This window comes from Flavobacterium agri (genome assembly GCF_013401995.1).
In the GTDB taxonomy this organism is placed as follows: domain Bacteria; phylum Bacteroidota; class Bacteroidia; order Flavobacteriales; family Flavobacteriaceae; genus Flavobacterium; species Flavobacterium agri.
The window spans coordinates 1-57671 of record NZ_JACBJI010000006.1 but is presented as its reverse complement, the minus strand read 5'-3'; the positions used below and the strand labels follow the sequence as shown (position 1 = coordinate 57671).

Genomic DNA, 57671 nt, shown 5'->3' with positions numbered 1-57671 from the left:
CGCGGATTACCACCATACCGAAAGGTTGTTGCCCGAAAAATCCAGGGGATACAGCGAACGGTTCTGGAAAAAAAAGACGTTTGCGCCAAGCGCGTTGCTTTTCTATGTGGGCTTCGATAAGAAATTGCAAAACGTAGATCACCACACACTGTTTTTTGACACCGATTTCGACGAGCATGCGTTCGAGATCTACGATTCGCCCTCGTGGCCTTCGAACCCATTGTTTTACGCAAGTTTTCCGTCGATTACCGACACCGGATGCGCACCTGACGGTTATGAAGCGGGCATTTTTCTGATCCCGCTCGCACCCGATTTGGAGGATAGCCACGCTATACGCGAGATTTATTTTGAAAAAATCATGCTTCGGCTTGAAAAGCTCACACGTCAATCGATCAAGCCGCACGTGCTGTTCAAGGAAAGTTTCTGCGTGAACGATTTCAGGAACGACTATAACTCCTATAAGGGAAATGCATACGGGCTGGCCAACACGTTGCTCCAGACGGCTGTACTTCGGCCAAAGATAAGGAACCGCAAAGTTCGGAACTTATTTTTTACAGGCCAGCTTACCGTTCCCGGTCCTGGGGTGCCGCCGGCATTGATCTCGGGTAAACTCGCATCAGAACTCATCAAAAAACACTTCCCATGAAACAGTTGTTCGACCAGGTTTCGGACGCTTGCAGCCAGCAGCTGACCAAGACATACAGCACGTCGTTCTCGACCGCGGTACGTATGCTCGCACCTTCGATTCGCCAGGATATCTACAACATCTACGGATATGTGCGTCTCGCAGATGAAATCGTGGACAGCTTTCTGGACTACGACCAATATGAACTGCTGACACGCCTAAAAATAGAGACGACCGAGGCAATCGCCAACAGGATCAGCCTCAATCCGGTGCTCAATGCATTCCAGCACACCGTGAATCGGTACAATATGCCCGTGCAGTTGATCCACGATTTCCTGAAAAGTATGGAAACCGACCTTGAAAAGAAGGTTTACGCCTCTAAGGAAGAATACGACCAATATATCTACGGCTCGGCAGACGTGGTCGGTTTAATGTGCCTGCACGTCTTCGTGAAAGGCGACACCGTGCGGTTCAATGAACTTAAGCATGCGGCCATGCGATTAGGTTCGGCGTTCCAGAAGGTGAACTTCCTGCGCGATTTCAAAGCTGATTTCGAGATTCTCGGCAGGGTTTATTTCCCCGGGACCGATTTCGGGAAGCTCAACGACTGCGATAAGAAGGACATCATTGCCGAAATCAGGAGCGACCTCGAGGAAGGATTCGGCGGGATCAGGAAGCTGCCGCTCGAGGCCAAGCTGGGCGTTTACGTCGCGTATCGGTACTATCGCGCCCTGCTTTCGAAACTCGACCGCGTAGCGAGTGCCGATCTCAAGCGTAGCCGCATCCGCGTTCCGAGCTACCGCAAGCTTACCTTGTTCGCGCGTTGTTATTTCGACCATAAACTGAACCTCATATGAGTATTGTCCTCATACATATCCTCATTTTCTTGGCCACGTTCGTTATCATGGAAGGCGTTGCGTGGTTCAGCCATAAATACATCATGCACGGATTTTTGTGGTCGTGGCACAAAGACCACCACCAGAAAGAAGGCGATTCCTGGTTCGAGCGCAACGACCTGTTTTTCGTTTCGTATGCCGTGATATGCATCGCATTGTGCTTACTGTGGCGGTTTGGCATCGTGCCATACGGTCTTACGGTAGGCGCGGGTATTTTCTGTTATGGCGTGTGTTATTTTATCGTGCACGACATTTTTATCCACCAGCGTTTTAAACTGTTCCGAAATGCGAACGGTCGATATGCCCGTGCCGTGAGGCGCGCCCATAAGGTGCACCACAAGCATCTGGGAAAGGAGCACGGTGAGTGTTTTGGGATGTTGTTCGTGCCGTTTAAGTATTTGAAGGCCTAGGAAGTCGGTAACTAAACTATACACAAATAGCGAATTGCCTTATGCGGGCTGGCCGCATCCGTTTTCCTCTTTTCATGCCTTTTCCCGGCGGGATTATCGGGAGTATGGCAGGCGATGAAGACGACGGATTGTGACGGTAACCGTTAACGTCACCCCCGCAAACCCCTAATCTCCTTCCTCAACTCCTGAAACATACCCCTTACCGTTTCAACGTCAACGTCATCAGGAGCAAAAGCCTCCGTCTCGATGCTGCACACAAATTCCCATACTTCCAAAATTTCCCGGTACTCCACGACATACGGAGCATAAACGATGTTGTCCGAACTGGCGGTAAACGACGAGTTGGCGTTTCGACTCAATCGCTTATAGACGATACCATCGTTTTTCGTGACCAGGATATAGGTTTTTCCGTCGCTCACGTCCCCGAGATTTTCGAGATGCTTGCCGATGATATATGAACTGTCCCTATGCGGAGGCATCGAGTCCCCGCTGGCCGGAAAGGCCCTGAATTTCCCGTTTCGCAAAAAAGGCAGCGAAAGGGTCTGGAGACTCTCGATGAACTCAGGGTCGGCATACCCGCTGGCATAACCCAGCCTAGCCTTGTGCGGGACGACCTCGATGAGGTTTTCCCCATGCTGGTCAACGGCAATCGGCAATACGATGCGGTTATCGGCAAGGCGCAACATATCCTCGATATCATATTTACGTAAGTCTACAGTAAGAAGCAGGTCGATACTGATACCGTAAAAGCGCGAGAGTCTGACCAACATTTCATAAGGAGGTTCCACCTTGCCGCTTTCATACGGTTCATATCGCCCGCGTTTGATATCCAGGGCTTCGGCCGTCTTCTGTTGGCTCTCGTTGCGGCTTTCGCGGAGGTAGCGTAGGTTATCGGAAAAAATAGACATTGTTAATGTTGTAAATTACAACAACAAAACTAAATAATTTTGCGGTATATGACAACAGGAAAATGGAGGCAGAAGTGAAAAGGGAAATGGCGAGGCAGCTCCAGTCGAAGATTGATGCCATGCAAGGTCTCGGAAAAAGAAGCGAAAGACAACAAAGAAACGCCCTGTCACCGTTCGGTTCTGCTTTCCCGGGCGGTGTTTTTCCTATGGCAGCCATCCATGAGTTCATCAGTTACGAACCCTCCGATGCCGCTTCCACAAGTGGCTTTATGACGGCGCTCGTCGGTAAGTTTATGCAGGAGGGCAGCCTTTGCTTGTGGATAGGGAACGGCACGAAAATTTATCCTTCAGGGCTGGGACATTTCGGCCTGAAACCCGACCGCATCGTATTCATCGACGCACCCACCGCGAAACTCGCGCTTTGGATTATAGAGGAAGCCCTCAAATGCGAAGCGCTTTCCGCCGTAGTCGGAGAAATCAAGGAGCTTGGCTTCACCGAATCCCGTCGGCTTCAACTGGCGGTAGAACGAAGCGGCGTCCCGGGATTTATCCACCGCTATCGACCGCAGGCAGAAAACATCGTCGCCTGTACCGCGCGTTGGAAAATAACCGCATTGCCAGGCAACACAGTAGATGGCTTGCCGGGAATGGGACATTCCTGTTGGGATATACAACTGCTTAAAGTAAGGAACGGCAAACCGGATTCGTGGCAGGTAAGTTGGTCGGGCAATAATTTTGCCCCGATTATAGAAAAACACATTGTTCCACAACAGGAAAGGAACGTCGGATAATGCCAAGATATGCTTCGATATGGTTTCCTTACCTGCTTGCGGAATCCGTCACCAGGAAGCGGCCTGAACTTCGTGACGGGCCCGTGGTATTGGCTTCGCGCCAACGCGGTCGTATGGTGATCGACGCGGTCAATGCACCCGCGAAAGCCAAAGGCATCCACGTTGGGATGGTCGTGGCCGACTGTAAAGCGATATTTCCCGACCTGAGAGTGCTCGAATCCGAGTCGGGCAAAGGCGAGAAGATTATACAGGCATTGGCGGAATGGAGCATCCGCTACACACCTTTCTCTTCTGTTGACCTGCCCGACGGGCTCATCCTGGACACTACAGGATGTACACATCTGTGGGGAGGCGAAAAAGAATATTTGGAAAGCATCGAGGCCAAGCTGGGTGGTTACGGATATACCGTACGTTGCGCCATGGCCGATACGATCGGTGCGGCATGGGCGGCGACCCGGTTTGCGAATCCCCGCTGTATCGTAAAACCCGGAAAGCAAAAGGAAATCCTGCTCGATTTGTCACCCGAGGCCTTGCGTTTGGAAGCTTCGGTACTGGAGCGCCTGCGCAAATTGGGGCTCAAGCGGATCGGTGATTTCATCGACATGCCTCCTTCGGTACTGCGAAGGCGTTTCGGTGCGGCATTGCCGTTGCGTATCGGGCAGGCATTGGGGCAAGAAATGGAGTTCGTGATACCTGTAGAGCCAATAGAGCCTTATCGCGAACGGCTTTGCAGCATGGAGCCGATTGCTACTGCAGCAGGCATAACCATCGCCTTGAGAAATTTACTGGAAATCCTTTGCCAACAGTTGGCTACAGACGGCATGGGCTTGCGGCAAGGGATATTCAGAGCCTATCGCATTGATGGCGATGTGCAGCATTTGGAAATCGGGACCAATCTTCCTTCGCGTAACCCAAATCATTTATTTAAGCTTTTCGAACATAAGATTGCGACACTACGCCCCGATCTTGGTTTCGAATTGTTTGTATTGGAAGCAACCGATGTGGAACCGGTTACAGACGAGCAGGCGGCTATCTGGAACGCCGCATCACAGAACGATGCGAAAATAGGTGAACTGCTAGATAAGGTAATGGCAAAGGCAGGGCGAGAATCAGTAAGCCGATACCTGCCGGCCGAACAATATTGGCCCGAGCGGGCCGTTAAGAAGGCAATGCCTCTTTGGGAAAAGCCCGTCACGCCATGGCGCACAGACTGGCCGCGGCCCATCCATTTATTATCCCGTCCCGAAACCATAGAAGTAACGGCCGTGCTTCCCGATTATCCGCCGATGTTGTTCCGCTACAAGGGCAAGACCCATCATGTCGCCAAGTCCGACGGGCCGGAACGAATCGAACAGGAGTGGTGGCTGGCCGACGGTCTCTACCGTGATTACTATTGCGTCGAGGACGAAAGCGGCGCACGCTATTGGCTTTTCCGTTCCGGCCCGTACGATGCCGGCAGGCCAGAATGGTTCATTCACGGATTTTTCGCATGACATACGTAGAATTACAAGTCACGACCAATTTCAGCTTCCTGCGCGGCGGCTCGCATCCCGAAGAATTCGTGGATCAGGCTGTAGCGTTGGGCTATAATGAAATTGCCGTCACCGACCGGAATACGCTTGCGGGCGTCGTCCGGGCACATGTCGCAGCAAAAAAAGCAGGTCTGCGCCTTATCGTCGGATGCCGCCTCGAATTGCTCGACGGTCCGCCTTTGTTGGCATATCCTACTGATAAGGAGTCTTATGCCCGATTATCGGCCTTACTGTCAACAGGTAATCTACGCGCGGAAAAAGGACAATGCCACCTGTATAAATCCGACGTGTACGCCCATGCCGAAGGAATGAAATTCATCGCCATCGCACCGTTTTCGCTCGACGAAGCATTCGATTTCGAGAATAAATTCAAATTCGGATTGCGTGAATACCGCAGGAGATTGGGCAAAAACCTTTATTTGGGAGCAAACCGTTCCTACCAAGCCAATGACAACAAGCGCTTGCACCGCCTCGGCCAGTTGTCCCGATCGTTCGATATCCCGCTCGCGGCCACGAACGATATACATTACCATGTTCCCGAACGCCGGCAACTACAGGACGTACTGACCTGCATACGTGAAAAATGCACCATACAGGCAGCTGGATTTAAGCTGTACCAGAATGCCGAACGCTACCTGAAACCCGCAGGCGAGATGGAGCGTTTGTTTCGCCGATTTCCCGAAGCGTTGCGCACTACCCTCGAAATTGCTGATGCCTGCCGATTTTCGCTCGACAGTCTCGAATATGTTTATCCGAAAGAAATCACTTCAGGCGACCGCACGCCCCAACAGGAATTGGAAATGCTCACCTGGCAGGGTGCCAATGAAAGGTTTGGCGGAAACATCCCCGAAAAAATTGCCGAGACCATCCGTTACGAGCTCGAGTTCATGGCGCGCAAAGACTATGCTGCCTATTTCCTTACCGTGTACGATTTTGTCCGCTTCGCAAGGAGCAGGGATATTTTGTGCCAGGGCAGGGGATCGGCCGCGAATTCCGTGGTTTGCTATTGCTTGGGCATCACCTCGGTAGACCCGTCCAAATTCAAGGTACTGTTCGCGCGCTTCATGTCCGATGCGCGTGACGAGCCGCCCGACATAGATGTCGATTTCGAACACGAAAGACGGGAAGAAGTCATCCAATACATTTACGAAAAGTACGGACGCGATCGTGCCGCGATCGTGGCGACGGTCACGCAGGTACACCAAAAAGGAGCGATACGCGATGTGGCAAAGGCTATGGGCTTATCGGCCGATGCGGTCGACCGTCTTGCCGGGTCGGTTTGGGAATTCACAGACGAATGGATAGACGGTGACCGCGTTTCCTCCGAAGGTTTCGACCCGTCCGACCCGCATCTGATGAAAGTACTCGAGTTAACCCGACAGTATGTTGGTTTCCCACGGCAGTTGGGCCAGCATACCGGAGGATTTATCATCACACAGGACAAGCTTTCCGATTTGTGCCCGATCCTGAACGCCCGCATGGAAGACCGCACCAACATCGAGTGGAACAAGGACGACATCGAGGCGCTCGGTTTTCTCAAAGTGGATGTGCTCGCCCTCGGGATGCTTACCTGTATCCGTAAGGCATTCGACCTGTGCAAAGTGCATTATGGGTTGGACCTGACGCTGGCCAACATTCCGCAGGACGAGCCTGAAGTGTACGAGATGATCAGCCATGCCGATACCTTGGGCGTATTCCAGATCGAAAGCCGCGCCCAGATGTCGATGTTGCCACGGCTCAAACCGAGATGTTTCTACGATTTGGTGATCGAGGTCGCAATAGTACGTCCCGGGCCGATACAAGGAGATATGGTACATCCTTACCTGAGAAGGCGCGACGGCATCGATCCTGTGGAGTTCCCATCCGAAGAACTTCGTGAAATTTTGGGCCGTACGCTCGGTGTACCCTTATTCCAGGAGCAGGCCATGGAAATCGCGATCGTGGCCGCGGGTTTCACGCCGGCCGAAGCCGATGGGTTACGCCGCAGCATGGCCACATTCAAGGCCAAAGGAAAAGTCAGTGATTGGGAAAAGAAACTCGTCGAAGGCATGATGGCCAAAGGCTATCAGGAAGATTTCGCCAAGCGGGTGTTCCGACAGCTCGAAGGTTTCGGGTCTTACGGTTTTCCCGAAAGCCATGCGGCAAGTTTCGCTTTGCTGGTCTACGTGTCATCCTGGATCAAATGCCATTATCCCGACGTGTTTGCCGCCGCGTTGCTGAACAGTATGCCCATGGGATTCTACCAACCGGCACAGGTCGTCATCGACGCGCGTAAGCACGGAGTAGAAGTAACGGCGGTAGATATCAATCATTCGTATTGGGACAACACACTCGAAGAAAAATCAGGTAAATATCACGTGCTTCGTCTCGGATTCAGGCAGGTAAAAGGATTGTCGGCCGAAAGCATGCAATGCTTACTGGAGGCACGCAAAAAACCGTTCCGGCACATCAATTCCTTGCTCGATGCAGGAGTGTCGATAGCTGCTTTGGAGAAACTGGCCGATGCCGACGCGTTCCGTTCCATCGGACTCGACAGGCGTCAGGCCTTGTGGGAAGTATCTGCCTTATCCGACAGCCCGATCGGTTTATTTAAAGGCCAATCCTCCCAAAGCGTCGATGAGCCACAACTCCGATTGCCGCTGATGACCGATGCCGCACACGTGGTCGAAGATTACGCTGCCACAGGCTTATCGATTAAAGCACACCCCGTAAGCTTTGTCCGAAAACAGTTGGATAGCCTGGGCATCACGCCTACGGCAAAACTGGCCCAAATGAAGAATGGCGATACCGTCAAAGTAGCGGGGCTGATTACGGTGCGGCAACGTCCGGGCACCGCTAAAGGTGTTCTTTTTGTCACGATCGAGGACGAAAGCAATTTCGCCAATATCGTCGTTTGGGAAAAAGTATTCGAAAAACACCGCCGCGACATCATCCGGGCACGGCTGTTGATGGTAGAAGGCAGGCTGCAGGTACAAGGCGAAGTCATACACGTGGTTGCCGACGGCTGCTTCAACCTTTCCCATCTTTTAAGGGGCATGGTCGAAAATCAAAAGGCAGAATCGGCCGTATCGACCCTTTCCCGTTCCGATGAAAAGAATACCGAGGAGGTCTTTTACAAAGGAAGGAATTTCAGGTAACGACAATAACATAAGAAAGAACGAAACGATGACGCTTTTTAACGACACCGACCTGTTTGCATCCGGCACCGACCATTATAAAGAATTTGACCTGCCCGATGCCGAGGTCACGCTGCGGGATGCCTTTTTTACCAAAGAGGAGGCCGACTTTTATTACGACATACTGCTCAATCAAACGCCCTGGCGGGAATTCGAGATGGAAATCTACGACAAGACCGTAAAAGTCCCGCGGATGGTCGCCTGGTACGAAGACAAGGAAAACAGCGGTGCGGCTCCCGACGCACTCGAATGGACGCCTGCATTGCTTGAGATACGCAAACGCGTCGAAGAAAATACCGGCGTCAAGTTCAACAGTGTGCTCCTTAACCTATACAGGAACGGTCGGGACGGTGTTTCCTGGCACAGTGACCGCGAATACACCATCGGGAAAGACCCGACAATCGCCTCGGTAACGTTTGGTGAGACGCGCATGTTCCGCTTGCGCCATAAAGTACGAAAAGACATCCCGCAGGTCGAAATTCCGTTACATCATGGTTCATTTCTACTCATGTCCGGTACTACCAATACTTATTGGCAACATGAAGTCCCGAAAACGGCACGAAAGGTATTGCCGAGAATCAATTTGACGTTTAGGATCGCCAAAAGGCTGCCGTAATCAATACAAAAATTATATAACGCATCACCAAGACGTATTTTTTCCGAATTTTGATAATAAGAAGCGTAAGTCATGGAGCCGATACCCGTAAGGCATCTCGATAGTACAAAAGAACCTGCCTTATCCGGAAGTTTCGGCATAAGGAACGTTGCCGAACTTCTCAATGGGCGCAGCATGGTACAAGAGCTCCATCGGCATGACCATTTTTACATATTGGTTTTGGAAACGGGATCGGGCGAACATGAAATCGACTTTGTCTCCTACGAAGTTTGTGACCGATCTGTTTTTTTGATGCGGCCGGGACAGGTACATAAGATACATCTTTACCCGGGAAGCACCGGTTACTTGATTCAGTTTAGTCCTGCCTTGTTTCATGCTCAGGAAAACCTGATTCGAGATTTGCTTCGCCGGGTGAGCCATAAAAAGTTTTGCAAAGTCACGTCAGACAGATTTGGCAAAGTCCAGGAAGTACTTAAGCACATGTACAGCGAATTCAGTCAAAGGCTGCCGGGATTCGACGAGGTCATAAAAGCGAGCCTTAATATTTTTTTCATTGAGTTGCTGCGCCAAAAACAAGGTGAGGACAACACCGCTTGGAAGGCCAATGGGTATCCTCAGGAAAAACTCGAAAAATTCCTTGATCTGCTCAACGACGAAATCTTCACCCGCAAGCAGGCCGGGTATTATGCAAAAAAGCTGAACTTATCCCCATATCGGCTTTCATCTATAACCAAGTCGTTGTTAGGACGCACACCATCAGAAATCATAAACGAGCACATCGTGCTGGAAGCGAAGCGCAACCTGTTGGCAACATCGATGCAGGTAAACCAGATTGCCTACCATCTCGGATATGACGATGTTTCGTATTTCATCCGCTTCTTCAGGAAACATACCGGTACTTCTCCCGAATTTTTCCGGCAGAATTTCAGATAAGTCCTGTTCTACTGCATTTTTGTCCTACACTCAGGTATTCTGCCCATCCTAATTTTGTCCGGACAATTAGTAAAGAGGATTCGCATGAAAACAAAAATGAAAATTATGGCTTCGTTAAAGATTTGGCTGGCCATCTATCCTTCGATCACCCTGTTCCTTTTCTTGTTTGGCCAGGCCCTTTCCAATTTAGATCTCTACCAACGCACATTTGTTTTGACCATCGTGCTTGTGCCATGGGTGGTATTTATCGCAGTGCCGGTAATCGACCTGGTTTTGGTGCGTTTCGGTGTGGCTCAACGTAAACAACAAAGTTAATGGGTTCGAAATGCATGTCCCGGCGCGGTTTCGTTAAAAAAGGCTCGTTAGCGATGCTGATGACGGCCATGCCGTTTCCTTTAAGTCAGATATCAAAAAATAAAAGAATGGAATATACAGAAGAATACGATGCCATCGTCGTCGGTGGCAGCTACTCAGGACTTGCCGCTGCCATGGCACTTGCTAGGGCATTGAAAAAAGTGCTGGTAATAGATTCAGGCAAACCTTGCAACGCGCAGACACCCTTTTCGCACAATTTCCTTACCCAAGACGGCGTCACTCCGGCCGATATTGCATCAAAAGCGAGGAATCAGGTACTGGAATACACCAATGTCGTCTTCTTCCCGGCTCTTGCTACCGATGTCATGAAAACGGATGGCGGTTTTTTGGTGTATGCCGATAAAAAGATCTTCAAAGCCGGGCAATTGATTTTCGCCACAGGAATACGCGACATGTTCCCAGACATAGAGGGCTTTTCGGAATGTTGGGGCATTTCGGTATTGCACTGCCCGTATTGCCATGGGTTCGAGGTTAAGAACCAAAAGACCGCCATATTCGGCGACGGGGATACGGCCTTCGATTTCACCCGCTTGATTTTCAATTGGACGAAAGACATTACCTTGTATACTAACGGTTTCTCGAAATTGACCGCAATCCAACGGCAACAGTTGCTCCAACATGGAATTCCCGTCGTAGAAAAAGAAATTGCAAGGCTTGAACATAATGAAGGCCGTGTGTCTGCAATTCATTTCAAAGACAGTTCCTCTACATCGGTCGAGGTAATCTATTCCCCCCGACCTTTCGAACAACACAGCAAGCTTCCGGAAAAACTGGGATGTGCGCTTACAGACGAAGGCTATCTAAAAGTCGACGCTTTCCAGGAAACCAGTATCCAAGGCATATTCGCTTCAGGCGACAGCACCTCAAGGATGAGGACGGTGGCTAACGCGGTAGCCTCCGGTACCGTCGCTGGCATTTCGGCAAGTAAGAAAATGATCCTCGAAGCTTTCAAGGATAATAACAATTAAACAGTTAAACACATGAAAATCATCATTGTCGGTGCCACGGGTACCATGGGAAAATATTTGTCCGACGTACTGGGTAAAGAGCACGAAATCGTAAGGGTAGCGAGAACAGGAGCGGATATCGATACCGACATTTACTCGACGGAATCCATTGGGAACATGTTTCGCGCAGTCGGACCTTTTGACGCACTTATTTCCACTGCCGGTCCCACCTTTGTCGGGCCTTGGGAAAAATTGAATGACCAAACCTTCCGACAAGGTGTAGAAGGAAAAATGATGGGACAGGTCAACCTCGTACTGATCGGCCAAAAATACATCAATCCGAAAGGTTCCTTTACATTGATAAGCGGTGCCCTTACACATGAACCGCAGGTTAACTTTGCCAATGCTTCGGCAGCAAACGGGGCGATTGATGGTTTCGTCAGGGCAGCCTCTATAGAATTGACGGATGGTGTTCGCATTAATGCGGTAAGCCCTACGGTAATAGAGGACTCTCCCCAATACTTCCCTTTTTTCCCCGGAGAGGTGCCTACCACTATGAAGCAACTCGAATACGGCTTCCGCAAAAGCATTTTCGGCCGGGTTACGGGTCAGGTCATCAAACCCTGATACGTATTCGCAGGGCCGTCAGCTTTCTACGGACAAGATAACAAGATACGTGCGTGCGCAGAATCAATTTGACCTTCGGATAGCTACCCCGCAGTAATATCAAGTCGCATTGTTTAACTAATTATCCGCCTCATCCATCCCGTTTTCCAAACCAAACCCCAGCGTTTTCAAAACCGCGTCCGGTCATTCTTTCTCGCCCGTATCTCAAAGAACACCCGATGATACTGTCCTAATTCAATCTTGAAAGCCGTTTCCATAAATCCCGCTATTTCATGAAGTGTCGCCCTCCCGTTGTTGAACACGCCTTCCGTATGCAAAGCGTAAAGCAATTCCACCAAAGCGACCTTCGGAGCGGTCCACTGCAACAACGGTCGTTCGTTCTGGAAAACCCCGTCTTTCAACGCCGATAAGTCCCGATACAAATAATCCCTCATCTTCTCGCTCGCCATAAGCCTTGCACATTCATTTGTAAGAGGTGACTTGACTAAAAAAAGAAAAAAGCTTTAATGCTGTCCTGTCCGTTTCAAATAAAGTACGATTTCATTTTTATTTTTTCTGTCGTTTGTAAATGTATGTTGTCCCAATTCATCCTGAAAATCTTCAAATTCAAAATCTTCCGTATTCAAAATTTCACTTAAGCTATATTTCTCCCGAGAGGCAAAATCGATTGAACCGGTAATATAAACAACGTCAGGAATCTTTATTTTCTGATCAACGACGAAATAGCGTAAAGCTTCCATGTTCTGTGATGACAGACAAAAATAAAGGACACCTTCGCATAATCCCTTATTTTCTGGTACTGGATTACAGCAGTTGATATCTGCACCATACCGAACTAATAATTTGATTGCATCAAGGCAATTTGAACCTGATTCTGTGATATTGTGACTGCACGCAGTTAGAAGAGGGTAGCCATTAGAGAAATACCCCACACTTTTTGGTGCGATCTTTAAATTCGGATCCGCACCGAAACGCAATAAAGTTTCTATGTAAAATAAGTCGCAGTTGGATTGATGGATAATAGCTTCCGTTAATGGACTCGAGTCCATCGTGCTTCCCAATAAGATATTTGGATTAGCGTCCGCCTTCAATAATTCGACAAATGCTTCTTTCTTTTGGTTGACGATAGCCAAAGCCAGTAATGTTTGGTTATACTTGGGCTCTTTATAATCTATATTGATTTTTTCCTGTTTCGCGAACTTTCTTATAGATTCAACATCGTTTTCCTTGACTGCTTTTGCCAAAGCCCATATTGGAGTGTTCTGAAAATTTTCGAACTCAAAACCTTGTGCATCTCTAGCGCAGGAAGCGGTCATATAGAATACTCCAATTAAAATAACTATATTTTTCATTTTTCTAAGAATGTAATCCGGAATGGGGCAGACCAATAATTTATACTTTGACACAGAAAAGAGAAGATTTGCGTTTTTATATGTAAGCTCTTCCGAGTTCAATTCAAAAAAGTCTTCTCGTTAAAGATAGACTCGACTTCCAATCTATGAAACATTTCATAGGACTCTCAATCCCATCGCGACCATATGGTGTCGATTCTCATCAAACGCAGTTCATTGTTTTTCAGTTGGTAATTGAAAATGGGAGGAGAGCTTTCGGGCTGACTTCCTTTAGTCCAATAGAATTTATCGGTATCCCTGCTCCTTATTTTGTTGAGGATCAAATTATAGCCCAAGTTTTTGTCATCATAAATGACCGTTGGTAAAAGACGTTGGTCACGATAAACGCCATACCCGTCATCGTTTTTTAAAATTCCGCCGGACGACCTGCGCAGGCCAATAATAGTATCGCCATGATCTCTCCAAAAATAAGCTTGATAAATATAAATGCGATTTTTTTGGTTGTCCTTTGGAATTGGGAATTTAGTTTGGTATTCAACCAATTTATCGTAGAGGTTTTGACTTAATAATTGATCATTCGCTTTCGTGCAACCGAAGAGGCATGATATGATGGAAAACAAGAATAAAACCTTATTTCGGCGACAATGCTTCATTCTACTGCTGATAAGCTTTTAGACACTCCAAATGACTTTTGCTCCTTTATCATCTATTTATGTGAATAATCTTTGCTAGCTCTGAAATCAGTGATTTTCTTCGCGTATTAAGGTCCCTATAATTATGAGTTTTGTGTTTTCGCGTAACTCTTTTTCGTTTAAACCTTTGTTGTATTCCCGAAGTAAATACCGCCATTAAATGCTATTAAAGTATTCTGGAAGTTAGAAAAATCATATCCTTCGTGTCACGGCGTCAAAATTAAGATATTGCTTTTAATGTCATCAAATTGTGTAAAGTCATCGCTCTCGAAAACTATACAATCGTTGCTCTTTTTGTCAAGAATGCGCCCCTTGATTATATCTTGTCCGTTGGCACTTTCATAGTCCCAAGGCTCGCTAACCGAAACGAAATATTTTTGCACACACATCGACATATTCCAGAATCTTTTCAATATGGCCGTCCTTATCGCGATACTCTCGAATATCTTATTTTGAATTTTTTTGAAATTCATTTCTGCCCACGCTTTCATTTTTCGTCTGGCACGACAAAGTAAGACAGATGACAAATAAGATTGCAATTTTTTCAAACTCCCGATACACAACTATTAGTCTTTTATTTTAGTAAGCGTAACGATACGTTTAGGATGCTCTTTAAGCTCTTGTGAAAGGACAATCTGCGACCGGGATGTCTTTTCTATTTTATAGGTCATGGAATCCCACTTCAATAAAGTATCGCCTTGAATGTGCCAATTTCGCTCGACGCTTATTACATCCGTATCATTGTTGAATAAAGCAAAGCCGTCCGGATACCTGTTATATTTATCATACGTTCCGTCAGCGTGAAATTGAAAATAGATACCATAAACACCCAGATTATCTTTATAACTCCAGTATTCATTTTTACTGCAAGTCAACGTGCGTTCAATTTCGTTCTGTTGATTGCAGGAAATTAGAATAAAGAAAGAGATGAGAAAAACGTATTTATTCGATAATCTCATAGTAACTGGTGCATCTTTTCTTCGTATTTATTTTTTTTTGGACCAAATGAAGAGGATAGTCCATTTTGTAAAAATCAAAAAAATAAGGCGTGAAGTTTACTATTCCGTTTTGATGTTGCTTGTTCGATGCAAGGTTATAACCGATTCTAATTTGTAAAGTGAATCTCGCGCAACGATACCTCCTTTTTTAATGATGATGTGGCTGTGCTTTAAAATTTTATCTGAAATAGATGGATTTTCAAATCTATCCGATGTCAAACCTAATGGAGATAGATATTTTATGATTATGCTTTTTTTATCTGAAAATTTATCAGCATTATATTCTGGCTTTAGCGCAAAGCTGTCTTTGTCAATTAAAAGCAAAAACTGGTCATAATCACTATGTTTTAAGGAGTTCGTTTTGAACTCGATTGTCGATTCCAAGTTCACTATGAATGCTTTTTGGCGGTGAAGTGAGTCATATATAAGACGTTGGTGTACAACTGTTGGCGTTTTATTTGTATTTGATTCGCAGCCAAGTAATAATATGGAACTGGATAAGGAAAGAATTAGTGTTTTCATTTTGTATCTGTTCAATTCATCCTGAAATTCTGATTTTTTGTCAGAATTTCGGAATGTAGATTCTTATCAGTCTCTTGTGTCGATGCGGAATTTGCTTTTCCACCGCTCCTTATTTTTACAGTCACCGATTCTATTATATTGCTCAATTCCTTTCCCTGATATGGTTGTGTTTTGTAAATGACGGATTTTAAAGGAAAGTGCTAACAATATTTCACTTATCTAAAGTGTAATTTTTCGTTGGTGAATATGTTACTAAAAAATCGCCTGAGTCGGAAAATAAAATATAATATTCTTTACTGAATAGATTTCCAAAACGATTAATTCTTAATTTTTTTTTGATAGTGTTCCCAAAAATGCGATTATCAAAATAAATGTCGATCTTCTTCACAGAAGACAAATCATAAATTGGGAAAATAGTTTCATGATCCTTGTACTTAAGCATAATAGCAACGGAATTCCGAGATATTGTATCTGGGAATGAAACTTGCCCATTTCTAAAATCCAATAGTTTGATGTGTTGATTATTGTCGACTAAATAATACAAAACGTTTGAAACTTGACTGTCCTTGATAAAAAAATTAATTTCAACATCACGTTTTTGTGCATAGATTTCACTCATTGAAAAAAAAGCTCCGATAATGATGACGCTTTTAAAAATTTTATAAATCATTTTACTAATTGTTTTAATTGATATAAAGGTAGCTTAAACACCACATTCCCTCCATTGTAGAAGTTTACAATGTTTCCACCTCTAGTGTCAACTTGTATAGCTGTAGGAGAATATCCTTTATTAATCATATATGTTTGTTCAGTGTAATCTCGAGGAGAAGGGCCTGGCGCAGCACCTCGCAATAATTTTTCGCCAGATAAAAAATCTTCTCCTACATTAAACATACCACTTGTATGAACATGCCAATAATCCAAAAGTTCATTTACTTCTGGGTAACCAACATTATTGAATGGCGGTATCTCCCCACCTTTGTCAGCAGTTTTTTTAGGACCAGGTACCCATGGTGTAACGGTTATGTCACCATTTATAATTCTTGTGTCGCCACCCTCTTCATGCAACCCGCCATCGCCTGCTCCAGGAGACGTTTCCTTAGCCTGTGCGTCAGTGGAGGCTACTATCCCATTTATAGTATGTTTTCCTCCGTTGATAGTGACTTTATCAATTTTTGATAAATCGATAGCTTTGTTACCTCCTTCTGTTTGTTTTTCAATAGTCTTTTGCTGTTCTTTGTTGTAAACAATGTGAATTTTCCCATCATTTTTTCCATCATCCCCTATTAGCTTTAAGGCACCCCAAAAATTTTGGCCATAAATTGGGTCATCAACGCTTCTTCCATCAGGGTCTATAAATCGAATCGGGTTGTTTAAAGTATAATTGTATGGCGACCAACCAACATACTTCTCCGCCAACGGATCCACACTCAACCAAATAGAAAGCTTCGGATCGTAATACCTCGCCCCGTAATAATAATTCCCCGTTTCCCCGTCGAACGCCTTGCCGTTATACTTGAAAGGCGAATTTATGGAATTTAAATGTTCCTCGGCCAGCGTTTCCCCGAACGATAGGTATTCCATATGCTGGGAGACGTTGCCCGCGGCGTTGACGATGTAGCTGCTGCTGCCCAAATGGTCCGAGAAGAAGTAATAAGGTGAATTGCCTTTCGAAAGCAAGCCGTTCGGAAAGATCATGATGTTGGCCGAAGCTTGTCCGACTTCGTTGCCGTTCGACGAGATCCAACCGGTCAAGGTTATAGCGAACCAAACGTTCGTGAGAGGTGTAAAAATAGAAAGACAGTCAGTGTAATTTATCGGATAATTGCAAACAAAGCCTTAAATCTCCTAATGCCATTATTAGTCACATTCCTTTATGTTCACAATCAAAAACTTCTATCGAGCCGATAAAAAGTTCATCTTTCACATTTAAATCCAAATTAAACTTAATGCCTTTATACAAGGAATGAAAAATAGAATCTTCATCATCATTAATGTCATAAACTGATACGGGAAGTCTCATCGCTTCATCAAATGTCATTCCTATATAATAATTTTCAAAAACGATATTCTTATCCTTTATTATAATATGTTTTAAAAGTTTTCGCTGGTTAAATAAAAGAAGGAGACTAGCCCATATTTCAAGTTCATAATATTGAATAGACTGATTGACGTACTCTTTCTCTAAAGATTCAATTTTTTTTTCATTGAGATATCCATAGTACTGAAATATTTCGGAATCTAAGGTGAATTCTGAAATACCATGATTAGGATTAATTGTACTTTTTAAAAATGCTTTGTAGTCGATCATTATTTTATCTATAAAAAACGTAAGATGATTTTTCTCCACGCGGAACATATGAATTCATATGTCTAACATTAATGAATTTAGTGGTCCCCGCACTCCCACTTACTTCAATGTATGGTGCCCTATGTGAGCCTTGTCCGTAATGAACTTTTACAATATTAGCGCCTTTAACTCCATCAAAATTGATTTGATATCCACCTATTCCACTAGTCCTAGTAAGAGGTTTCGAGGTGATATTTCTTCCGCCATTGGTTGCTATCATATCGATAATTTCTTCTTTGCCCATTAAAGCAAGATCGTTAGAAAAAGCTATTGTATTGGCAGTACGAGAAGTAGAAGATGGAAGATTTGCATAAAGACCAAGTAAACCTCCTGCTATTGCAACACCCCAACCTAAAATATCTTTCCGATAGGCAGAGGTGTGTTCGGAAGTTGCGGCACGCCAATAATCAAAATCTCCTGTTTGCCAATAGAGGGCTCCTAATCTTCTAGCTTCTGGAGTACTGAACCAAGAATTGGTGTTTTCCATTCCTTGATTCCAGTTTCCAACCAAATAATTTTTCATTGTAAAATTCCAATATTTGGAATTAAGCGCTTTGGATGTTGAGTTTTCGACACTAAAATTGAAAGTATCTAACTTATCGTCAGGTACAGTTATAACAGCATTACTACCATCCTCCGTATGCAATAACAATTTTCCGTTTTTATCTACGTAATCTGTAGGAGGTTCCACAGACATCCCAGTAGGATCGGTTAGATTAATCGGGTTTTGATAACAATACCCATACGCATCAAACGTCTGTTCAACTAACGGATCCACGCTCAACCAAATCGATAATTTAGGATCGTAATACCTCGCCCCGTAATAATAATTCCCCGTTTCCCCGTCTAACGCCTTGCCATTGTATTTGAACGGTGAATTTATGGAATTTAATGTGGTAATGCCCAAGGTTGGTGTAGGGTGAGTATTTGGAGAGGTTGTTGGGGAAAATTAGTTGCAGCGCTATTGAGTTTGAAATAAGAAAGCCGCATACGCAGCTTTTATTTTGAGAATTGATATTCCTTTTAACTGATGTAAGTTCAATATTTACTAGCAAACTCTTCCCAACTATCTGGATATTTTTTTTTGATTTTTACTAATATATAATCAGGTATAGGCTCCTTATTATAATCTAATCCTTTTCCTTTCAAAAATTTTATGACCTCAAGCTTATTTTTATATTGCTCCGACTGTAAGTCGATTATGCATTTTCTTAAGGCTTTTAAAATGTAAATTTTTTCTCCATTTATTGTTTTATAGAGCATTAAATTAAAGTCGGCATCGTTTTGTAAAAGATATAGGGCTACATCTAACCTATCTAGCATTATGGCTTCCGATAGAGGTAAATTGGTGTGGCCGTAACTGTGATAATTTAAATGGGCACCCGCTCTAATTAGGAGTTTTACTTTTTTAAGACTACCTGTATCTAAAGTACTAATTGCCGCCAACAATGCTGTCTGCCGAATCTTATCGTCTTCTTTATAAGGTATGTTTTCAATGGCATTTGGGTCGCCATGATATTCAAGTACTGACCGAAGGTATTTTGGGTCATCGTTTTCCGCCGCAAAGATAACAGCAGTTCCACCTCTGTAATGATCATGGATATTAGGATCGGCTCCAATTTTTAATAGCGCATCTACACTTCGATAATCGTTATTATTTATCGCTAGCATCAACAAAGTGTTCCCGTATGTTTTTTCCTGATAATTTATGAAGTGTCTGTTTTTTTGAGCTTCTTCAGTTATCTTCAAAATATCTTCGCGCTGAACTGCCAATGCCAGATTCTTAACTGGTGTATTCTCAAATAGTTTGTAATCGTTTCCGAGCAACTTCTCAGGAATGTCATTTTCTTTTTTCTGGCAATTTGCGATAAGCAGCGCTATTCCGAAGATTAAGATAAGTTTTTTCATAAGTCATTAAAATTCAAAGAAATTTTCAATAGTATTTTTCACAAATTGTCCCTTAGATATCGTTTGTAATCCTTCTATAACCGAATCAATACTATGTCCATTCTCGGCACCTTGTACGCTTCCGGGCTGGATGTAGTGTTTTGTGCCTCCTGCTGTCGGTAAACCGGTGGCGCTTTGTCCAGCATTAAGAGGATCAGTCGTAAGGATGTATGCATCGGTTGTTTTTGACGGCTGTAATCCACCCGGCGTGAATACAGAAAGGCCAGCAGCATTAAAGGTTAGCGCGTCATCGCCGGTAGCTATCGCGTTGGCTTCTGCCATCCCTCCTCCCAAAGAATGACCTGTAAAAGTCAGTTCGGCGCCATCCAGACTTTTATTCAGCGTCTTTGCATTATCTACCGACTGCTGGTATTGTTCTGAAAGCCCAAATATCTGCTTGACATCTTGTTTAGTATCTTTCATATCTTCAGTCCCAGCAGTAGCGTAAGTATATTCTGTTTTTCCATTTACCGTCCGTTCATAAACCTGAGATTTGAAACCGGTCCTTTCATTAATTAAAGCTAAGCCTTGGCCGACATTTGATACTTTCCAACCACCGATTAGCTTGACCTTGTCTCCATAAACATGTTTTGACATTATGGCCGCCTCTAATGGCGTTGGTTTTCTCCCGTCTGGATCTACGAACTTAATTGGATTCCCCAAACAATACTCATAACCCGAGCGTCCCGCAAACTTCTCCGCCATCGGATCCACACTCAACCACACGCTCAGCTTCGGGTCATAATACCGCGCCCCGTAATAATAATTCCCCGTTTCCCCGTCTAACGCCTTGCCATTGTATTTGAACGGTGAATTTACGGAATTTAAATGTTCCTCGGCCAGCGTTTCCCCGAATGGAAGGTATTCCATATGCTGGGAGACGTTGCCCGCGGCGTTGACGATGTAGCTGCTGCTGCCCAAATGGTCCGAGAAGAAGTAATAAGGTGAATTGCCTTTCGGGTCTTCCTTGTATTTCAATACCACGCTTTCCACTATAGGTGCAAATGTAGGCTGGGGCAAGTTGAAGGCCGTATAGATCTTGCTTATGGCGCCTTGGGCTTGGTTGACACGGTCGTTGCTCAACGGTCGTATCAACGACGCGGAAAGGGTACCCATACCATTGGCATCCAGGAAGGTCTGCAACGGATAGTGGCCAAGGTTACTGTAGTATCCCGTCTTGGCACTGATCCTTTCGCTTCCGGCATAATAATGTTTGGTATACGTCAGGACACGGTTATCCGGATTGGCATCCTGCTTGGTGACCTTGGCCATAAGCAGGCCGTTCGGGTAGACCATGATGTTGTTGGCCGATGCCTGTCCGATCTCGCTGCCGTTCGACGAGATATCCAATCGGTCAAGGTTATAGCGGACAGAGCGTTCCCCTGTTGCGTCGTAAAAATAGATGGCGATGGGATGCATGGTTTTCTCGTCAGGTTTGAGGTCTACTGCTTTAAGACGGTTTTCCTCATCCCACAAATTGTTGCGGAGCTTAAACGTTTTTTCTCCTACCGTTTCACTGATTTCCTTTTGATTACCGTTGGCATCGTAGGATATCTTTTTATAATGCACGCGAGGATCGTCCGCCGCGGGGCCGGTAACCCAGGAAGGCGATTCTTTGATGGTACGTACGGCATGAGGCTGGACATAGCTATAACCGGAATCTCTAACAAAAGCAGGCATAAGTAAAACTCCCTAAACCGCAACAAATTACTCCCGATTTGCAACCGCCATAAATCCATTACACGTTATTTTGGCTTATTTTGAAGTAAATACCCAATGACTATGGAACTTCAGGTAAACCAGGAAAGGCTCGGGAATTTCCAGCGCATATTGTTGCAGGTAGCGGGCCGCAATTTCGAGACCTGCCTGTCGGGAGAAAAATACCCGGGCGATGCGTTGCCTTTGTTCATGGATCTTCTCGCGAAGGACATCAAAGGAAATCTATTTCGTCCGGGCTACTTGGCCCCGTATCGCGACTATCCGCATTTGTCTCCGTTCACGTTCGTGCTGGACGGCGAAGGGCGGGTCGAAAATTTTTCATCCGAAGCCGGGGCAGCCCTCGGCTATCGGCCGGTCAGCCTGCTCAAAAAGCCATTCGGTTCTTTCCTGGCGGCCGAATCAAAGCCGTTATGGAACGAAATCGAACGCCACAGTTCCGCCACAGTTGATTTCGGCGGCATGTTCCAGATTACGTTTTGCTCCGGGATCCGATCGCTGTTGCAGGCATTCTGTACCGTCCGGCGCATGGGCAACAGCCGCGTCACGGTCGTCAACGCCTTGTTGCCCGTGGCGGCCATGCCGATTCCTGTTTTCGATGAGCCGGTCGATATCCGCCGCGAGAACGAAGCCAAACGTCTGGAACAGCTCTACCACTATATCCTCGGGAATCTCGAGGCCCCGTTGCCCAGTGCTTACGATTTGGCCAAAATGTTGGGTACGAACGACCATGCATTGAAAGAAGGGTTCAGGCGGGTCTTCGGCACCAGTATCTACCAATTCTACATCACCGAAAAGCTCAAGCGGGCCCACCTGTTGATCGAGCAGAGCGTCATACCGCTGCACAAGATCGCGGCCGATTTGGGTTTCGGCACCTACAGCAACTTCTCCAGGGCGTTCCGTCAGAAATACGGGTATGCGCCGTCTCAGGTCAAGCGATGGGACGAGTGGGAGGTGACAGCGAAATAGTCCGCATTTGCCAAATACATAGTCCGGAATTGCGAAAAGAAAGTCAAACGGCGTGTTGAATTTTACTTGAAAATCAACAGCCATGCAAAACAAGGCATTCTTCAAAAAGGTGTTTGTCGACATCGTCCGCTTCCTGTACATCCTCCTGTTCGTGTACGCTTCGGTGAGCAAGCTGCTCGAGTTCGACCATTTCAGGATCCAGCTCGGGAAATCGCCGTTACTAAGCGTCTTCGCCGAAGTTTTGGTGTGGGCGGTGCCCGTCGGCGAACTGCTCATCGTTGCCTTGCTCTGCCTCCCGAAACTGCGCGTCGCAGGCCTGTGGGCATCCTTTTTCGTGATGCTGCTCTTCACCGCCTATATCGCCATTATGCTGAATTTCAGTTCCTACGTTCCCTGTTCCTGCGGCGGGATACTCGAAGATTTGGATTGGACCGAACATCTGGTCTTCAACATAGCGGTCTCCGTATTGGGGCTGTCCGCCCTGGTCATGCTGAGGCAAGATGCGACTTCGTCCAAACTCTTTTGGGCACAGGCAGTAAGTTGCCTGTTGGTGAGTTTCGCCACAGTCGCTGCGCTATACGGCATTTCAGAGCACGAAATCCACCGGAACAACGCGTTTATCCGGCGTTACCCGCAACATCCTGTGGAGCAGCTTAACGGATATGACCTTGAGTTCGATTCCTTTTACATCGCAGGTTTCGACGAAGGCAACGTATACTTGGGCAACGTCACCGCTCCGCGCAACCTCAAACGTCTGGACACCGCATTGGCAAAAGCCGTCGATTTCAGGATTAAGCTCGAAGGGCCGTCCGACTATGCTTTTTCTTCGGTGCAGGTAAAGCTCCTTCCTCCGTTTTTCTTCTTGGGCGACGGGACGGTTCCGATCATCTATAAAGGCTCGATCGCCGATTGGCGTGCCAAAACGTTCCTGCAACCGTCCGTCTTTTTCTCGCAATGGCAGCCGATAGACGGCAACACCTTTTTGGTCAGGACGCTCGACAGGACGCACGCCAATGTCCTGGGTTCCTTATCGCGTCAGGATGGCTTTGGCGAAGCAAAAGGATTGATACAAAAACAATCCGACGGCGCGTTCGACACCGACGGACTGTTGGGCTACAACCGTGAATTGAGGAAGCTCGCTTACGTGTATTACTACCGCAATCGCTTCGTTACCGCAAGCCCGGATTTTAATGGGAAGTACGAGGGTAAGACCGTCGATACGGTATCCAAAGCGCAATTGAAATTCGCCTACGAGCAGCAAGACAAGGTAAGAACGCTGGCCCGACCGCCGTTGCAGGTCAACAAGCACAGCTGCACTTCGGGCCGTTACCTGTTCGTCATGAGCGACAGGTTAGGCAGGTACGAACCCGGAGAAATGCTCAAGGACGCAAGGATCGTCGACGTGTACGACCTTGTAAAACGCACCTACGAGTTCAGCTTCTACCTCTATGACTACAAAAAAGAAAAGGTGACCGGCTTTGAAGTAAACGGCCATTTACTCTACGGCCTTACCGAACATTACCTGGTGCGCTACAGGCTCAAGGCCGCGAACTTCGATTTCACCGTTGCGGACAAAACCACACCATAAATACGCCATACCCGGCCGGTATCAGGGGTAAGGTCGAAAACCTGGAACAGAGTAGACCGCCATTAAATTTATACATTATGAAACGCAAATTTTTAAACAGTGTGCTTCCTGCATTCGCCATCACGTTGGCCATTGCGGGGGCTTTCGCCGCCCAGTCGGCACAGAACAAGAAGTTGGTCGGCCAGACAGGATGGATCAACTTTCCTTCCAATTGTGCCCAATCGAGACAGTGCGACACCGATGGATCGGTACTTTGCACCATCAAGATCGGTACCACGAACCATCAGGCCTACGGCAAACTTTCGGCAACCGACTGTTCGCAGACGTTGTACATGCCGCCGGTAAACCCTTAAAAAGAAAGTGTCCGGTTTATGCCGGACACTTTTGGTTTTCTTTCAGTTTGCCCAATCTTCGGGTGTAGCATCTTTTAGGTGCACGGCGAACCAGTGCATCATGCGTTTATACAGATCCTCTCGGCTTTCCTTTTTCAGCAAGACATGGTCCTCGCCTTTATAGACCAGGAAGACGTGCTTCTTTTTCAATCGCCACAACGCATTGTTGAGCTTCATGCTTTCCCACCACGGGATATTGCCGTCCTTGTCCCCGACCCAGATAAGCAATGGCGTATTGATCTTGTCGGCGTTCATCACGGGAGAGTTTTCACGAAATTCAGGACCGTAATACGGCGCACGGATCCGCATCTGGTATTCCTCGAACCGCCACATATTTGAATTTCCCCACCCGTCCAGCGTCAGATAGTACCCCACCGGATCTGTTACCATTGCCCCGGCGACGGCCGCCTTGAACATATCGGTTTGCGTGATGGTTAACGCGGTCTCATAGCCGCCGAAAGAGTGGCCGACAAGCCCGAGGGCGTCTTTGTCGACGACGCCTTTTTCAAGAACAGCATTTACCGCTGCCGTTATGCAGTTCAGCGCACTCTTGCCCGGTTCGTTCGGCGTGAACACGATATCGGGCAGTAGCACGAAATAGCCCTCGAGCGAAAAATCGGTAGCGTTGAATCCGTCGCTCAGTGCGGTACTCGGATTGGTGTATTCGTGCAGCAGGTGCGATTTCTTTTCGTATATGTTCACGATCATCGGGTACTTTTTCCCTGCGACATAACCAGCCGGCCAGATCAGGACGCCTTTAAGTTTCGTATTTCCGACCGAGTAACGGATCAGCTCCGATTTTCCCCAATCGAACTTGGCCTGCTGCCCGTTCGCTTGCGCAAGGAGTTTGACATCCCCGTTGTTTTCGAGCACTTGGAGCGAAGGGGACGAATCGAACCTGCTTTCGGCAAAAACGAGTGTTTTGGCGTCGTCAGATTGATAGATATCCGATATCGTCGCACTGCGGCGCGCAAGGTGTCGCAGGTGGCCTTTTGAATAGTAAGCAAGGCCCTCGTCGTGGTTTTCATGGTCACGAAACTTCAAACAGAATCCTTCGGATAGTGAAAAATCATTGACGACAAGGCCCGAATAGCTTTCCCGTACGAGTTTTCCGGTTCCCGTTTTCGCCATACGCCAGATCAGGTTGTTTTCACGTCCGGTGGTCAGCCGTTTCCTGGTCTGTCCGTCAGGCGAAACCAGCCACACGTCGAATTTGTCGTACAACAGCACATACTCGCCTCCGTTCATCCATCCGCCGCAGCCGTACGGCCCTTTCTCACGCGAGCGGTCGAACTCCTCGTTCTCGAACGCAATGTCCAGGCGGCCGGTCAGCGAAACGGTTTTTGCGGTAAGCACATCATACGACCACCATTGCTTTTCCTTGAAGTAAAGGATATGGTTCCCGCCTTTCGAAACAATGATGCGGGCATATTCATCATGGATTTTCTTCGCTACGAGCCTGAGTTCACCGGTACTGAGGTTCATCAGGTACGCATCGGTGTAATCGCCGTGATAGAGGTAGTGTGGTCGGTAGTTTCCCGTGCGGTAAAGCAAGGCAAATTTTTCTTTGTTGACCAGGACTGCGTTTTCGTAATCTTGTGTCTCCAGTACCCTTACGCTTTTTGCCTTAGGGAGCCAGGCCGTCCATTTAGGGCGGTTGGCGAACCAATCGGCATCTTTTTCAGAAGGTGGCAACTGCGACTCGTTGTTGTGCCAGATTTGCACGATGCTGTTCTTTTCAGAATTCGGCCGGTTGTCAGGTATCCGCGACGTCTCGAAGAATACGGCAGTGCCGTTGCTGCTTACATGAAGTGGTGACAACGGCAAGTAATCGCCTTCGGGAAACGCGCTGTCCTCTTTCTTAAGTACCGCGGGAGCCTCCTTTTTTGCGACGTCGTCGTAAAGCCAAAGTTCATACTCGGGGACGCCTTCGGATAGGTCCCCCGTCTTGCGCAAAAGCGCCAAAGCGCGGCCGGTCTCGTTCCAGCTAAGCGACTCGAACTGGCCGTCTTTCGCCAATGGCAGCCATTCCGATTTGTGGCCTTTTGCCAGATCGATATACCGCACTGCTTGCAAAGGCTTCTCGCCCTCGACAAAAGCTATCTTTGTGCCCGATTTGTCAAAGACCACATTTGAAACGCCCGATAAGGCGGTTTCTTTCCAATCGGATAGGTTAACGAGCTTCAGTTTGCCGCTTTCTTCGTTCTGGAGACAGAGCACCGAAGAGCCTCTTAGGAAACGGTAGCCTGTAAATCCGCCAAACGCCTTTCGCAAACCGTCGTGTAAGTCCAGTAGTTTCACGGTATCGCTCTCGACGTGTGCAAACCATCTGTCGTTGGGCGAGAAAGATTCACCTCGCCCTGAAGGGAAACTTCGCGTGATCCCCACCACGGTGTTCTTCAGGAACAACGTGTCGCGACCGTCCGTGTGCTGCATGCTGTAGGTCATCCACTTTCCGTTGTGCGAGAGCGTGCCCGCGGCCATCTGGTACCACTGCCCGTACTCCTCGGGCCTAAGGTGCTTCTTTTGCTGTGCGTAGGTGCAGAAAGCGGCGAGGAACGGCAGGAATGCAAAAATCGTTTTATGATTGAGTTTCATTATTTGTCATTTTTTAAGCATTGCCGGGGCGAGCAAACTAACTAACTACTTGCTGCCCCGGCTCTGCATGGTTTTTAGTAGCCCGGGTTCTGCGGCAACAGGTTCGGGTTGAGCTGCAGTTCGGTTTCAGGCAAAGGCAGCAGCACGTCGGTGGCGTCCCATCCCGGTTTCTGCGGGCCGAGCACCGCGTCCGAAAGCCCGAGGCGTTTCAGGTCGAACCAGCGCTGTCCGTGTTCGCAGAACAACTCGATGCGGCGCTCCTGCACGATGGCCGTAAGCATTTCCTGTTGGTCGGCGGGAAACACCTCGGCCAGCCCCGCGCGCACCCGTATCTTGTTCACATCCTGCGCGGCAGCGGCAAGGTTGCCCTGCATCGCGAACGCTTCGGCCCGTATCAGGTAAAGTTCCTCCAGTCGTGTCACGATGGAGTATTCCTGCGAACTGTCGGTAAAGTCCTGCGCTTTGTATTTGTAAGGGTAGTACCAGGTGTCGGTGCCGTCGGTCACCGAGCCCACCCACTGTGCGAAACGCAGGTCGCCCGCTTCGAAGGCATTGGCCAGCGAACCGCTCATTGCCCGGTTCGGCGGCGGGCCGCTAAAGAAGATGTACGAGACCGCTTCCAGCGTGTTCTCCCCGGCATAGTTCGGCTGCAACTGCCAGATCGTAGAAGGGCTGTCCTTGAGGAACACCGTCGCAAGGTCGTCGTTCCATGGGTAGGCCGGGTTCTCGATGACGAGCGTGGCCTGTGTCTGTGCCTGTTCGTAGAGTCCCATGTACAGGTACATCTTGGCAAGCAGCGCGATGGCGGTGCTTTTGTTGGCACGTGTGCGGCTTTCGCTCGGGTAGTCGTCGGGTAAAAGACCGATCGCCGTCTGCAGGTCCGCGACCAGGATCGGGTAGAGCATCTCGGGTGTCATTTTCCCGATGGCGGCGTTCTGTCGGTAATCGGTGGTGGGCACATACGGCACGTCCCCGTACAGGTTAAGCAGGTAAAAGTGCACCAGCGTGCGCAGGAAAAGCGCCTCCCCGTACAGGCGGTCTTTCGTATCGGCGGCGATGCCGTCCGATTCCTCGAGCCCTTCCATGACCGAGTTGGCCGAATAGATCACGTTGTAGCTGTTGTTCCACCAGGTCGTGACCTGTGGGTTGGCCGGCAGTACGCCGTTCTCGAAAAAGTATTCCTCGGGCGAGTTCGTATTGCCGTAACAGGTAAGCTCGTCCGCGGCATTGCCCAGCATCAGACCGATACCGCCCGTATCGCCGGGCAACAGCGAAGTGTTGCGAAGCTTCGCGTATACGTCGAGCAGTGCGGCCTGGGCCGTCCCGGCGTCGGCGAATACGTTCCCGCTCGAGAGTTGCGAGTCGGGCACGCCCACTTCAAGATAGTCCTCGCACGAATAAAAAGGGGCGGCGGCGACGATCGCCGCGAGCCAAAATATAAATGATTTCGTTTTCATGATATGCGGTTTTAGGTTAAAGGCTCAGGTCGATGCCGAAGGTGATCACGCGCAGCGGCGGCAGCGCGTAGATCGACTGGTTCTCGGGGTCCCGGCCTTTGTATTGGGTTATCGTAAGCAGGTTCTGGCCCTGCGCGTAGATGCGGCACCCGACAGACTTGGTCAGCAGTTCGGGCAACGTGTACGACAGCGACAGGTTCTTGAGGCGGATGTAGGAGGCGTCCGTATAGGCCGCGTCGCTCACCCCGTAACGCGCATAGGCCAGGGCCGAGACGTCGTCATAACCCGCCGAGTACGCCTGCACGCCCGAGGTGTCCCCGGGCTGCTGCCAGTGGTGCAGCACGTCGGTGGGCTGGTTGCCGTAATTGCCGGGCTGGTAGGCGCCCACGAGGTAGTTTTGCCCGATTTGCTTGACGAACTGGAACAGGAAGTCCAGCCGCAGCTTTTTATACGACAGGCTGTTCTGCACGCCTCCGAAATATTTGGCTCCCGTCTGCACGATCTTCTTGCGGTCGCCGGCCGAGCTGGTCGCCCCGTCCCCGTTGTAGTCTCTGAAGGTGTACAGCCCCGTCTCGGGGTCAAGCCCCACGTAGTCGTACACCTTTACGATGTTGACGGGCTGCCCCACCACATAGCGGTTGGCGTACGTCGAGCTTTCCAGTTCGGGAAAGCGCACGAGTTCGTTCTTCGGAAGCGACAGGTTCCACGAGGTCTCCCAGGCGAAGTCCTTGCCCTTGAGGTTCACCGTGCGCAACTCGAATTCCCAGCCGCGGTTCTCCACGGTCGCGCCCAGGTTGGCCTGCACCGAGGTAAAGCCGGTCGTGCCGGGCAGCGGAAGGCCCACAAGCTGGCTCGAGGAGCGATTCTTGTACCAGGCCGCCGAAGCGAAAATGCGGTCGTCCAAAAAGCCGATGTCCGCCGCTACTTCAAGCTTCTTGTTGGTCTCCCAACTGAAGTTCGGGTTGTAGAGGCGCACGGGCGCGAGGCCTACGGTGTTGTTGTACGAGAACGGGCTCGTGCCGTAAGTGTCGAGGAACTGGTAGTCGCCTATCTGGTCGCTGCCCGTGCTGCCGTAACTGGCGCGCAGCTTCCCGAAACTCAGCGCGGGGATAAGCGTGCCCACCGCGGCTTCCTTGCCCCACAGCCATGCGGCCCCGACGGCCCCGAAATTGGCGTACTGCCTGCCGGGCCCGAAGCGGCTCGAACCGTCGCGGCGTCCGGTGAGGTTCAGGAAGTATCGGTCCTGCAGCGCGTAGTTGACGCGGCCGAAGACGGCATTGTAGCGGTATTCGCTGTCGGTGTCGTAGAGCACCGTCACGCGCGTGGCCGCGGCCAGGTTAGACATCAGGGCGTTGTTGGCGAAACCGCGCCCGTATACGCCCAGTTGCGAGGCGGTGTTTTCCTGGAAGGTCGCTCCTGCGAGCACGCTTACCTTGCCGAAACCGCCTTCTTTTTTCCATTCCAGTTGGGGTTCTATGTTGAACGAGTATTGTCTGGAATCACTGCGCAGGCTCGTCGAGGCCGCGCTGGTCAGCCCGAACGCGGGGTCGTAGATGGTGTGGGGCGTGAGGCGGGTTTCTTCCCCTTGCGTGGTGGCATAGCCGGTTGATACCCGCGCTTCGAGTAACGGCAACAGCTTGTACCCGAGCACCGTGTTGGCAGTAAGCGTCCGGGTTTTGTTGGCGTAGGTCTGCTCGAGCAGGCGCAACGGGTTTTCCCACGTCGAATTCTCCCAGTTGAGCGTGCCGTCGGGGTTGTAGAGCTCAGGGGCGTTAGGGGCGAGTTGCAGGGCTTGGGCCGAAAGGTCGGTGGCCAGCAGGTCGTTCTTGTCGGCCACGTAGTTGGAGGCGAACGACAGGGTGAAACGCTCGTCCAATGATCGGTGGCCGATGGCGGCATGCACGGCCGATTTGCGGTACGACCAGTCGCCGGGGAATACCGTGCCTTCGTTATAGGTCGTGCCGCGCAAGACGAACTGGGTCTGGGCGTTCCCGCCCGAAAAGGCCGCGTCGATGTTGCGTCGCATGGCCGTGCCGCCTATGAGCTTCTTTTGCCAGTCGGTATAGCGGGTCAGGCTCCAGGTGCCGTTCACGTCGTAGTCGTATTCGGGTATTTCGGTGATGCCGTCGTTGGCGTAGCCTTCCAGGCGCATGGCGATGTACTGCTCGGTGTTGAGCAGGTCGAGCCGGTTGTTCACCACGCCCGCCCCGGTCCACGAATTGAGCGAGAATTTGGTCTTGCCGGCTTTTCCTTTCTTGGTCGTGATCAGCACCACGCCGTTCGCCCCGCGCGAGCCGTAGATGGCCGTGGCGTCGGCGTCCTTGAGGATCTCGATGCTTTCGATGTCCGAGGGGTTGATGCCGTTCAGGGCGCTGGATCCTCCCGTGGTCAGGATGCCCGCGTACAGCGTGGGGTTGCCTTGGTTGCTGGCCAGGTAGGGCATGCCGTCCACGATGTAGAGCGGGGCGTTGCCGTCGTTGCGCAGACTGTTCGTGCCCCTAATCTTTATATCGAACCCGCCTCCGGGCACGCCGGTGGTCTGGGTGACGTTTACGCCGGCCATGCGGCCTTGCAGGGCGGCTAACGGGTTGGCGATAGGTTGCTTGCCGATGTCGGAGGCGGTGACACGCACGATGCTGCCGGTGCGTTCTTTTTCTTTTACGGTGTAGTAGCCGGCGTTGACCACGACGTTTTGTAAGGCCGTGGCGTCTTCTTCAAGGGTGACGGTGAGCTGCGTGTGGGCGGCTAACGTTATTTCCTGCGTCTTGTAGCCGACGAACGAGAAGACTAACGTGTAGCCCGTGGTGGCATCGATCGAGAAGCGGCCGGAGGCGTCGGTGACGGTGGCGGTGTTTCGGCTTTTTACGGCTACGGTTACGCCGGGTAACGGGCCGCGCGTGTCGTGTACCGTGCCGGTAAGGGTCTGTTGGGCGGGTTGTTGCGGGCTGTTTGGCGTGTAGGGTATGCGCAATTCGGTGGCGGTGGCGCTCACATGCCCCGCTGCGTGCAGCGACAGCAATAGGAGCGTCGCCTTACGCAATGAAAAGTTTTTCATACTTTGGTAAGGTTAAATGAAACAATGTTTTGTTTGATCCTGGCTCTTCACCGATAGTTTGCCGACCGAGGTGAAGGGCTTTTTTTGTGTTTAATTTCTTGTCATAGGCATACCGATTTAGTTAGACTGTATGCGAGACTTACCGAAAGTTGAAGTGCTTTGAATGCAGAATTTGCGAAAAAAAAGGCGCGGAACTCAGCTTATCGTTATCGGGGTACTGGCGGTACCTTTACCACAAATAAGTGAGCCCACGCCAATATTGACGTGAGCATCAAACTTATCATCTCGTGGTTATTTTAAACGCCAGTTTTCGATAACGAGATTCAAAGCGAATGCTTCAAGTTTTTTATGAAGAATCGCAAATATACTTTAATCCAATGGATTGAGACAAATATAATAAATGGTGATATATCACCACGAATAATTTTTATAAAATTCGAAAATTGCCACTAATACTCTGATTAGTGACTGATAAAAAACTCATAGAAGAATATAAGAAAGCGTTCGGCGAAAATCTGAAAAGGATTCGTAAAGAACGCTCTGAAACTGTGAGGACTGTAGACACAAATACGAAATATGATTCTAGTAATTATAATAAGTATGAACTTGGAAAAGGAAACCCAACTCTTACAACTTTGGCTCAGTTAGCCAGTGGTTTGGGCGTGAGTACGAAAGACTTGTTGGATTTCGATTTTGATTTATCTCGCTTCAAGAACAAGTGAGATTTTACTTGAAGATTTACAGACACCTCTTGGTATTGTTTACCTGAGAAATAATCGATCCAAGTCACTTCATAATTCGCATTCTCCAGTAGTCTTATTTCTTTTTCAAAGTCATGTTCAGGTGTAATGCCTCTTTCATTGAAAAACTTAAGCGAGACTTTTAGTACATGAAGGTTGCCTTTGCGTTCGTTTTCGAGCCTGCGCTTTCTATCGAGTTGGCAATCGCGAATGAAAAGCCAGACGAATAAAATTAATAGGACGATTATGTAAATCAAGTTTGACATGTGCCGAAGGTAGGGAGCATGGTTGGTTTTGGATTACAGAAAAAATGTATGAAATGTTAAAAGTTGTTTTTGGAGTAAGCGTATTGACTTGGAGCTAAAAGTTTCCTTTTAATTACATTAGTGTTTCGAAAAAGTGAGAAGCTTTTAGAAAAAGAGCTTGATAAACCCAACTTCAAAAATGAAAAAGGCTAATCTGATTTCTATTGTAAATTCCTATACTTCACTGAGTACGGAATTAATGGAATTTTACTTAAAATACTATTCCATAAGTATTAAAGATGATGAACTTAAGGACTTATGCATACTGGTGGAGGAACTAAAATCTTATGACATCCGAACGAAACAAAACTTTTATGACGGTTTTTTTTTAGGTTATACTATTCCGCAGATTGGAAAAGAATTTGATCTTTTGAGAATTGGTGAGGACCACATCATTAATATAGAAATAAAACGCACTGCTTCAGAAGGTAAAATTTATAGACAACTCTCCAGAAACAAATACTATTTAAGTTTTTTGAAGAAAAAAGTACACAGTTACACATTTATTACCGATCAGAAAAAGCTGTATCGGCTAGATGATTTCGATAGCCTCGCGGAGGTTAATCTAAAGGAACTCTATGGAATCTTAAAAAATCAGAAAGAGGCCGAAGTAGGAAGTCTGAATAATTTATTTAATCCATCTGACTATTTAGTTTCTCCATTTAATTCCACCAACCAATTCATTTTAGGGAAGTATTTTTTAACGACCCATCAAGAAGCTATCAAGGAAGAACTAATCCGCTTGTCATCACAAAAGGCTTTCTCCTTATTTTCGATAAAAGGTAAAGCAGGAACAGGAAAGACTCTGTTGACCTATGATATAGTTAAACATTTTAATACAGAACAGATTTCAACTCTTATCGTGCACTGTGGAATTCTAAATGATGGCCATTGGGAATTGAAAAATGAGCATAAGTGGAATATAATTGCGGCAAAACAAATTCCAAATTTTGACTTTAGCTCATATCGAGTAATTGTTATCGACGAATGTCAGCGTATTTATCCAGATCAACTTCACTCAATAATTAACGCAGTGCGGAAGAACAATGGAACAATTATATTTTCTTACGATGCTCAGCAATATCTAAGAAACTGGGAATCGACTAATAATATCTCTAAATTATTAGAGGAAGATTTGACTGTTAAAACCTATGAATTGACGACAAAAATACGAACCAATAAAGAAATTGCTTCTTTTATTAAGTGCCTTTTCGACAAGTCTGAGCTACATGAAAGGCAGGATTTCAGTAATGTTTATATCAACTACTTTAAAAATTTTGAAGATTCGAAGGCTTACGTCAATTCGCAATTGGAGAACGGATGGAAAGCTATAAATTATACGCCTTCGACTAGAGCGATATTACCGTACGAAGATCACAAAATAGCTTCTGAGTTGGATAATTCGCACACGGTCATAGGTCAAGAGTTTGATAACGTAATTGCGGTGATTGATCAACATTTCTTTTATCAGGATGATAGACTTTATTACCGCGTCAATTCATATTATAATCCTCGGCAAATGCTTTTTCAGATAGTAACAAGAACCAGAAAAAAACTGAAGCTTGTAATAGTAAATAACCCTGAAATACTAGAGCACTGCTTATCTATTGTAAAAAACTAGCAGTCATAAATAGGTAACACTATGTATGAAATAATATGAGAGCACTTTTCAAAGCTGACCATGATTATTATGAAGTCTTTCAGATTGATTTTCGAAAGGGATTCACAGCGAAATTACCATTAGAATTAAAATAAATTTCTTTCGGATATTTTCGTTTTAAGTTTTATAAGTTCACTATTCTGATAATTAAAAGTGTCTAAATCAAATTTACCCTGTGAAAGTTTGCCGATTTTAGGAATCAGAGATTGAAGTTCTTTCAACTTATCGAGGCTTAGGTATGCTTGTGCGAGTGATTGAAATATCCAAAGTTGATCTCCTCTTTCCTTGAAAGCACTATGATTTATTAACTCCTTACAGATTAAGATTACATCTTGACATATTTGTTGCCCTTGCTTAAAATAAGATATACAGTCCAAATCATCTTTTTGAATTGTGGACTTTAATGTAAGTAGAAATGCAAAATTAATTCCATTGTAATAGTCACGAGCAATATAAAATCCCTTTGAATAAAATTGAATTGCCTTATTAAGGTATTTAATATCGTCAGTTTCTTCAAACAGCCGTTTATTGATTGCACCTGATAGACCGAGAGTTTCGATGTCAGTGGTTTCCTCTGGATTTAGGGGTTCAAGGATTTTTTCAGCCTTTAAAAGGGCTTTTGTTTTAGAAGGCTTTTCTCCCTTGTATGTAACTAAAGCAAGTCTTTGGCGAAGAAAGATATTCTGGGGTTCAAATCTTAAGCAAACCTCATATAACTGAGCTGCAACCTTGAAGTCGTTATTGTTTTTACATTTTTCGGCATCATTTATCAAATCGGAGAATGTAGGCTGATTTTGGCTATTGGAAGCCGGTATCTCAAGATCGTCCAAAATTTTTGGAGGCGTTAATTTCGGGAGGTAAGTATATACCGGACTATCTTGTTTTCTTTCGGTTAATACTGCTTTTACCACTTCTTTGAGTTCCTTTTTAAAACGAGTAGCCTCACTTACACCAATATCTTTGCCCAAATGTTCGTACTTAGAAATCAAAGTGTGATTCAAATCAAAAGGATATTTGGTTTGATCCTCGGAAATTACTATGGTTGTATTAGGCCTTAAGGCATGCCTGACTCCAAGTTCATATAGAGCATTCGCATTTAGGGTAGAGATATCGGCAACTACTATATCTGCTTTGTATATCCATTCGTACATAGGAACATCAATATTACCTGTATGACGTATTTCTTTTGCTCGAAAGCAATTTATGCGTAACTCGTCAAAAACGGGCTTTATTAGATTCTCAAATGTTTTGTCAAGATCTATAATTCTTCCCGTGTCAGGATCAGGTTTAGGACCAAATCCAATTATTACAAAGCAAGTGGTTGGCTTATCCATAAAATTCGATTATGCATTGTCAATCGCCGATCTTATCGCATTGTAAGTAAACGACATAGCCCAGCTAGCACCAATGCCAAATAATGCAGGAGGCGAGATATTTTCCCGGTCTGTTTTTACTGCAATAATCCTTCTGCCTTGTTCAGCCGCTTTTTGTATTTCCCAACTAACCCATGCGCTACTGTGGGTATATCTTCCGACTATTACTAAAAAATAGGGAGCATCGACAATAGCCCTGGTGATGACTGTTTTAATATAATTGGCATTCGTGCTGTTTACTGAAACATCTACAGAATGATCATATAGAGAAAAGTCAAATAAAGTATGCGCGTCCCAAGCTAATAACAAATTTTTGTAATGTCGATCATTATCATAGTCGTAACTAATAAAAACTTTTTTCTTGTATGCCATCTTTTTAATTTTTTAAAAACCACTCTTTTAATTTAATCTTTGATCCATCAGGATATATTACATACCAATCATCCGGACCATTACTGACGTAAGAATTTGAGCCTTCAACACGACCATAAATCTTACCATACTCTTGGTCATTCCACGTAACCGCGCTATTTGTGAGTGGAAGGATCGCTACATTTTTATAGTTTATTATTCTATCCCCTAAACCAAGTTCCCATGGCATCCATTTTGAATTTCCGCTATCTGGTGTTGCAACGGAAATGAACTTGTTGCACGACTTGATTCGATCCCTTAGAATCGCCGCTACATTTTCGTTGGTTTTGTCTTCAAGGGTTTCATCGAGGTAGTCAACATATAGATTGATTCCTATCCCTTTTAAAAATTTCACTATAGCTTCAACATATTGACGGTCTTTTCTTCTGTATGAGAGAAATACGTTCGTTTCCGTATAGGTACGGGCTCGAAGACTTTCATTAAGTGTCGAAGATTTTCTTAAAGTTGTCGTCGTGGAGAGCTGATTAAAAGTTAGATATGCCATTTACTATTTTTTTAAGTTCTACGTTGTGCGCGCCAAAGTGTATGTTCTCGAGATATAGCGTTTTCCGAATCCAAAACAAAAACAGCTAGATCATCATCATTGTTGACTCTTCCTGCTGAGGCTAGAATAAAAGTTAATTCGTGCGCCGCGGTTGTATACGCTTGTTTTAATTCTTGATGCTGTTTTAATTGCAACCAACTAATCGCGGATGCTGCAATTGTGGTAAAAAATCCAACAAAGTTCCAATCACTAGCAGGGAATTTAATTAAGTAAGCAACACTAATTAGTGAGATTGCTTGACAGATTATTATAAGTAAGAACCATCTTTGATATCTTGTTTTATTGAATTCTGCTTTGTCAGCATACCATTTTTGCTGATCGCCAATTCTATTCTCAATGTAAAATTGTTTTCTTTCCAGAAAGTTTAGCCTTCGAATTTTATTCATTTGTGAAGTTATTATGTCCTGAGATAACAGTCGGGCATCTAGTGTTTCAGCCAATTCTTTAAATTCTGTATTTAGTTCTTTGAGTCTTTCAATGAAGATTTTTGAAGCAGTTTCCTCTGGAATATTGGCCTCAAAATTTTCTGAACATGTGATATATCTCCAGGTTAGCGTTTTCGCCGACTCAGCCAGAGCTCTGCCTTGGTACCATATGTCTTCATATTTTTTGGTGCGAATAAGAATTGTTAAAATCAGCCCCGTTAACAAAAAGAGGCCAGAGATAATATAGATGATTAATTTTGGGTTGGTGTCTTGGAAATTGTATATGGATAGACCTGCAGCAACCACCATCGTTGTTAAATCATAACCAATTATTTTCTTATATGCTGATTGGGACTCAAGAGAGGATTTGTCCGCCGCTTGATAAAGCCCGGGAAAGTCGGTTAGTTTCATAGTCATGGGCGAACTTTTGTTTTGTTAGCGATGTCTTGCGACCTTTTTTTGAATGCTTCTTCAATATAATTTTCTGGGGTACGAATAAAATCATCCCACCTCACTAGTACGCAAAATCGATCTTCTTCTGGCCAAGAGCATTTGCCATTGGGAATGTAGTAATTGTATGAAAACTCTTTAATTACCGTACTGTCGTTAAGATTCACATACGTGTGTGTTTTTCCACAAGACCAACATGTACCTGAACCGGAGTATATTGAATCATACATTTCAGGGAGAACCACTCCGAGAATTCCATTTTGGGTATTCCCATTACCATGATATAATGAAGCTTGTAGTTCTCTCTTCAAGAAGCGTTGTTCATAAGCTCCGAGATTTTCGTTACTGTATGGGCCTATAAGAAATATGGTCACTGTTGAATCTGAAAGATAATCTTCACGGATTTTTCTCATGATATAATCCTCGTTGTCGGAATTTATTGGGTCATCCAGGGACTTGTCGATCATATCAACATCCAAATCGTTTTGAATAAATTCCTTGTATCCGATATCTTCAGTTTTAAACGAGATAAAACATTTACGTCCCATAATTTAATGTAGATTATTATTTAGTCTGAGTTTGCAATGATTTGACAATCAAAGTTTTGAAATAAATAAATGTTTGTAGGCTAAAAAGAATAGGCAATACCAACCGAGCCCCACGGGAACCGGACGTTAAAATCAAAAAGGTGGTATTTGTTTGTTTTGGAACTACAATTATAAAAAATATTTCTAAACTGAAAACGTTTTCGTTACAATTGTAAATTTATGGTAGGGAAATTTTTGAATTTTACGGAAAGCCGTAAAGAAGCACTTTCGTTATGTCAGCAGATAGCGACTTGGATTGGAAAAAATACGAAGCCATTACCAAATACATCTACGAGGCCTTAGGTAAGAACTCGGGAGTAACCGTCGAAGGGTGGGGCAGTAAATGTAAAGTCAGAGGTAAATCGAACACGACCTATCAAATCGATGTATTGACCAGCCATTTGCAGCAGGAGCATGCCTATCAAACAGCTATAGAATGCAAGTTCTGGAACAAGAAGGTTACCAGGGAGGTAGTGATGAAATTGTCGGCGACATTGGAAGATACCGGAATTGAAAAGGGAATCATCGTTTCCAGAATAGGATTCACCAAAGATGGATACGAGTATGCCAAAGCAAAGAACATCGGACTGGTTGTGCTTCGCGAAGCGGGGGAAGCCGATTTCATCGATAAGGAAAGAACGATGCCTATAGCGGAACTTGGAATCAAACAGTTCGTCCAAATTTCTGGGCCGGAAATACTAACGTTTCTTATTGACGGGGTAGAGCAAAAGAACTGGGACAACTCCATTTTTTTCCGACTGGTCGTGAAGCTGCCGGATGGTTCGCAAGTTCCTTTGTTGCGTTATGCCGATAGCTTTCGAAAGGAAATATTGGGTATAAAGGCAGATGTTCCGATAACAAAAGACTTTGAGTTTCCCGGAGCCCAATTGACAGATACTTGGGGTAAAGCCTCGATAGCGATAAACCGGATTACCTTCTCCGGGATGTATACCGAGAGGAAAACCACCAAGCATATGACGTTTTCCATTGTGGATAAGGTGTGGCTGGTGATGAAGGATTTGTTTGAAGGACGGGTTTTTAGATTCTCCGAAAATGGAGGAATGATAGAGGACGAATAGTTATTTTATCTTTTTGACCTTTTCCGCGATCTCTTCAATTGCGTCATCCATCGTCATCGTATCTATCTGGTGCTCCAAATAAAACTTTCGCATTTCTCGCAAAATATATAAGTCGCCTTCTAAATCTTTTCTGTACATCGCATGCTTGTCGACTTCGTCTTGCCTGAAAAACAGGTAGACAAAACCGATCAATAATGCCAAAACACAAATAGGGTTAAACATTTCCATCAAACAAAAATAGGCCAAGTCAGTAAATTAAAAAGAAAAGATTGGTGCAATTCTTGGAATTGCAGGTTATTTTATAAGTGATGTCTTTGAGCAGAACTCTTTGTTTTTTAGCATTATAATAGTAAAATTGTGCAGATATAAAATAGTTATATGAAAGCTATAAAAACCAATCGTCAAAATGAGTAGAATTTTTTTAAGTCACACGAGTACTGACAAACCTTTTGTTCGAAAGTTAGCCGCTGATTTACGCTTAAATGGGCACACTGTTTGGATTGACGAAGCGGAAATAAATATCGGTGACTCGCTAATTGCAAAAATAAGAGAAGGACTGGATTCAGTTGACTTTGTTGCTGCAGTACTATCGAAAGCCTCAATTGAAAGTGAATGGGTAACTAAGGAATTAGACATCGCCTCAAATAGAGAAATAAAAGAAAAAAGAGTATTCGTTTTACCTTTGATAATAGAACATGTAAAATTGCCAGGTTTTTTGGAAGGCAAACTTTACGGCGACTTTTCGGAAGAATCGAAGTACAAAGAGTCATTAGATTTACTTTTAAGAACTTTAGGAGATAGCAAACCAATTAAAACCGAAAGTGAAGACGAATTAAAGATGATGCGTGCAGAATTGGAAAGGGCGAGAGCAAAAATAAAGCAGCACGAAGATCAATTAAATAAAGTTGTTACGCATTCATTGCTTTCTAAAAGCGAAGAGTTACGGTCAAGAATCGAACAAGAAAATCAAGTAAATCCAAATTACGCACCGATTAATAATGTCTACGCGTTTGAGGTTGATGGAATGCCCATAACAATTGGATACTTACTACACGTTTTACGTAAATCAACAATGAAAGGCGGGCATCAATTTGAATGGATTCTTACCTTACACAACCAATGGGATGACGCAAACAGAATGCTAGAAGCATATGCTGACATGATTAAATCAAAAGAAGAAAGCAAATAGCCTTCATATAACCGCCGCTAACCGCCATGGCAGCGGGCTGAGCAGCTACAAGCATACATTTTTGAAGCCGTAAAAGCAAGATTTTTTCAGCAAAAAAAAGCTAGAAAAAATCGTTGCTTTTACTACCTTTCGTCGTGGCGGAGAGATCCGTCTCCGGAAGGCTGCCACGATCGGTTAGCGGCCTCACGTTAGCTGCTAGCTTTCCAAAAATCGTAACAACATGACAACAATTGCTTCTTTTATGTCCGTAAGTGAAAATGGAGTAAGAACTCTTTCTATGGTTAGCGATAGTCGAGTTAGTTGGGACCTTAAAAACAACACTCGAATTGAATATAACTTTTCACAAAAACTATTTCATCTACACGAATCTAATGATGTGTTTGGCTACTGTGGCGACAGTGGTTTTTGTTTATCGAACCTACTTCAAATAGTATTTTATCTAAATAACTCCATCCAATTTTCCGCTAGTCAAGATTTTGACACAAAACGAAACATTCTTTATGATCTTATCGATAAAAATCTCAAACATTACCCAGCAATAGCAATTACAGAGAGTTTTACCATTTATTGGAATAGCTTCTTGGATAAAGCTTTCTACTCTCACAAGTTTGTTTATAATAAGATAACTGAAGAATTATCAGACCATTCTATAAAGCTCCCAATAAAGATGAGTTATGTATTTTATGACGGAAGTGGAGGGAAATACTATTATAAGGCACTTGAAAATTTAGACTACAAAAACAACAATTATTCACGAGTTTATTTTAAAGCATTAAATGATATAATAGAGAGTCAAATTGATCAAAAAACTGGCGGGCCGCCGCAAATGATTTCTGTATCCTCAAATAAAGGGCTATTATCAACGTCATTTCTTTTTGAAAAGGTTTATTATCTTTTCGGCATTGAAGATATGTACATTTCCAATACTGAAAAAGTCGAATACCGAGACACCGACTTTAACTACAGGACATCTGATGGAAAAATAAGAAATAACTACTCTAAATCTTATATTCGTAAACTTGACATTCAAAGCTGGAAAACGAGTACACTTAAAAATAAGCCAGCAGCTAACCGCCATTAAAAAAATCAATGGTTTTTAGTGATTTGAACGTCCAATTTTTTAACTTCATGCCGTTCCGCTGAGGCTATTCGCTCCTATTTTCACCACCTCTTTTGGCTTTCATTAGCAGTAGATTATTCAACATTATCCCTAAAGACATGAACAGAGAAATCAGAACAAAACTAATCGAGTTAGCCAGGCTCAAAACACCATGGACCTATTCTCAACTTAATCAGCAACTCTTACTGAACTTGAATTTCGATAATGGATATGACAGAGAATTGATTGGAGATTGGCTCGGCGAAATTTCGATGCATGAATATAAGAGAGGAAGACCTTTATTAAGCGCATTGATTATTCATAAATCTACCGACAGAGAGCAAGGGAATGGTTTCTATAAATTATGTAGTGATATTTATGGCGATGATTGGGAGAATCTGAAAGCTGACAAAGAGTTTGAAATTGAGCGAATGAAAGAGTGCTATGCTTTTTGGAAAGATAATGACAACTACAAGAAATTTAAAAATGATGTGTAACCAGCTACGCTATGGCCCGGATAGAGCGCAAAGTTGACGATAACGCTAAACAAACACTCCATGATAAAAAAGTGGTTCCAAAACATACTCGACAAAAAAGAGCTAATCGAGGTTAAAGAATGGAGAACAGACAACTCCATTTTCCAATTTTTATCCTCCAGCTTAGACGGGAAGGGCAGTTTGGATGAAAAGGCACATGACTTGCCCGACGAGAAAAAAGACGACGGCCAGTTGAAGTTCGCGTCGGGGCTTATGGACGCCATGTTCGGGGTGTCCGATTCGGACGATTCGAAAAAGCGGATCGCGGCGCTTTTGAAGCATATCAAAAGGGTCGCAAGGGCAGGCGACAAGATAAGCGAACAGGAATTTTACCACGAGGTTGCCGAAAACGAAGGGGTGATTGGGATCATCGACGAGTTTCTGCGTAAGGTTGTCGAAGAGGCGTTGCCTATAGAGCCTTACCTGTTCCGGTACGCGAAAGATTTGGCGACGAAAACGGATAAACGGAATGCCGTGAAGTTCGGCATCGCGATTTTGGGCTTGTGCCAGGATAAATCGGTGCTGGGCGACATAAAAATTCTGGGGCTGCACGACGAATTCACGGTGTATGCCACCATCGCGATCATGAACGTGTCCGACAACGCGGTGAACGACCTTTGGGAACTGGCGCAAAAAGTCGACGGTTGGGGAAAAATACAGTCGGTCGACAGGCTGGCAGGTCTTGAATTGGGAAATCCGGTCAAGGATTGGCTGTTGCTTGAGGGGTACAAAAACAACATCATGCACGAATACCTGGCGTACACCTGTGCGATGAACGGGGAATTGCATACGAAATTGGAAAGTGCGCAGATCGAGTACGGACTGTTCAGGGCGGCCTCAGACATCCTTGAAGCGCTTATCGTAGAGCACAGCCCTGCCGAAGACATCACGGCCTATGCATTTGCGTCACAAGTGATCGAGGACTTCATAAGGCACGCCAAAAACCATGCAGCTAGCGTTTCCGACTTCAACGCGCTGCACAAGATCAAAGATTTTCTCACGGAGCTGCAAGATGATATTGGGGAACAAAAAGGAAACGGCTGGACGCAGGACGGGATCTCAAATTGTTTAATTGACCTCGTCGAAATCCTGAATGCCAAAGACTGGAAAGCGGTGGCGCGCGAAGCCCTGAAAAGCAACGACAACCTCGTCTATTGGAACGCCAAACAGGCCGCGGATAAATTAGGAATTGATCTATGGGACACGGTATGGGCAAGATTGCAGGAAAACCCGCTCGACAGTTCTTCGTGGTTCGACGTGACCCATCACGGCAAACCCGAACATGCCGAAGAAATCATAGGCTTTGCACTCACGCATCTGCCGTTCGAAGAATTGGGAACGGGAGCAAAAGACTCGCATGGGTTTGGCGACGATTACAACAAACACACGAGCCTTGAATGTGCCACCACGTTTTTGGGGGATTATCCCGGAATGGGCGAAAAAATTATACTCACCGCCCTCAAAAGCCCCGTGACAAGAAACCGGAACATGGCCATCGGAACTTTGAGCAAGTGGAAGAAAGACAATTGGTCGCCTGAAATCGAAAAGGAGGTGGACCGTCTTAGCCAAACGGAACCCAACACCAACACGAAAGAAAACCTCCAAAAGCTATTGAAAGGACAGGAACTCGAATAACAGGATAGCGATTTCAGGTACTTGGGCGGTGGCTAACCTGTATAAATCGCTCCATGCCGTAACGGGCTGGAAAGTACGATAATAAAAAGCGGAATGATACCCATCCGCTTTTTTCATTTACAGAATATCCCCTCGTTGTTGCTGCAACGTTTTGATATATAACGTGCCGACTTTTATTTAGTTATATTCTTTGTTTTTGGAGTATAATTGTAAAATTGTGCGGATATAAATTAGTTAGCGGCAAGCGCGTCGAGCCCGGTTTCCAATTCAAATCTAAATTGCCAATAGGATCACAATCATTGCGCAAAAGCAAACTCATAATATGAAAAAGCGCTTTCCTTTCAAATTTTCGAGCTACAGTCGATGAATCTTGCCTTTGGCTCAAAAATTAGAAGGAAAGCGTCTTTTGTGGTTCTTGCGCCAGACCGCTAACCGCCGTTAATTTTGATTGCGGCTTCTAGGTGAATTGAACGTCTAATTCTTTAACTTCGTTTCCGTTCGGCAGACAGTACTCTCTCCGAAATTAGCCGCGACCAAAATTAGCGGCCTAACGTTAGCAGACATTTCAGAAAAATCGTATTCGCTAGAACCATGAAAAATAAAATCTTAGTATTTCTACTTTCTATAATTTCTATTTGCTGTGACAAACCTGCAACAAAACAAGCGAATGAAAAATATGACGAAATAAATCAAATCGTTTTGGCGATTATTTCTCAAGACAGCTTAAATGTTTACCGTAATTCCAAAAGTTCAGATCAAATTTGTAATGAGTTGAAGAGAGTTTTAATCGAAATCCCAGTAAAACAGAGAAACGGAAGCATTTATCCAGCTGCGTGGGGAAATATTTACATTACAGATTTGCTTACCCAAAAAATAGGAAATGAGACTTTCTTCAAAAAAGAAGATTCGTTGACGCTTATTAAACAAAACTCTAGTCCAAAAAAAATAAATATACATCACAAAATATTAGATAGGTTGGCTTCTACTACCCGCGAGAAAGAGAAAGAGAAATCTAAAATCGGAGCAAAATATGGTTATTACGAAATGTCAATTCCACTTTTCTCTAAAGACGGAAAAAAAGCATATGTTGAATTAGGTTACTACTGTGGTGGTCTTTGCGGAAATGGAAAATCATTTCAACTGGAAAAAGTTTCCGGAAATTGGAAAATAATTAACGAATGGGAAACCTGGATGAGTTAGAAACATCTGCTAACCGCCTCTTTATCGTACTGCAAACTTACGAAAGGGAAATCTTAGTGAACAATGCATCCCCCTCGGTGTCCCGTTACCTCACGATCATATCCAAATAAAACTCCTTCAACCGCCAATATCCCGGGCAATTCTCGATGTTGCCCTTGAAGTTTGAAATCTCTTTATAACAGCTGTTGAGGAATTTTTGCGTATCGCCGATCCGCGCCCACGGTTTCCAGTCCAGAGAAGGCGGCGGCGGGTTCTTTTCGAAGTATAGTTTTATTTCTTCCGGGTCCATGTCGCAAAATTAGGAAATAGTCCATTGTATGGTATGGAGTGTTTCCAATCGTTTCGTATAGATACGGACCGGCAGGTCACACCGATGCCTCACCCTCGTCAGTCGGATGTTCCAACTGCTCGATATAAAACGGCGTCGAAAACCCGTAACGTTTCGTGAATACCCTGCGTAAATTCTGGGCGGTACCGAAGCCTACGGTCTCCGCAAGCGACTGCTGGTCGAAGTGCCGGTATTTGGGGTGGTCGGTGAGCAGGCGGTACACGTGCTCGCACTTGAGGTCGTTGATGTAGCTTACGAAGTTCTTGTTGCGGTGTTTCTTGATGATGTACAGCAGGTATTTGGTGTTCGTCTTGAGGAGTTTCGCCACGACGGTTTGGGTAAGGTTTTCCTTAAGGTAGAGCTCACGTTTTTCGAACTCCAGCAGGGCTTGGCAGAGTTCGGCTTCTTTTTCCGGGGTCATTTCCACCTCGTTGTATTTCACGCGCTTCGTCGTCTTTTCGACGGGCTTTTGGCCGTTTTGCAGGAATTCGGCATACCGTTTCCTGAATTGTTTCTTGAGTTCGCGGTTGCGGTGGTAGAGAAGGCCGCCAAAAGCCAGTCCGGTACAGGCCACGATGCCGACCGACCAGAACAGCAGATGCTTGTCCTGCACTTTTTCTTTTTCCAGCCGACGGATGCGCGAGTCGTTCGCGGCATCGGTATGGGCATGTACCTTGTTCGAGAGGATCTCGAAGTCGGTGCTGAGGATGCTGTCGGCCTTCCTGAGGTGGTAGGAGTACCGTAGCTCCAGTTCCTTGTTTCCGATAGAAGCGTAATGGTCGATAAGCATGCCGATCCCGTCGCGCAGGTCGTGTCGGATATAGTGGTGTTGGGTGAGCGCGTCGTCGATCTTGAGCAAGAAAGGCAGCGCCTTGTCGAAATGCCCCGAGTCCGAGAACGATTTGGCGATATAGAAATAGGCCACGATCTCGTTGTGCATATCCTGCATCCTGACAAGGCTCGGTATAGACTGCTTCAATTTCACGAGGGCGAGCTCGTAATTCTTCCGGTAATATTGGTTGATGCCTTCCGAATGGTTGAAGTACACCACCATGTCGTCCTGTCCCCACTTGATCGATTCGCGCAGGCCGAGTTCGTTGATGGCCGTGCAGAGGTCGTATTTATCCAGCCTTGTGTAACAGAGCCCGAGGTGGTGGAGCGAGCTGAGCCAAGGTTTGCCGCCCGTCTTTTCGTAATACGACACGCATATCTTGAACAGACGTACGGCGTCCTCGTAATGCCGCAGGTAGTAATGGGTTTCGGCAAGGCTGAACTTCAGTTTGTGGATGAGGTATTGGTCGTCCGTGCGCGATATGTAGGAATCCGCGATGATGTAGTTGTCGAGCGCGGCCTTATGTTTCTTGAGTTTATAGAAGGTGATCCCCTTGGTCAGGTAGGCCGATCCGATCAGGTCGTTCCTTTTGGTCTTCCTCGCCGCGTAGACCATGCTGTCGGCGTAGACTGGCCGTTGCTTATCCTCCGAAACGTAAAGCAGGCTTTTGTAGGCTTCCATCGTCTCGACCCAGTCTTTTCGGGATTTGGCCAGGGCAAGATAGGCGTTGGCGTAGAGCCGTTGTCCCGATTTGTCGAGGTTTTCCGCATCGAGCTTTTCACGGAAATACAGGTAGGGCTTGTCCGAAAGACTGTCCGGTACGGCCGGTTTTTGCGAATGTGCCGCAGCGGAGAGTGCTGTAAAACAGTAAAGCAATACCGGTTTTACAAGCATAAGGAGCGGTGGGGCCACAGGGGTGCGGCGATTAGGGATCACAGGAAAAATAGTTGGTTGGTCTGGGAGTCGAAATTAATAAAAACCCGCGAAAACACTAAGGGTTTGGCCGCTTAAGGTTGGTGCAATTCTCGGAATTGCACGCGTGCGATTCCCGTAAACACAGCAAATCAAGCTTGTAGGGCAGCAAGGGCGGGGATAGTTTTGCCCCGAATTCAAACACAAGCGGTCGGCATAAGTCGGCCATGGTTCAGATCTCCCGGGCGAAATGAACTGATCGGAAAGAGTCAGCAACATTTCAAAAACCAAACATGAAACATTTTCACCTATGGATCATTTTTCCATTGTTGTTTTCCTGCACTGCCGAGGAAAACGAAACCATCGGACCACGACCGGCCGATATGCACCTGAGGATTATGGACGGCTATCCTGAGAACAAGTCCAATGCTTTCGATATAGCGGGCAAGCTCCACAACAGCCTGTGCCTGGCCTTCGAGGCGGCTCCCGCGCCGATCGCATCGGTCTCGGATGCGGTAGGAGTGACCGACGTCCTGTGCGCCTCAGATTCGGATTTTCTGCAGCTGACCTCGGGCGGGTACACCCCGCCATCCGCGGCACGGCTCGAATTCATACTCGGGGCCTCCCAAAATGCCCAACAGGTGATCGACCAGTCGTCCCTGTCGCTGAAGGCCAAGATCAGCCTCACCAATTTCCTCTCGACGCTCGATTTCTACAAAAGTCAGGGAAAGGAATACGACACCGTCTATCAGTTCATTATCGAATATGAAGATTCGGTGCTCCACGACCCTGTGTTTTCAAGTACCGACAGGCAGATCCTTTTCACGACGAGCTCCATAGCGCGCTATGCCCATCATTTTGCGAGCCTGCGCAAAAAGAAGCCGCCGCGCGATAAGGATTGGGATGCCAGTATCGGCAACATCGCCGCCGGGACCGACGGCAGCCAGGAGAGCACTGCCAAGGCCGTGGCCATGTCCGTGGCCGCCAGCCTTTACACGAACCGATAAGACAGGTCGTAAGACCTTTCGCTTTCGCCGCATCTTGCAAAAGGTGCGGCTATTTTTGCCCTAACCTACAACATTTAGCTTATGGATGCCTTTTCCGATTCGCTTTATGCCGAAATGGAAGGGCGGTTGACCGTTATCCGCACCGCGTATACCGAACCCCTTCCGTTTGCCGAACAAGCCATCAAGGCCATCATTCCCTTTATTGAACGGCTCAAGGTTTTTTTCATCAACCACGCTTTTCGCGACGAATACGAGGAAATCCGTTTTTTTAAAGTCACCAAACCCAGATTCCTGAGTGTTCTGATCTATTACAACGAAGTCTATACCATCGAAAGCAACAAGCCCGTTGGAGGCGACCGTGCAATGAGGAAATTCCTGATGCGCGAGCTCGCCAAGCTCAGGCGTTTCTGTCGCGAAAATCGCGAGTTCTGCAAGTATTACCGCACCGGTAACGACTGCTTCGATTCGATCTACTTCCTGAGGCGCGCGCCGGATGTGCGGTTGTCCCTTGACAGCGCGTATTTCTTGTTCGACCCCGCGTTCTCCACGATGCAAGACCATAAGGTGGCCCGGCTGCTGGCCAACGACGCCCTGGAGGTATACCTGAAGGAGTCAATGGAAAAATTAGGGCAAAAGCAGCGCTCCGAAAGCCTGAAGCCAGACCGCGTGTTGAAATGGACAGCCTCCAAGGCGGCACTCGTGGAGCTTATCTATGCGCTGCATACCGAAGGCGCGTTCAACAACGGCGCGTCCGACCTGAAAGACGTGGCCAGCTTCCTCGAAGCGGTATTCGGCACGGAACTGGGCCAGTACCACCGGGTCTTCCTCGAAATCAGGAACAGGAAGAACGAAAGGACGAAGTTCCTCGATGCCTTGCGCGACAAGTTGGTCAGGAGGATGGAGCAGGCCGATGAAAGGTGACGTGGGCTCGATACTTTTAGGATTGTCGGCCGGTTGCCATGCACTTCCTTGGAAAAATCCGTCACAACTTCGGTTTCCCTTCTGAAAAACATTCCGTCCGACGTGCAAACTTTGGCTCAGGATCCATGGGCACGCCCGGTCGGACAAGCCGAAACAGCGACCTGAAACCATCTGGAAGTAGGCGTATATCTAAAACTTTTGGACATGAAAAAAGTGATTATTGCAACAGTAGCCCTCGCAGGTCTTTTCGGGAATTGTCCCGAAGCCTGCAGCCAGCAGGCCGGACTCCCGAAAAATATCGATAAGGATTGCGGTGATACCGGCGGCACGCTTCCCGTTTCGGGTGGCAAAAAGGTCGACTATGCCCCATGCGGCGACCTTTGGTACCTCGATAACGACGGATCGATGCATTGATTCTTTTCCAGCCCGGCCAGTGCCGGGTTTTTTGTTCACTAAAACTTTGCGTTATGGCCAAACAAATCTGCAAGATCTGCATCTACCCGAAAGACGTCCAGCGCATCATGGGCAAATCATATCGCCAGGCCCGCCTGTACCTGTCGAAAATCCGTAAGGACCTGGGTAAACAGCCCAAACAGCTCATCTCCATCCGCGAATTCAGCCAATACACCGGCCTCCCTCTCGAAGACATCATCGCCACACTCCTCTGAACCTGGGGCATCCCTCTTTCCGTAAACTTTCCGTGAACGACTATTTTCCAAAGCGCAGCGGCGGAAAATAACAATAAACCCTTCCGCTATCCTGCGCCATGATCGCACAGGCGGGCACCAGACTTTCTGAAAATCCGAAGAAATGAAATACTGTCTGAGCGCAGCGAGTTTATTTCATTTCCGGATTGAGGAAATGTCAGGTCGCCTGTGCGGTCGCGCTAACGCATTTTTGCTTCTTTTGCTGCGAGGCAAAAGAAGGCCCCGCCAGCAGGCGACACAAAAAAAGCCCGGCGCAAGCCGGGCCCTCATCACTCCCTCTTCTTCAAAAACCATTTCAAAGCCAGAGTCAATAAAAAACTGACCGTCGTCCCCACGACCGCCAACACCACCGTCCGTACCAAATCCTCACAAAGAACATTCGGCACAAGACTAAGCAAGGAACCGCTAACGGTTCCCAGCCTCAACGTGAATACCGGTTGCATAAAAAAGCAGCATTACGGCATTCCGCTGACGGCGACAAGCGCCAAAGGGTTGAACGCTCCGTTCTTGAGCGGGTACATCTGACCGTTCACCTGCTGGAAGAACTCCATGCCCACGGCCAGGAAAAGCGGCTTCGTGCTCGCGGCCGTGACCGCGTTGCTCTGGCTTATCGCTACGGTAAGCGTCGCGTCCCAAGGCAGTATCGCCGTTTCCGATGTGGTCACGACAAAGGTCTCCGCCTCGAAATCGACCTCGGCACCTGCCGAAGTGATTTTATAATGCGTCGCACCTGCAGGCGCCGCGACCATGTTGAGCGGCACGAAAGGAGGGATGTCGAGCGTTATCACGCCCGTCACACGGTTTATCGCACCCGTAAAAGGAGCGTAAAGACACGTGCCCAACTTACCTTTGATGTTGAACTCGAAACCCGCCAAAAGCTCGGCTTCCCCGTCGATTACGTTGCGTAGCCCCCTTTCGTTGGTCGCATCCGCCTGGATCACCCTCATGAAGCTTTGGGTGAGCCGCGATACCATCCGGCTGTCGGCCGCATTGATCAGCATTGCCTGCAGCGAGGTGCGCAGCAGCTTGCCGGCCTTTCCGGCACGTCCGAATTCAGACATGTTTTCCCTCGTCCTCTGGAACGCGGGGTCGTTCTTGATACGGTCGCCGTCAAGGCTCCCTTTCTCGCGGGCGATATAGCCGTCCTGCGATTTGTAGAAGGTCACGTCACTGAGCGTGCCTTTCAGTTTGATCAGGCCTTTCTGTTTTGCCATGATTGAAAAATTTAAAAATGAAACAAAAAATGAAACCCGTCCGTTGCAACGTTCCCCCGGGTAGGGAAGGCAAGTTTCGAAAGCTCTTGCCGGAAAGTCAAACAGCCGTGTCGCAAATGGCCCATAATGTCCCAAAACATCCCATTTTTGCAAAAGTGTTTGTAAGTAAAAACTTTCGCTTTTCCAAAAGCGCGGCGTAGATTTCAGGTTCACGACGACAAGCGTGGCCAGAGTGTAGTCAAAGCGTAGTCAAAGGGTAGTCAAAGGGTAGTCAAAGGGTAGTGGGACACGGGTCCGAAAAATCGACGTTTTTATTTGTAGATCAACTCTGCAAAGTCTGCATCTACCCGAAAGATGTCCAGCGCATATTAGGCAAATCCTACCGCCAGGCGCGTCTCTACCTCGCAAAAATCAAAACCGACCTCGGCAAACAACCCCATCACTTCATCTCCATCCGCGAATTCAGCCAATACACCGGCCTCCCCCTCGAAGACATCATAGCCACCCTCCACTAAGTCTCAAAACAAGACTTACAAAAACACAAAACGCCCACTCTCTCCGCAAACTTCCCGCAAACACACATTTTGCGCAGCGCGCAAGCAAAATGTCAATAAACTCTTCCACTTCCCAGCGCCATGAGCGCGAAGGCGGGCACCTGACGCCATGAAGATTCGGAAAAAAACGAAAAGCTGTTTGAGCCGCAGGCGAGTTCTTTTCGTTTCCGAATCAAATGGCAGTCAGGTCGCCTTCGCGGTCGCGCTTCGGCATTTTTGCTTCTTTTGTTGCCAGACAAAAGAAGGCCCGCTGCAGGCGACGTTAATGCTCTTTGCGCAAGCAAAGAGCCTATTTTTTATTTTCTAGTACCGCATGAATAATCGCATTTTGAACCAATTTTATCAAATTTTTGAAACATTATAATTCTCGATTCGAGATATTTTCAACAAAAATATCTTTTCACTTAAAAATTATCAACACAAGCTTATTGTGACTGAAAAATCAATAATTTGGCTCTACCAAAACAAACACCCGGACTAATCACCCGAACCCTAGGAATTTGATTATTGTCGGCAGGCCAACCCGTCGGCGTTGTTTCGCATCCAAACGAATACGATAAATAAACAAATTTCCGAACCATGACCTCATTCCGAACCCTACGGAACTGGTTGCCCGTTTGCGGGCTGCTGCTTCCGTTGTCCATGCAGTCCCAGGACATCCAATGGGAAAAATCCTATGGCGGCAGGCATGCCGACTACCTTTTCGACGCCGTGCCCACGGCCGACTACGGCTTTATCCTGGCCGGAAGCTCCCTTTCGGGCAAGACGGGCAATAAGGCTTCGTCCAACAAAGGCAACCTCGACTATTGGGTCTGGAAGATGGACGAGCATGGAGAGCTGGTCTGGCAGAAAAGCTTCGGCGGTTCGGGTATAGACATGCTGCATGCCGTGAGGCTCACCAACGACGGCGGCTTCTTTCTCGCCGGCACTTCCGATTCCCCAAAAAGCGACGACAAAAAAGAAGATACCCACGGCGGACGCGATTTCTGGGTCATCAAGCTCGACGCCGGAGGAGGCGAACGCTGGCAAAAAACGCTCGGAGGTTTGGCGGACGAAGAACTGGTCGGTGTGGCCGTTTCCAAAGACGGAGGCTGCCTGCTCGCGGGATCGACATATTCCGACGCTTCTGGCGACGTCACCCAAAAAAGCAAAGGCGGCCTCGATTTCTGGCTCGTCAAACTCGACTACGAAGGCACTATCAAATGGCAGAAAACCGTGGGCGGCGCGCTGTCGGACGAACTGCGTTCGGTCATCGCCACGGCCGACGGCGGCTACCTCGTAGGCGGCACATCCAATTCGCCCGAAGGTTACGATAAAACATCAAAATGCAACGGCGCCAACGACTTTTGGGTACTCAAGCTCGACAAAGACGGCAACATCGAATGGCAACGTACCATGGGTGCCGAAAAAGACGACCAACTCCAGTCTTTGATCCAAACCAACGACGGCGGCTACGTCGCCTCGGGCAATTCCAATTCCGGGGCAGGCTTCAACAAGACATCGGCCTCTCGCGGAGGCAGCGATTTTTGGGTAGTGCGCCTCGACCAATCGGGTAATCCGCTATGGCAGGAAACCTACAACTTCGGCAAATACGACGTGCTCACCTCGTTGGTCGAAAACACAGACGGCACTTTGCTGATTGCCGGTACGGCCAAATCCGAATCCGTCGTAAACAAAGACAAAGAAGGTACGAACGACTACATCGCGCTTAAAACCGATGCCGAGGGTAAAGAACTTTGGAGCCGCACCATCGGCAGCGAAGGAGAAGACGTGTTGCGCAAGCTCATCGAAACCCGCGACGGAGGTTACCTGCTGGCGGGAACCTCGAATCCCGAAGCCGTCAAACCCGGCAAGCGCAAGAAAAACAAAAACGGCCTCAACGGGATAAGTAGCGGTGGCCGCCTGGCCGCTGCCGAAAACGCCCAGCGCGAAATGGACAAAACGGTTGCACAGGGACGCGATACCGCCAACGACTTCTACAAAGAACAAACCGCCTCCGCATCCAAAGCCGTGAACGACGCACTCGGACAAAAGGAGGGAAGCCCGCTCAAAATGGGAGTAGGCGAGCCCGGCAACCTGCTGCAATCGGGCAACGGCTCGGGCGGCAAAAAAGGAAGCCACCGAGATACGAATCCGACCAACGCCAAAAAACTTCCCGCATCACGCCAAAAATCGAACAACCCCGGCCGCAGCGATTTCTGGGTGGTGAAGCTCAAAGACAAGGACAAAAAGGAAAAAGCCAAACAAAACGTCGAGGCCTTCCCGAATCCGGCACACGGCTACACCAACGTAGTGGTCGGCTACGAATACGAAAAGGGCACGGCCACCGTATTCGACATCAACGGCAGGCAACTGCAGAGCTTCGCGATAACCGAACGCACCATTCCCGTAAGCCTCGAAGGCCTGCCCGAAGGGATTTACATCATCAACATCAAAACCGATAAATCCAACGATTCGGTAAAAGTTATGAAAGCTTCAAGAACCAACTGATAACCAGACAAACAAACGATATGAAATTGCGATTTTTATTTATACTGTTGGCGACGTACTTGTCTGTTTCGGCACAAGACGAAGTCGGCAAATTGCCCGATTATACACCGCCTTCTCCCGAAGCTTCGGCCATGACCAAATATGCCGACCTCCAGGCGGATGAATTTAATGGAAGAGTAAGCTATTCTTTACCGCTTTACACCTATAAAGCCGGAAAGCTGGAACTGCCCATTTCGGTTTCATATAACGGAGCAGGAGTAAAGGTAGATGACATCCCGACCTGGGTGGGAATCAACTGGACTTTAAGTGCCGGAGGCGTCATTACGCGTTCCGTTCGCGACAAGACCGATGAAAAAGCGACTATTCGTTCCATTTGGGCACACGATTCCATTCCGTCATATTACGACCACGCCGCCGACGGCACCGTCAAAGCCGATCAGCTTCAAGACATAGTATACGGCTCACAATACGACTCAGAAGTAGACTTGTTCCAATTTTCATTTGCAGGATACTCTGGCAGTTTTTTCTTCGACCAGAACTGGAACGCACAACAATTGAAAAAAGAAAACGAGCTTAAAATCGAGGTAGATGGAGATTTTGCCTCCAACCATAAAATCACGATTACCACTCCCGATGGGATTACCTATTTTTTCGGCGGGTCAAATGCTATAGAATCCACACGCAGGCTTTACGATTCCGGGCCAAGTTTGTCGGTCGGGCCGAATGAAGGCGTGACGGCCTTCTATCTTACGGAAATCATGCATCCGGTCTACGGTAGGATTTTCTTCGAATACGAGACCATTCCCGGCGAAATCAATATAGATACCCAACGTCTGAAAAAAATGCGGCAATTGTATTACACGGATGGTATGGGCGAAAATGTACTTTGCGCGGGTGCGGACGGCCCTTCTCCTGCCTGTACCAATCTGCCCGATGTATCCACTCGTTTTTTTACCACAAGCGTCGTCACCAAGATCAATGGGGCGAAATTCCTGAAACGCATATACAACTCCTCAACCCCCGAGGTTATACATTTTGACTCAGAAAGTGTATCCAGCCCGAATTTCAAGCGCAGGCTCAACTCGATTTCCGTCGAAAAAGATTCTCTTTCGACGGATCTCTATAAGACGGTCCATTTCGATTATTCCGGCCAATCGGATGCTAGGTTTTTCCTTGCTAAAGTTACATTCGACAAGGATGCCGCAGATGCTCCCAACACCTCCGATGGAAGGCGGAATCAAGTATTCAAATTCGATTATGCAGGTAGCCTTCCGGTACGCTTTTCGTTCTCACAGGACTATCTTGGGTATTACAACGGGAAGAATAATGCTACGTCGATTCCTAAAAGTAATTTTTTCGACCCTACGGACTCCTATAACCTGGCCGATCGCAAACCCGATTTTTCTTATGCGCAAAGCGGGTCACTGACCGATATTTATTATCCCACAGGCGGTAGGACTCATTTCGATTATTGTGCTAAAAAGGGTAAGGACAAGATTTATACCTCGCAACATCTGCATGCCTATAGGAATATTGCAATCTATACGAATCCCGACCAATTGACCGATGCTGTTCCGCCGATTCCCGAAATCGGGCAAACCCCCGAAATCATTTCCGTAAACGAGGAACAGGATGTGGAAATACACGTACAAATGACGATAAATGGTTTTATGCCCATTTTCCAGCGGGATTTCGCGACCCTTAGGGTAATAACCCAAAGCGGAACGACCACCACATCTGTCGACATTCCGATTGAATTTTACGCATACGAGAATTCCAATCAAGTCACCACAGCATATTCTACGACGGTTAACCGTATTTTCATACGTCAATTATCACCGGGCAAAACGTATCGATTCGAGTTGATTGTCCATGACGATACTTTGACCAATAATCCGCATCCGTTAGAAGCGAAGGCCTCGTTCAAATATTGGTCAGATTTCGAAATTGTCGACGATTGTGGCGTTTACCTTATGAGGCAGACCGATTACGCAGCAGACGGGCAACCTGAGAACATCAAACGCTATTACTATGCACCGATCGACAATTTGACACCTTCCGTAGAAAGTCTGCCATGGGTTGGGGAAGGGTTGTATGTGAAGACCGATCTCGAACTCTATAATTACATCTGTGCGCCGACAGAATGTTATTCCGCCACACCGTTAATGGAGTATTTTGGAGTCTACCGCTACCTGAATTCAGATGTGGTCAATACTGCGACAACTCCAAACATAGCTACCTTTCCCGTAGTCAGCATCAGTTACGGAGGCGATGATTTCGAAAACGGAGGAATCGAAAGGACGTTCGGTTATACGCCCGATTACGGCGAGGTACTTATAGACGTTACCGCCGCCAATAATGTCTATACGTATTATCGCCTCATCATGGAATCGAGTATGCCGATCAACATAAGTAACCCGAATCCGACCAATGGTAGGTTGCTAAAGGAAAAAACTTACCGTAAAATGCCTGCAGGGCTTCAAAAGGTTGCCGAAACGACCAACACCTACACCAATTCTACGAATGCACGTGTATTGAACGTCGTTTCCAAAAAAATGTTTGAAGTCATCACCATAGCGCCCAATACGACGATAGGCAATACCATTTCCAATTATTCGGTAGGCTATTACCTCCAGGAAGCACTGACTTCCCAAATGACATCGAGGCAAAACAGCACCTACATCGATCCCGTCCCGCTCACCGCTACCGATGAATCCTCTTACCGTAAAATTACCGTGACAGAAGATTACGAATACGCAAGCTTTACGGGCCAACCTACCAAAATCACGAAAAATACCAGCGATAACGGCGTGACCGTCGAAACCCGTAATTATTACGTAGATACCGGCTTGGATTCAGTATTGATTAACCCTGTGATACCAAATGACGCATACTACGGTCAGATGAAGGAAAAGAACATCGTGTCCGCACCCATCGAAACACGCGTTTACAAAAATTCAAACCTTCTTTCGCGACAGCGCACACTCTATGACCAGATTATAACCAATCAAGGACAGGCTTATGTACCGAAACTCATCCAAACGGCCAAAGCCGGTGAAGCCCTTGAGGACCGTGTCGAGATTACGGTATATGACACCAAGGGAAATCCGCTGCAGGTACAGCAGCCGAGCGGAGCGATCGTACGATACCAGTACAATGCCCGCAATCAAGTCACGCTCAAGATCGAGAATTTCCCGATCGGGGGATGGGCACCGTCAAACAGTTATGCCGCCGATACCCAAGGTACTGAAACCACAGGATGCGAGGCCCAGCAAGCCTATCCGAACGCCATGGTAACGCGTTACTATTACAAAAGCAACGGGGAGCTTTGGCGCATTACCGATCCCAAGTGCCAAAACACCACGTTCAAGTACAATTCCCTGCACCAGCTGATCGAAGTCCGCGACCACAAGGAAAAAATCACCAAAACCTTCGACCAAAACTTCGACCGATACTAAGCAAGCGCCATGAAAAGACTCCTCCCATTACTTTTTGTACTGCCGTTTGCCCTGACGGCCCAGACCAAGACCGAGAACTACACGGTGGTGCGCCAATACAAGGACGCCACCACCACGGCACTGCCCGACACCTCGCCCGACCTGATCACCGACGTCACCTACTACGACGGGTTGGGCAGGCCCAAACAGCAACTGGCCAACAAACAGTCGGCCCAGGGCGAGAATATCGTCACCCATATCGAATACGACGCCTTCGGCAGGCAGAAGAAGGAATACCTGCCGTACCCGAACGCGGTACAGGACCTCGAAGTCGACCCATCGGCACTTTCGGGCACACAAGGCTTCTACACGACCTACAACGGCGGGACGGCCTACCCGTACAGCGAGAAATTCTTCGAGGCCTCGCCTTTGAACCGCGTGCTCAAGCAAAGCGCCCCGGGCGATGCGTGGGCGGGCGACCCGAACTCGGACGACGACCATACCATCCGTTTCGAGTACGAGGCCAACAAGGAAGAGGACTAC

The 57671-nt window shown here is 46.9% G+C and carries 52 protein-coding genes and 1 pseudogene (1 of these 53 running past the window's edge); 29 read left to right on the top strand and 24 right to left on the bottom strand.

Annotated elements, in window-relative coordinates; genetic code table 11:
- The 3 genes in view from crtID to HZF10_RS13570 are tightly spaced (each overlapping or abutting the next) and all read left to right on the top strand, a layout consistent with a single transcriptional unit that may run on beyond the window.
- Positions 1 to 646 carry the 3' end of a bifunctional phytoene desaturase/3,4-desaturase gene (gene crtID, locus HZF10_RS13580; protein WP_176006766.1) on the top strand. The gene continues 818 nt to the left of window position 1, outside the view, so only the last 646 of its 1464 coding nucleotides appear in the window; its start codon lies beyond the left edge, outside the window; its stop codon occupies positions 644 to 646.
- Entirely contained in the window at positions 643 to 1482 is an 840-nt protein-coding gene (locus HZF10_RS13575; protein WP_176006765.1) for a phytoene/squalene synthase family protein, read from the top strand. Before crtID ends, HZF10_RS13575 begins: the two co-directional genes overlap by 4 nt.
- Entirely contained in the window at positions 1479 to 1931 is a 453-nt protein-coding gene (locus tag HZF10_RS13570; RefSeq protein WP_176006764.1) for a sterol desaturase family protein, read from the top strand. The genes HZF10_RS13575 and HZF10_RS13570 overlap by 4 nt, the downstream gene beginning before the upstream one ends.
- 149 nt (positions 1932 to 2080) lie before the next feature.
- Here the strand turns inward: HZF10_RS13570 and HZF10_RS13565 are convergent, their stop codons facing one another.
- Entirely contained in the window at positions 2081 to 2839 is a 759-nt protein-coding gene (locus tag HZF10_RS13565; protein ID WP_176006763.1) for an XRE family transcriptional regulator, read from the bottom strand.
- A 62-nt stretch (positions 2840 to 2901) separates the two neighbouring features.
- On the opposite strand from HZF10_RS13565, the gene HZF10_RS13560 reads away from it, so the two are divergent.
- The 8 genes from HZF10_RS13560 to HZF10_RS13525 all read left to right on the top strand — a co-directional run bounded on the left by HZF10_RS13560 (position 2902) and on the right by HZF10_RS13525 (position 11836).
- Positions 2902 to 3630 (top strand): ImuA family protein, encoded by a 729-nt coding sequence (locus HZF10_RS13560; protein ID WP_176006762.1) that lies wholly within the window; start codon positions 2902 to 2904, stop codon positions 3628 to 3630.
- The gene (locus HZF10_RS13555; protein ID WP_176006761.1) at positions 3630 to 5123 is read left to right on the top strand and encodes a Y-family DNA polymerase; all 1494 of its coding nucleotides are present in this window, start codon (positions 3630 to 3632) and stop codon (positions 5121 to 5123) included. The genes HZF10_RS13560 and HZF10_RS13555 overlap by 1 nt, the downstream gene beginning before the upstream one ends.
- Complete coding sequence (locus HZF10_RS13550) at positions 5120 to 8299, top strand: error-prone DNA polymerase (protein ID WP_176006760.1); 3180 nt, start codon at positions 5120 to 5122, stop codon at positions 8297 to 8299. Before HZF10_RS13555 ends, HZF10_RS13550 begins: the two co-directional genes overlap by 4 nt.
- A 28-nt stretch (positions 8300 to 8327) precedes the next feature.
- Positions 8328 to 8954 (top strand): alpha-ketoglutarate-dependent dioxygenase AlkB family protein, encoded by a 627-nt coding sequence (locus HZF10_RS13545; protein ID WP_176006759.1) that lies wholly within the window; start codon positions 8328 to 8330, stop codon positions 8952 to 8954.
- Positions 8955 to 9026: 72 nt separating this feature from the next.
- Positions 9027 to 9887: an AraC family transcriptional regulator gene (locus tag HZF10_RS13540; protein WP_176006758.1), complete on the top strand. Its 861-nt coding sequence runs from the start codon at positions 9027 to 9029 to the stop codon at positions 9885 to 9887.
- Between the two features lie 84 nt (positions 9888 to 9971).
- A complete protein-coding gene (locus tag HZF10_RS13535) occupies positions 9972 to 10202 on the top strand; it encodes a putative antibiotic biosynthesis monooxygenase (protein ID WP_176006757.1) in 231 nt (76 codons plus the stop codon).
- Between the two features lie 107 nt (positions 10203 to 10309).
- A complete protein-coding gene (locus HZF10_RS13530) occupies positions 10310 to 11230 on the top strand; it encodes an NAD(P)/FAD-dependent oxidoreductase (RefSeq protein WP_176006756.1) in 921 nt (306 codons plus the stop codon).
- 12 nt (positions 11231 to 11242) lie between these two features.
- Positions 11243 to 11836, top strand: coding sequence for a short chain dehydrogenase (locus HZF10_RS13525; RefSeq protein ID WP_176006755.1), 594 nt, complete (start codon positions 11243 to 11245; stop codon positions 11834 to 11836).
- Positions 11837 to 12003: 167 nt separating this feature from the next.
- Here the strand turns inward: HZF10_RS13525 and HZF10_RS13520 are convergent.
- The 11 genes and pseudogenes from HZF10_RS13520 to HZF10_RS13470 form a co-directional block, all read right to left on the bottom strand.
- Positions 12004 to 12291: pseudogene (locus HZF10_RS13520) on the bottom strand (RteC domain-containing protein); the annotation flags it as partial.
- A gap of 48 nt (positions 12292 to 12339) precedes the next feature.
- Positions 12340 to 13188 (bottom strand): ankyrin repeat domain-containing protein, encoded by an 849-nt coding sequence (locus HZF10_RS13515; RefSeq protein ID WP_176006753.1) that lies wholly within the window; start codon positions 13186 to 13188, stop codon positions 12340 to 12342.
- 167 nt (positions 13189 to 13355) lie between these two features.
- Positions 13356 to 13841: a hypothetical protein gene (locus HZF10_RS13510; protein WP_176006752.1), complete on the bottom strand. Its 486-nt coding sequence runs from the start codon at positions 13839 to 13841 to the stop codon at positions 13356 to 13358.
- Positions 13842 to 14086: 245 nt separating this feature from the next.
- Positions 14087 to 14371, bottom strand: a complete 285-nt coding sequence (locus HZF10_RS13505) for a hypothetical protein (protein WP_176006751.1) — start codon at positions 14369 to 14371, stop codon at positions 14087 to 14089.
- 567 nt (positions 14372 to 14938) lie between these two features.
- Complete coding sequence (locus HZF10_RS13500) at positions 14939 to 15400, bottom strand: hypothetical protein (RefSeq protein WP_176006750.1); 462 nt, start codon at positions 15398 to 15400, stop codon at positions 14939 to 14941.
- A 211-nt stretch (positions 15401 to 15611) separates the two neighbouring features.
- Positions 15612 to 16070: a hypothetical protein gene (locus HZF10_RS13495; RefSeq protein WP_176006749.1), complete on the bottom strand. Its 459-nt coding sequence runs from the start codon at positions 16068 to 16070 to the stop codon at positions 15612 to 15614.
- The gene (locus tag HZF10_RS13490; protein WP_246282597.1) at positions 16067 to 17155 is read right to left on the bottom strand and encodes an RHS repeat domain-containing protein; all 1089 of its coding nucleotides are present in this window, start codon (positions 17153 to 17155) and stop codon (positions 16067 to 16069) included. The genes HZF10_RS13495 and HZF10_RS13490 overlap by 4 nt, the downstream gene beginning before the upstream one ends.
- A gap of 109 nt (positions 17156 to 17264) precedes the next feature.
- Positions 17265 to 17711, bottom strand: coding sequence for a hypothetical protein (locus HZF10_RS13485; RefSeq protein ID WP_176006748.1), 447 nt, complete (start codon positions 17709 to 17711; stop codon positions 17265 to 17267).
- 4 nt (positions 17712 to 17715) lie between these two features.
- Positions 17716 to 18657: an RHS repeat-associated core domain-containing protein gene (locus HZF10_RS13480; protein WP_176006747.1), complete on the bottom strand. Its 942-nt coding sequence runs from the start codon at positions 18655 to 18657 to the stop codon at positions 17716 to 17718.
- 131 nt (positions 18658 to 18788) lie between these two features.
- Entirely contained in the window at positions 18789 to 19658 is an 870-nt protein-coding gene (locus HZF10_RS13475; protein ID WP_176006746.1) for an ankyrin repeat domain-containing protein, read from the bottom strand.
- 6 nt (positions 19659 to 19664) lie between these two features.
- Positions 19665 to 21377: an RHS repeat domain-containing protein gene (locus tag HZF10_RS13470; protein ID WP_176006745.1), complete on the bottom strand. Its 1713-nt coding sequence runs from the start codon at positions 21375 to 21377 to the stop codon at positions 19665 to 19667.
- A gap of 102 nt (positions 21378 to 21479) precedes the next feature.
- Here HZF10_RS13470 and HZF10_RS13465 point away from each other — a divergent pair, with 102 nt between their 5' ends.
- The 3 genes from HZF10_RS13465 to HZF10_RS13455 all read left to right on the top strand — a co-directional run bounded on the left by HZF10_RS13465 (position 21480) and on the right by HZF10_RS13455 (position 24323).
- Complete coding sequence (locus tag HZF10_RS13465; RefSeq protein ID WP_176006744.1) at positions 21480 to 22382, top strand: helix-turn-helix transcriptional regulator; 903 nt, start codon at positions 21480 to 21482, stop codon at positions 22380 to 22382.
- Positions 22383 to 22464: 82 nt separating this feature from the next.
- The gene (locus HZF10_RS13460; protein WP_176006743.1) at positions 22465 to 23970 is read left to right on the top strand and encodes a MauE/DoxX family redox-associated membrane protein; all 1506 of its coding nucleotides are present in this window, start codon (positions 22465 to 22467) and stop codon (positions 23968 to 23970) included.
- Between the two features lie 77 nt (positions 23971 to 24047).
- Positions 24048 to 24323 carry a DUF6520 family protein gene (locus tag HZF10_RS13455; RefSeq protein ID WP_176006742.1) on the top strand — a complete coding sequence of 92 codons (276 nt, stop codon included), beginning with the start codon at positions 24048 to 24050 and terminating at the stop codon, positions 24321 to 24323.
- 42 nt (positions 24324 to 24365) lie between these two features.
- Here HZF10_RS13455 and HZF10_RS13450 read toward each other — a convergent pair whose 3' ends face one another.
- The 3 genes from HZF10_RS13450 to HZF10_RS13440 all read right to left on the bottom strand — a co-directional run bounded on the left by HZF10_RS13450 (position 24366) and on the right by HZF10_RS13440 (position 31472).
- Positions 24366 to 26960 carry an alpha/beta hydrolase family protein gene (locus HZF10_RS13450; RefSeq protein ID WP_176006741.1) on the bottom strand — a complete coding sequence of 865 codons (2595 nt, stop codon included), beginning with the start codon at positions 26958 to 26960 and terminating at the stop codon, positions 24366 to 24368.
- 74 nt (positions 26961 to 27034) lie between these two features.
- Positions 27035 to 28417, bottom strand: a complete 1383-nt coding sequence (locus HZF10_RS13445) for a RagB/SusD family nutrient uptake outer membrane protein (protein ID WP_176006740.1) — start codon at positions 28415 to 28417, stop codon at positions 27035 to 27037.
- 16 nt (positions 28418 to 28433) lie between these two features.
- Positions 28434 to 31472 (bottom strand): SusC/RagA family TonB-linked outer membrane protein, encoded by a 3039-nt coding sequence (locus HZF10_RS13440; RefSeq protein ID WP_176006739.1) that lies wholly within the window; start codon positions 31470 to 31472, stop codon positions 28434 to 28436.
- Between the two features lie 464 nt (positions 31473 to 31936).
- Between HZF10_RS13440 and HZF10_RS18190 the strand changes: the two genes are divergently transcribed.
- Positions 31937 to 32194: a helix-turn-helix domain-containing protein gene (locus tag HZF10_RS18190; RefSeq protein ID WP_176006738.1), complete on the top strand. Its 258-nt coding sequence runs from the start codon at positions 31937 to 31939 to the stop codon at positions 32192 to 32194.
- Between the two features lie 462 nt (positions 32195 to 32656).
- Positions 32657 to 34138, top strand: a complete 1482-nt coding sequence (locus tag HZF10_RS13430) for a DNA/RNA helicase domain-containing protein (RefSeq protein ID WP_176006737.1) — start codon at positions 32657 to 32659, stop codon at positions 34136 to 34138.
- Between the two features lie 125 nt (positions 34139 to 34263).
- On the opposite strand, the gene HZF10_RS13425 is transcribed toward HZF10_RS13430, so the two are convergent.
- Genes HZF10_RS13425 through HZF10_RS13405 form a run of 5 tightly spaced genes read right to left on the bottom strand, consistent with a single transcriptional unit; the run spans position 34264 to position 37949 of the window.
- A complete protein-coding gene (locus HZF10_RS13425; RefSeq protein ID WP_176006736.1) occupies positions 34264 to 35511 on the bottom strand; it encodes a TRAFs-binding domain-containing protein in 1248 nt (415 codons plus the stop codon).
- Positions 35512 to 35520: 9 nt separating this feature from the next.
- Positions 35521 to 35922 (bottom strand): TIR domain-containing protein, encoded by a 402-nt coding sequence (locus HZF10_RS13420; protein ID WP_176006735.1) that lies wholly within the window; start codon positions 35920 to 35922, stop codon positions 35521 to 35523.
- A gap of 4 nt (positions 35923 to 35926) precedes the next feature.
- Positions 35927 to 36466, bottom strand: a complete 540-nt coding sequence (locus tag HZF10_RS13415; protein WP_176006734.1) for a toll/interleukin-1 receptor domain-containing protein — start codon at positions 36464 to 36466, stop codon at positions 35927 to 35929.
- Between the two features lie 11 nt (positions 36467 to 36477).
- The gene (locus HZF10_RS13410; protein ID WP_176006733.1) at positions 36478 to 37362 is read right to left on the bottom strand and encodes a DUF4231 domain-containing protein; all 885 of its coding nucleotides are present in this window, start codon (positions 37360 to 37362) and stop codon (positions 36478 to 36480) included.
- Between the two features lie 2 nt (positions 37363 to 37364).
- Positions 37365 to 37949 (bottom strand): TIR domain-containing protein, encoded by a 585-nt coding sequence (locus HZF10_RS13405; RefSeq protein ID WP_176006732.1) that lies wholly within the window; start codon positions 37947 to 37949, stop codon positions 37365 to 37367.
- A gap of 272 nt (positions 37950 to 38221) precedes the next feature.
- On the opposite strand from HZF10_RS13405, the gene HZF10_RS13400 reads away from it, so the two are divergent.
- On the top strand, positions 38222 to 39067 hold the full coding sequence (locus HZF10_RS13400; protein ID WP_176006731.1) for a restriction endonuclease: 846 nt from the start codon (positions 38222 to 38224) through the stop codon (positions 39065 to 39067).
- Here the strand turns inward: HZF10_RS13400 and HZF10_RS13395 are convergent, their stop codons facing one another.
- Entirely contained in the window at positions 39068 to 39295 is a 228-nt protein-coding gene (locus HZF10_RS13395) for a hypothetical protein (RefSeq protein WP_176006730.1), read from the bottom strand.
- Positions 39296 to 39473: 178 nt separating this feature from the next.
- Here HZF10_RS13395 and HZF10_RS13390 point away from each other — a divergent pair, with 178 nt between their 5' ends.
- From HZF10_RS13390 to HZF10_RS13370, 5 genes are all read left to right on the top strand, one after another.
- Positions 39474 to 40256 (top strand): toll/interleukin-1 receptor domain-containing protein, encoded by a 783-nt coding sequence (locus tag HZF10_RS13390; protein ID WP_176006729.1) that lies wholly within the window; start codon positions 39474 to 39476, stop codon positions 40254 to 40256.
- Between the two features lie 220 nt (positions 40257 to 40476).
- Positions 40477 to 41337, top strand: coding sequence for a hypothetical protein (locus HZF10_RS13385; RefSeq protein WP_176006728.1), 861 nt, complete (start codon positions 40477 to 40479; stop codon positions 41335 to 41337).
- A gap of 137 nt (positions 41338 to 41474) precedes the next feature.
- Positions 41475 to 41852, top strand: coding sequence for a hypothetical protein (locus HZF10_RS13380; protein ID WP_176006727.1), 378 nt, complete (start codon positions 41475 to 41477; stop codon positions 41850 to 41852).
- A gap of 60 nt (positions 41853 to 41912) precedes the next feature.
- A complete protein-coding gene (locus HZF10_RS13375; RefSeq protein WP_176006726.1) occupies positions 41913 to 43526 on the top strand; it encodes a hypothetical protein in 1614 nt (537 codons plus the stop codon).
- A 591-nt stretch (positions 43527 to 44117) separates the two neighbouring features.
- Positions 44118 to 44726 (top strand): hypothetical protein, encoded by a 609-nt coding sequence (locus HZF10_RS13370; RefSeq protein WP_176006725.1) that lies wholly within the window; start codon positions 44118 to 44120, stop codon positions 44724 to 44726.
- Between the two features lie 85 nt (positions 44727 to 44811).
- On the opposite strand, the gene HZF10_RS13365 is transcribed toward HZF10_RS13370, so the two are convergent.
- Both HZF10_RS13365 and HZF10_RS13360 read right to left on the bottom strand, forming a co-directional pair.
- Positions 44812 to 45015, bottom strand: coding sequence for a DUF6965 family protein (locus HZF10_RS13365; RefSeq protein ID WP_176006724.1), 204 nt, complete (start codon positions 45013 to 45015; stop codon positions 44812 to 44814).
- 76 nt (positions 45016 to 45091) lie between these two features.
- Positions 45092 to 46780 carry a helix-turn-helix domain-containing protein gene (locus HZF10_RS13360; protein WP_176006723.1) on the bottom strand — a complete coding sequence of 563 codons (1689 nt, stop codon included), beginning with the start codon at positions 46778 to 46780 and terminating at the stop codon, positions 45092 to 45094.
- A gap of 311 nt (positions 46781 to 47091) precedes the next feature.
- Between HZF10_RS13360 and HZF10_RS13355 the strand changes: the two genes are divergently transcribed.
- The 4 genes from HZF10_RS13355 (at position 47092) to HZF10_RS13340 (ending at position 49394) form a co-directional block, all read left to right on the top strand.
- Entirely contained in the window at positions 47092 to 47805 is a 714-nt protein-coding gene (locus tag HZF10_RS13355) for a hypothetical protein (RefSeq protein WP_176006722.1), read from the top strand.
- A gap of 81 nt (positions 47806 to 47886) precedes the next feature.
- On the top strand, positions 47887 to 48726 hold the full coding sequence (locus tag HZF10_RS13350) for an RteC domain-containing protein (RefSeq protein WP_176006721.1): 840 nt from the start codon (positions 47887 to 47889) through the stop codon (positions 48724 to 48726).
- A gap of 204 nt (positions 48727 to 48930) precedes the next feature.
- On the top strand, positions 48931 to 49140 hold the full coding sequence (locus tag HZF10_RS13345) for a hypothetical protein (RefSeq protein WP_176006720.1): 210 nt from the start codon (positions 48931 to 48933) through the stop codon (positions 49138 to 49140).
- 53 nt (positions 49141 to 49193) lie between these two features.
- On the top strand, positions 49194 to 49394 hold the full coding sequence (locus HZF10_RS13340; RefSeq protein ID WP_176006719.1) for a hypothetical protein: 201 nt from the start codon (positions 49194 to 49196) through the stop codon (positions 49392 to 49394).
- A 494-nt stretch (positions 49395 to 49888) separates the two neighbouring features.
- On the opposite strand, the gene HZF10_RS13335 is transcribed toward HZF10_RS13340, so the two are convergent.
- Positions 49889 to 50647: a hypothetical protein gene (locus HZF10_RS13335; RefSeq protein WP_176006718.1), complete on the bottom strand. Its 759-nt coding sequence runs from the start codon at positions 50645 to 50647 to the stop codon at positions 49889 to 49891.
- Positions 50648 to 51780: 1133 nt separating this feature from the next.
- On the opposite strand from HZF10_RS13335, the gene HZF10_RS13330 reads away from it, so the two are divergent.
- The 3 genes from HZF10_RS13330 to HZF10_RS13320 all read left to right on the top strand — a co-directional run.
- Positions 51781 to 53691, top strand: a complete 1911-nt coding sequence (locus tag HZF10_RS13330; RefSeq protein ID WP_176006717.1) for a T9SS type A sorting domain-containing protein — start codon at positions 51781 to 51783, stop codon at positions 53689 to 53691.
- Between the two features lie 20 nt (positions 53692 to 53711).
- Entirely contained in the window at positions 53712 to 57149 is a 3438-nt protein-coding gene (locus tag HZF10_RS13325) for an RHS repeat domain-containing protein (protein WP_176006716.1), read from the top strand.
- Positions 57150 to 57158: 9 nt separating this feature from the next.
- Positions 57159 to 57671, top strand: a 513-nt coding sequence (locus HZF10_RS13320) for a DUF6443 domain-containing protein (protein WP_246282596.1), incomplete at its 3' end; no start/stop codon positions are given.

Excerpts from the sequence above, each read along its gene's own strand:
- HZF10_RS13575 (WP_176006765.1), top strand. The coding sequence starts at position 643 with ATGAAACAGTTGTTCGACCAGGTTTCGGACGCTTGCAGCCAGCAGCTG.
- HZF10_RS13570 (WP_176006764.1), top strand. The coding sequence starts at position 1,479 with ATGAGTATTGTCCTCATACATATCCTCATTTTCTTGGCCACGTTCGTT.
- HZF10_RS13565 (WP_176006763.1), bottom strand. The coding sequence starts at position 2,839 with ATGTCTATTTTTTCCGATAACCTACGCTACCTCCGCGAAAGCCGCAAC.
- HZF10_RS13560 (WP_176006762.1), top strand. The coding sequence starts at position 2,902 with ATGGAGGCAGAAGTGAAAAGGGAAATGGCGAGGCAGCTCCAGTCGAAG.
- HZF10_RS13555 (WP_176006761.1), top strand. The coding sequence starts at position 3,630 with ATGCCAAGATATGCTTCGATATGGTTTCCTTACCTGCTTGCGGAATCC.
- HZF10_RS13550 (WP_176006760.1), top strand. The coding sequence starts at position 5,120 with ATGACATACGTAGAATTACAAGTCACGACCAATTTCAGCTTCCTGCGC.
- HZF10_RS13545 (WP_176006759.1), top strand. The coding sequence starts at position 8,328 with ATGACGCTTTTTAACGACACCGACCTGTTTGCATCCGGCACCGACCAT.
- HZF10_RS13540 (WP_176006758.1), top strand. The coding sequence starts at position 9,027 with ATGGAGCCGATACCCGTAAGGCATCTCGATAGTACAAAAGAACCTGCC.
- HZF10_RS13535 (WP_176006757.1), top strand. The coding sequence starts at position 9,972 with ATGAAAACAAAAATGAAAATTATGGCTTCGTTAAAGATTTGGCTGGCC.
- HZF10_RS13530 (WP_176006756.1), top strand. The coding sequence starts at position 10,310 with ATGGAATATACAGAAGAATACGATGCCATCGTCGTCGGTGGCAGCTAC.
- HZF10_RS13525 (WP_176006755.1), top strand. The coding sequence starts at position 11,243 with ATGAAAATCATCATTGTCGGTGCCACGGGTACCATGGGAAAATATTTG.
- HZF10_RS13515 (WP_176006753.1), bottom strand. The coding sequence starts at position 13,188 with ATGAAAAATATAGTTATTTTAATTGGAGTATTCTATATGACCGCTTCC.
- HZF10_RS13510 (WP_176006752.1), bottom strand. The coding sequence starts at position 13,841 with ATGAAGCATTGTCGCCGAAATAAGGTTTTATTCTTGTTTTCCATCATA.
- HZF10_RS13505 (WP_176006751.1), bottom strand. The coding sequence starts at position 14,371 with ATGAAAGCGTGGGCAGAAATGAATTTCAAAAAAATTCAAAATAAGATA.
- HZF10_RS13500 (WP_176006750.1), bottom strand. The coding sequence starts at position 15,400 with ATGAAAACACTAATTCTTTCCTTATCCAGTTCCATATTATTACTTGGC.
- HZF10_RS13495 (WP_176006749.1), bottom strand. The coding sequence starts at position 16,070 with ATGATTTATAAAATTTTTAAAAGCGTCATCATTATCGGAGCTTTTTTT.
- HZF10_RS13485 (WP_176006748.1), bottom strand. The coding sequence starts at position 17,711 with ATGATCGACTACAAAGCATTTTTAAAAAGTACAATTAATCCTAATCAT.
- HZF10_RS13475 (WP_176006746.1), bottom strand. The coding sequence starts at position 19,658 with ATGAAAAAACTTATCTTAATCTTCGGAATAGCGCTGCTTATCGCAAAT.
- HZF10_RS13470 (WP_176006745.1), bottom strand. The coding sequence starts at position 21,377 with ATGCCTGCTTTTGTTAGAGATTCCGGTTATAGCTATGTCCAGCCTCAT.
- HZF10_RS13465 (WP_176006744.1), top strand. The coding sequence starts at position 21,480 with ATGGAACTTCAGGTAAACCAGGAAAGGCTCGGGAATTTCCAGCGCATA.
- HZF10_RS13460 (WP_176006743.1), top strand. The coding sequence starts at position 22,465 with ATGCAAAACAAGGCATTCTTCAAAAAGGTGTTTGTCGACATCGTCCGC.
- HZF10_RS13455 (WP_176006742.1), top strand. The coding sequence starts at position 24,048 with ATGAAACGCAAATTTTTAAACAGTGTGCTTCCTGCATTCGCCATCACG.
- HZF10_RS13450 (WP_176006741.1), bottom strand. The coding sequence starts at position 26,960 with ATGAAACTCAATCATAAAACGATTTTTGCATTCCTGCCGTTCCTCGCC.
- HZF10_RS13445 (WP_176006740.1), bottom strand. The coding sequence starts at position 28,417 with ATGAAAACGAAATCATTTATATTTTGGCTCGCGGCGATCGTCGCCGCC.
- HZF10_RS13440 (WP_176006739.1), bottom strand. The coding sequence starts at position 31,472 with ATGAAAAACTTTTCATTGCGTAAGGCGACGCTCCTATTGCTGTCGCTG.
- HZF10_RS13430 (WP_176006737.1), top strand. The coding sequence starts at position 32,657 with ATGAAAAAGGCTAATCTGATTTCTATTGTAAATTCCTATACTTCACTG.
- HZF10_RS13425 (WP_176006736.1), bottom strand. The coding sequence starts at position 35,511 with ATGGATAAGCCAACCACTTGCTTTGTAATAATTGGATTTGGTCCTAAA.
- HZF10_RS13420 (WP_176006735.1), bottom strand. The coding sequence starts at position 35,922 with ATGGCATACAAGAAAAAAGTTTTTATTAGTTACGACTATGATAATGAT.
- HZF10_RS13415 (WP_176006734.1), bottom strand. The coding sequence starts at position 36,466 with ATGGCATATCTAACTTTTAATCAGCTCTCCACGACGACAACTTTAAGA.
- HZF10_RS13410 (WP_176006733.1), bottom strand. The coding sequence starts at position 37,362 with ATGAAACTAACCGACTTTCCCGGGCTTTATCAAGCGGCGGACAAATCC.
- HZF10_RS13405 (WP_176006732.1), bottom strand. The coding sequence starts at position 37,949 with ATGGGACGTAAATGTTTTATCTCGTTTAAAACTGAAGATATCGGATAC.
- HZF10_RS13400 (WP_176006731.1), top strand. The coding sequence starts at position 38,222 with ATGTCAGCAGATAGCGACTTGGATTGGAAAAAATACGAAGCCATTACC.
- HZF10_RS13395 (WP_176006730.1), bottom strand. The coding sequence starts at position 39,295 with ATGGAAATGTTTAACCCTATTTGTGTTTTGGCATTATTGATCGGTTTT.
- HZF10_RS13390 (WP_176006729.1), top strand. The coding sequence starts at position 39,474 with ATGAGTAGAATTTTTTTAAGTCACACGAGTACTGACAAACCTTTTGTT.
- HZF10_RS13385 (WP_176006728.1), top strand. The coding sequence starts at position 40,477 with ATGACAACAATTGCTTCTTTTATGTCCGTAAGTGAAAATGGAGTAAGA.
- HZF10_RS13380 (WP_176006727.1), top strand. The coding sequence starts at position 41,475 with ATGAACAGAGAAATCAGAACAAAACTAATCGAGTTAGCCAGGCTCAAA.
- HZF10_RS13375 (WP_176006726.1), top strand. The coding sequence starts at position 41,913 with ATGATAAAAAAGTGGTTCCAAAACATACTCGACAAAAAAGAGCTAATC.
- HZF10_RS13370 (WP_176006725.1), top strand. The coding sequence starts at position 44,118 with ATGAAAAATAAAATCTTAGTATTTCTACTTTCTATAATTTCTATTTGC.
- HZF10_RS13365 (WP_176006724.1), bottom strand. The coding sequence starts at position 45,015 with ATGGACCCGGAAGAAATAAAACTATACTTCGAAAAGAACCCGCCGCCG.
- HZF10_RS13360 (WP_176006723.1), bottom strand. The coding sequence starts at position 46,780 with ATGCTTGTAAAACCGGTATTGCTTTACTGTTTTACAGCACTCTCCGCT.
- HZF10_RS13355 (WP_176006722.1), top strand. The coding sequence starts at position 47,092 with ATGAAACATTTTCACCTATGGATCATTTTTCCATTGTTGTTTTCCTGC.
- HZF10_RS13350 (WP_176006721.1), top strand. The coding sequence starts at position 47,887 with ATGGATGCCTTTTCCGATTCGCTTTATGCCGAAATGGAAGGGCGGTTG.
- HZF10_RS13345 (WP_176006720.1), top strand. The coding sequence starts at position 48,931 with ATGAAAAAAGTGATTATTGCAACAGTAGCCCTCGCAGGTCTTTTCGGG.
- HZF10_RS13340 (WP_176006719.1), top strand. The coding sequence starts at position 49,194 with ATGGCCAAACAAATCTGCAAGATCTGCATCTACCCGAAAGACGTCCAG.
- HZF10_RS13335 (WP_176006718.1), bottom strand. The coding sequence starts at position 50,647 with ATGGCAAAACAGAAAGGCCTGATCAAACTGAAAGGCACGCTCAGTGAC.
- HZF10_RS13330 (WP_176006717.1), top strand. The coding sequence starts at position 51,781 with ATGACCTCATTCCGAACCCTACGGAACTGGTTGCCCGTTTGCGGGCTG.
- HZF10_RS13325 (WP_176006716.1), top strand. The coding sequence starts at position 53,712 with ATGAAATTGCGATTTTTATTTATACTGTTGGCGACGTACTTGTCTGTT.